General features: G+C 61.3%; 50 protein-coding genes (1 of these 50 running past the window's edge). 24 read left to right on the top strand and 26 right to left on the bottom strand.

What is annotated here, in order from left to right:
• Window positions 1–960 (top strand): DUF4384 domain-containing protein (locus tag TRIHO_RS15955; RefSeq protein WP_131811210.1); only part of this gene is annotated, 960 nt, incomplete at its 5' end.
• A 120-nt stretch (window positions 961–1,080) separates the two neighbouring features.
• Here the strand turns inward: TRIHO_RS15955 and TRIHO_RS15960 are convergent.
• Window positions 1,081–2,598 carry a caspase family protein gene (locus tag TRIHO_RS15960; protein WP_232367811.1) on the bottom strand — a complete coding sequence of 506 codons (1,518 nt, stop codon included), beginning with the start codon at window positions 2,596–2,598 and terminating at the stop codon, window positions 1,081–1,083.
• A gap of 223 nt (window positions 2,599–2,821) precedes the next feature.
• Here TRIHO_RS15960 and TRIHO_RS15965 point away from each other — a divergent pair, with 223 nt between their 5' ends.
• Window positions 2,822–3,880: an OmpA family protein gene (locus TRIHO_RS15965; RefSeq protein WP_068245821.1), complete on the top strand. Its 1,059-nt coding sequence runs from the start codon at window positions 2,822–2,824 to the stop codon at window positions 3,878–3,880.
• A 39-nt stretch (window positions 3,881–3,919) separates the two neighbouring features.
• Here the strand turns inward: TRIHO_RS15965 and TRIHO_RS15970 are convergent, their stop codons facing one another.
• Both TRIHO_RS15970 and TRIHO_RS15975 read right to left on the bottom strand, forming a co-directional pair.
• Window positions 3,920–5,014, bottom strand: coding sequence for a ParB/RepB/Spo0J family partition protein (locus TRIHO_RS15970; protein WP_068245823.1), 1,095 nt, complete (start codon window positions 5,012–5,014; stop codon window positions 3,920–3,922).
• Window position 5,015: 1 nt separating this feature from the next.
• Window positions 5,016–6,386, bottom strand: a complete 1,371-nt coding sequence (locus TRIHO_RS15975; protein ID WP_068245987.1) for an AAA family ATPase — start codon at window positions 6,384–6,386, stop codon at window positions 5,016–5,018.
• Between the two features lie 703 nt (window positions 6,387–7,089).
• Here TRIHO_RS15975 and TRIHO_RS15980 point away from each other — a divergent pair.
• From TRIHO_RS15980 to TRIHO_RS15995, 4 genes are all read left to right on the top strand, one after another.
• On the top strand, window positions 7,090–8,382 hold the full coding sequence (locus tag TRIHO_RS15980; RefSeq protein WP_068245991.1) for a replication initiation protein: 1,293 nt from the start codon (window positions 7,090–7,092) through the stop codon (window positions 8,380–8,382).
• 115 nt (window positions 8,383–8,497) lie between these two features.
• A complete protein-coding gene (locus tag TRIHO_RS15985; RefSeq protein ID WP_068245826.1) occupies window positions 8,498–9,694 on the top strand; it encodes a pyridoxal phosphate-dependent aminotransferase in 1,197 nt (398 codons plus the stop codon).
• A gap of 97 nt (window positions 9,695–9,791) precedes the next feature.
• Complete coding sequence (gene tviB, locus TRIHO_RS15990) at window positions 9,792–11,099, top strand: Vi polysaccharide biosynthesis UDP-N-acetylglucosamine C-6 dehydrogenase TviB (protein WP_068245829.1); 1,308 nt, start codon at window positions 9,792–9,794, stop codon at window positions 11,097–11,099.
• Window positions 11,100–11,136: 37 nt separating this feature from the next.
• A complete protein-coding gene (locus TRIHO_RS15995) occupies window positions 11,137–12,090 on the top strand; it encodes an asparaginase (protein ID WP_068245831.1) in 954 nt (317 codons plus the stop codon).
• A gap of 60 nt (window positions 12,091–12,150) precedes the next feature.
• On the opposite strand, the gene TRIHO_RS16000 is transcribed toward TRIHO_RS15995, so the two are convergent.
• The gene (locus TRIHO_RS16000) at window positions 12,151–16,122 is read right to left on the bottom strand and encodes a PEP/pyruvate-binding domain-containing protein (protein ID WP_068245834.1); all 3,972 of its coding nucleotides are present in this window, start codon (window positions 16,120–16,122) and stop codon (window positions 12,151–12,153) included.
• A gap of 287 nt (window positions 16,123–16,409) precedes the next feature.
• Here TRIHO_RS16000 and TRIHO_RS16005 point away from each other — a divergent pair, with 287 nt between their 5' ends.
• Together TRIHO_RS16005 and TRIHO_RS16010 are read left to right on the top strand one after the other, a co-directional pair.
• Window positions 16,410–17,306 (top strand): PhnD/SsuA/transferrin family substrate-binding protein, encoded by an 897-nt coding sequence (locus tag TRIHO_RS16005; RefSeq protein ID WP_068245837.1) that lies wholly within the window; start codon window positions 16,410–16,412, stop codon window positions 17,304–17,306.
• Window positions 17,303–19,624, top strand: a complete 2,322-nt coding sequence (locus tag TRIHO_RS16010; protein WP_082705167.1) for a response regulator — start codon at window positions 17,303–17,305, stop codon at window positions 19,622–19,624. The genes TRIHO_RS16005 and TRIHO_RS16010 overlap by 4 nt, the downstream gene beginning before the upstream one ends.
• Window positions 19,625–19,666: 42 nt before the next feature.
• Here the strand turns inward: TRIHO_RS16010 and TRIHO_RS16015 are convergent, their stop codons facing one another.
• Genes TRIHO_RS16015 through TRIHO_RS16025 form a run of 3 tightly spaced genes read right to left on the bottom strand, consistent with a single transcriptional unit; the run spans window position 19,667 to window position 21,710 of the window.
• Entirely contained in the window at window positions 19,667–20,470 is an 804-nt protein-coding gene (locus TRIHO_RS16015) for a metal ABC transporter permease (protein WP_068245843.1), read from the bottom strand.
• Complete coding sequence (locus TRIHO_RS16020) at window positions 20,467–21,234, bottom strand: metal ABC transporter ATP-binding protein (protein ID WP_068245846.1); 768 nt, start codon at window positions 21,232–21,234, stop codon at window positions 20,467–20,469. The genes TRIHO_RS16015 and TRIHO_RS16020 overlap by 4 nt, the downstream gene beginning before the upstream one ends.
• Before the next feature lie 5 nt (window positions 21,235–21,239).
• Window positions 21,240–21,710, bottom strand: a complete 471-nt coding sequence (locus tag TRIHO_RS16025; protein ID WP_068245851.1) for a transcriptional repressor — start codon at window positions 21,708–21,710, stop codon at window positions 21,240–21,242.
• Between the two features lie 109 nt (window positions 21,711–21,819).
• On the opposite strand from TRIHO_RS16025, the gene TRIHO_RS16030 reads away from it, so the two are divergent.
• The gene (locus TRIHO_RS16030; RefSeq protein ID WP_068245854.1) at window positions 21,820–22,854 is read left to right on the top strand and encodes a zinc ABC transporter substrate-binding protein; all 1,035 of its coding nucleotides are present in this window, start codon (window positions 21,820–21,822) and stop codon (window positions 22,852–22,854) included.
• A 43-nt stretch (window positions 22,855–22,897) separates the two neighbouring features.
• On the opposite strand, the gene TRIHO_RS16035 is transcribed toward TRIHO_RS16030, so the two are convergent.
• The 7 genes from TRIHO_RS16035 to TRIHO_RS16065 form a co-directional block, all read right to left on the bottom strand.
• The gene (locus TRIHO_RS16035) at window positions 22,898–23,995 is read right to left on the bottom strand and encodes a sensor histidine kinase (protein ID WP_068245857.1); all 1,098 of its coding nucleotides are present in this window, start codon (window positions 23,993–23,995) and stop codon (window positions 22,898–22,900) included.
• Window positions 23,988–24,458 (bottom strand): response regulator, encoded by a 471-nt coding sequence (locus TRIHO_RS16040; RefSeq protein WP_068245860.1) that lies wholly within the window; start codon window positions 24,456–24,458, stop codon window positions 23,988–23,990. The genes TRIHO_RS16035 and TRIHO_RS16040 overlap by 8 nt, the downstream gene beginning before the upstream one ends.
• Window positions 24,458–26,722, bottom strand: a complete 2,265-nt coding sequence (locus TRIHO_RS16045) for a sensor histidine kinase (protein WP_232367812.1) — start codon at window positions 26,720–26,722, stop codon at window positions 24,458–24,460. The genes TRIHO_RS16040 and TRIHO_RS16045 overlap by 1 nt, the downstream gene beginning before the upstream one ends.
• 92 nt (window positions 26,723–26,814) lie before the next feature.
• Window positions 26,815–27,546: a response regulator gene (locus TRIHO_RS16050; RefSeq protein WP_068245866.1), complete on the bottom strand. Its 732-nt coding sequence runs from the start codon at window positions 27,544–27,546 to the stop codon at window positions 26,815–26,817.
• A gap of 254 nt (window positions 27,547–27,800) precedes the next feature.
• Window positions 27,801–29,198: a TRAP transporter large permease gene (locus TRIHO_RS16055; RefSeq protein WP_068245869.1), complete on the bottom strand. Its 1,398-nt coding sequence runs from the start codon at window positions 29,196–29,198 to the stop codon at window positions 27,801–27,803.
• Window positions 29,195–29,869: a TRAP transporter small permease subunit gene (locus TRIHO_RS16060; RefSeq protein WP_068245872.1), complete on the bottom strand. Its 675-nt coding sequence runs from the start codon at window positions 29,867–29,869 to the stop codon at window positions 29,195–29,197. Before TRIHO_RS16060 ends, TRIHO_RS16055 begins: the two co-directional genes overlap by 4 nt.
• Window positions 29,870–29,967: 98 nt before the next feature.
• On the bottom strand, window positions 29,968–30,984 hold the full coding sequence (locus TRIHO_RS16065; RefSeq protein ID WP_068245875.1) for a C4-dicarboxylate TRAP transporter substrate-binding protein: 1,017 nt from the start codon (window positions 30,982–30,984) through the stop codon (window positions 29,968–29,970).
• Window positions 30,985–31,423: 439 nt separating this feature from the next.
• On the opposite strand from TRIHO_RS16065, the gene TRIHO_RS16070 reads away from it, so the two are divergent.
• The 6 genes from TRIHO_RS16070 to TRIHO_RS16095 all read left to right on the top strand — a co-directional run bounded on the left by TRIHO_RS16070 (window position 31,424) and on the right by TRIHO_RS16095 (window position 38,111).
• Window positions 31,424–32,653: an aromatic ring-hydroxylating oxygenase subunit alpha gene (locus tag TRIHO_RS16070; protein ID WP_068245878.1), complete on the top strand. Its 1,230-nt coding sequence runs from the start codon at window positions 31,424–31,426 to the stop codon at window positions 32,651–32,653.
• A gap of 6 nt (window positions 32,654–32,659) precedes the next feature.
• Window positions 32,660–33,727, top strand: coding sequence for a hybrid-cluster NAD(P)-dependent oxidoreductase (locus tag TRIHO_RS16075; RefSeq protein ID WP_068245880.1), 1,068 nt, complete (start codon window positions 32,660–32,662; stop codon window positions 33,725–33,727).
• Window positions 33,728–33,889: 162 nt separating this feature from the next.
• The gene (locus tag TRIHO_RS16080; RefSeq protein WP_068245883.1) at window positions 33,890–34,960 is read left to right on the top strand and encodes an ABC transporter ATP-binding protein; all 1,071 of its coding nucleotides are present in this window, start codon (window positions 33,890–33,892) and stop codon (window positions 34,958–34,960) included.
• Window positions 34,961–35,066: 106 nt separating this feature from the next.
• Entirely contained in the window at window positions 35,067–36,344 is a 1,278-nt protein-coding gene (locus TRIHO_RS16085; protein ID WP_068245886.1) for an ABC transporter substrate-binding protein, read from the top strand.
• A gap of 88 nt (window positions 36,345–36,432) precedes the next feature.
• Window positions 36,433–37,308, top strand: a complete 876-nt coding sequence (locus tag TRIHO_RS16090) for a carbohydrate ABC transporter permease (protein ID WP_068245889.1) — start codon at window positions 36,433–36,435, stop codon at window positions 37,306–37,308.
• Window positions 37,305–38,111: a carbohydrate ABC transporter permease gene (locus tag TRIHO_RS16095; RefSeq protein ID WP_068245892.1), complete on the top strand. Its 807-nt coding sequence runs from the start codon at window positions 37,305–37,307 to the stop codon at window positions 38,109–38,111. Before TRIHO_RS16090 ends, TRIHO_RS16095 begins: the two co-directional genes overlap by 4 nt.
• Here the strand turns inward: TRIHO_RS16095 and TRIHO_RS16100 are convergent.
• From TRIHO_RS16100 to TRIHO_RS16155, 12 genes are all read right to left on the bottom strand, one after another.
• Window positions 38,104–39,690, bottom strand: coding sequence for a 5-guanidino-2-oxopentanoate decarboxylase (locus TRIHO_RS16100; RefSeq protein ID WP_068245895.1), 1,587 nt, complete (start codon window positions 39,688–39,690; stop codon window positions 38,104–38,106). The two genes, TRIHO_RS16095 and TRIHO_RS16100, sit on opposite strands and share 8 nt — an antisense overlap.
• A 12-nt stretch (window positions 39,691–39,702) precedes the next feature.
• Window positions 39,703–40,356 carry a TetR/AcrR family transcriptional regulator gene (locus tag TRIHO_RS16105; RefSeq protein ID WP_068245898.1) on the bottom strand — a complete coding sequence of 218 codons (654 nt, stop codon included), beginning with the start codon at window positions 40,354–40,356 and terminating at the stop codon, window positions 39,703–39,705.
• 128 nt (window positions 40,357–40,484) lie between these two features.
• Window positions 40,485–42,725, bottom strand: a complete 2,241-nt coding sequence (locus tag TRIHO_RS16110) for a sensor histidine kinase (RefSeq protein ID WP_165595921.1) — start codon at window positions 42,723–42,725, stop codon at window positions 40,485–40,487.
• A 244-nt stretch (window positions 42,726–42,969) separates the two neighbouring features.
• Window positions 42,970–43,521: a fasciclin domain-containing protein gene (locus tag TRIHO_RS16115; protein ID WP_068245904.1), complete on the bottom strand. Its 552-nt coding sequence runs from the start codon at window positions 43,519–43,521 to the stop codon at window positions 42,970–42,972.
• Between the two features lie 146 nt (window positions 43,522–43,667).
• The gene (locus TRIHO_RS16120) at window positions 43,668–44,381 is read right to left on the bottom strand and encodes an anti-sigma factor (RefSeq protein WP_082705168.1); all 714 of its coding nucleotides are present in this window, start codon (window positions 44,379–44,381) and stop codon (window positions 43,668–43,670) included.
• Entirely contained in the window at window positions 44,366–44,908 is a 543-nt protein-coding gene (locus tag TRIHO_RS16125) for a sigma-70 family RNA polymerase sigma factor (RefSeq protein WP_068245910.1), read from the bottom strand. The genes TRIHO_RS16120 and TRIHO_RS16125 overlap by 16 nt, the downstream gene beginning before the upstream one ends.
• A 123-nt stretch (window positions 44,909–45,031) precedes the next feature.
• A complete protein-coding gene (locus TRIHO_RS16130) occupies window positions 45,032–45,508 on the bottom strand; it encodes a phosphatase domain-containing protein (protein ID WP_068245912.1) in 477 nt (158 codons plus the stop codon).
• Window positions 45,498–46,055, bottom strand: a complete 558-nt coding sequence (locus TRIHO_RS16135) for a histidine phosphatase family protein (RefSeq protein WP_068245997.1) — start codon at window positions 46,053–46,055, stop codon at window positions 45,498–45,500. The genes TRIHO_RS16130 and TRIHO_RS16135 overlap by 11 nt, the downstream gene beginning before the upstream one ends.
• Before the next feature lie 8 nt (window positions 46,056–46,063).
• Window positions 46,064–47,134: an MBL fold metallo-hydrolase gene (locus TRIHO_RS16140; RefSeq protein WP_082705169.1), complete on the bottom strand. Its 1,071-nt coding sequence runs from the start codon at window positions 47,132–47,134 to the stop codon at window positions 46,064–46,066.
• A 14-nt stretch (window positions 47,135–47,148) separates the two neighbouring features.
• Window positions 47,149–48,195 (bottom strand): ABC transporter ATP-binding protein, encoded by a 1,047-nt coding sequence (locus tag TRIHO_RS16145; protein ID WP_068245915.1) that lies wholly within the window; start codon window positions 48,193–48,195, stop codon window positions 47,149–47,151.
• Window positions 48,183–49,889: an ABC transporter permease gene (locus tag TRIHO_RS16150; RefSeq protein ID WP_068245918.1), complete on the bottom strand. Its 1,707-nt coding sequence runs from the start codon at window positions 49,887–49,889 to the stop codon at window positions 48,183–48,185. The genes TRIHO_RS16145 and TRIHO_RS16150 overlap by 13 nt, the downstream gene beginning before the upstream one ends.
• Window positions 49,886–50,854: an ABC transporter substrate-binding protein gene (locus tag TRIHO_RS16155; protein WP_068245921.1), complete on the bottom strand. Its 969-nt coding sequence runs from the start codon at window positions 50,852–50,854 to the stop codon at window positions 49,886–49,888. Before TRIHO_RS16155 ends, TRIHO_RS16150 begins: the two co-directional genes overlap by 4 nt.
• A 166-nt stretch (window positions 50,855–51,020) precedes the next feature.
• Between TRIHO_RS16155 and TRIHO_RS16160 the strand changes: the two genes are divergently transcribed.
• From TRIHO_RS16160 to modA, 9 genes are all read left to right on the top strand, one after another.
• Window positions 51,021–51,833 (top strand): DeoR/GlpR family DNA-binding transcription regulator, encoded by an 813-nt coding sequence (locus TRIHO_RS16160; protein ID WP_068245923.1) that lies wholly within the window; start codon window positions 51,021–51,023, stop codon window positions 51,831–51,833.
• A 337-nt stretch (window positions 51,834–52,170) separates the two neighbouring features.
• Window positions 52,171–52,458: an STAS domain-containing protein gene (locus TRIHO_RS16165; RefSeq protein WP_068245926.1), complete on the top strand. Its 288-nt coding sequence runs from the start codon at window positions 52,171–52,173 to the stop codon at window positions 52,456–52,458.
• Window positions 52,455–52,829, top strand: a complete 375-nt coding sequence (locus TRIHO_RS16170; protein ID WP_068245929.1) for a response regulator — start codon at window positions 52,455–52,457, stop codon at window positions 52,827–52,829. The genes TRIHO_RS16165 and TRIHO_RS16170 overlap by 4 nt, the downstream gene beginning before the upstream one ends.
• A gap of 1 nt (window position 52,830) precedes the next feature.
• Complete coding sequence (locus TRIHO_RS16175) at window positions 52,831–54,966, top strand: chemotaxis protein CheA (RefSeq protein ID WP_068245932.1); 2,136 nt, start codon at window positions 52,831–52,833, stop codon at window positions 54,964–54,966.
• On the top strand, window positions 54,950–55,438 hold the full coding sequence (locus TRIHO_RS16180; protein ID WP_068245934.1) for a chemotaxis protein CheW: 489 nt from the start codon (window positions 54,950–54,952) through the stop codon (window positions 55,436–55,438). The genes TRIHO_RS16175 and TRIHO_RS16180 overlap by 17 nt, the downstream gene beginning before the upstream one ends.
• Window positions 55,435–56,292: a CheR family methyltransferase gene (locus TRIHO_RS16185; protein WP_068245936.1), complete on the top strand. Its 858-nt coding sequence runs from the start codon at window positions 55,435–55,437 to the stop codon at window positions 56,290–56,292. Before TRIHO_RS16180 ends, TRIHO_RS16185 begins: the two co-directional genes overlap by 4 nt.
• Window positions 56,293–56,337: 45 nt before the next feature.
• Entirely contained in the window at window positions 56,338–56,724 is a 387-nt protein-coding gene (locus TRIHO_RS16190; protein WP_068245939.1) for a response regulator, read from the top strand.
• 1 nt (window position 56,725) lies between these two features.
• Entirely contained in the window at window positions 56,726–57,055 is a 330-nt protein-coding gene (locus tag TRIHO_RS16195; protein ID WP_068245942.1) for a hypothetical protein, read from the top strand.
• A gap of 248 nt (window positions 57,056–57,303) precedes the next feature.
• A protein-coding gene (gene modA, locus TRIHO_RS16200) for a molybdate ABC transporter substrate-binding protein (RefSeq protein WP_068245945.1) crosses the window boundary here: on the top strand, window positions 57,304–57,671 show its 5' portion. The gene runs 412 nt beyond the window's last position; only the first 368 of its 780 coding nucleotides appear in the window; its start codon is at window positions 57,304–57,306; the stop codon falls past the right edge of the window.

Consider the following 57,671-nt stretch of genomic DNA (forward strand, 5'->3'; position numbering starts at 1 on the left):
CCGCCCGTTCCCGTCGCCCTGCCCCCAGAGGCGGCGCCGACCGAGGCCCTGCCCGACGCCGCGCTGCCCACGTCTCCGCTCGCGGATGCCGCCCCGGCGATCCATGCCGCGCCCCTGTCGCAGGTCTCCGGAACGCCCGCCTCGATCCGGGCCGATCTGGCCTTTCCCGCCGGAACCGCCACGACGGTCGATCCGCAGTCGCTGGCCGCCTTTCGCCAGTTTCAGGACCCCGGCACCGAAGGCGCGGCGCTGCGGGATGGTCTGGCCGGGCTGCTCGCCACCCTGCCCTGCGCGCGGGTGCAGCTTTCCTTTGATCCCGATACCGCGACGCTGGAGCTGAGAGGCCATTTACCGGCCAATTCGATGCGCGCCCCCGTTCTCGCCGCGCTTCAGGCCGAGATGGGTCAGGATATTGTTCTTGCAGATGAAATGCGGCTCTTGCCACAGCCGCAATGCGGCGCACTGGCGGGAATTTCCGAAGTCGGCCTGCCGCAAAGCACGGACCAGATCACCAATCCGCTGCTGGTGGGCGAGGATGCCCACGCGCGGGTGCTCAGCTATGCCGGGGGCGAGCAGCTGTTCTTTGACCTGACCGCGCCGGATTACCCGGCTTATGTCTATGTGGATTACTTCGATGCCGGCGGGGCGGTGTTGCACCTGATGCCGAACACTCATGTGCCGCTGTCACGGGCCGCCCCGAAATCGCGCCTGAGGGTCGGCGCGCAAGAGGCCACGGATCCGGGCCTGATGATCACCGTCGGGCCGCCCTATGGGCAGGAGATCGCGGTCGCCTTTGCCGCCTCGCATCCGCTGTTTGCCGACGACGCGCCCCGCCCGCTGCAGGAACCTGCCGCGCCCTATCTGGCGGCGCTGAAAGCCGCCGTCGCAGCCGCCCGCAGCCGGCATCCGGATTTCAAAGGCGAATGGGTCTATTTTCTGGTCACGACACAGGCGCCCTGATCCTCAACAGCAGATCATCAGCAGAAGACCCTCAGCTGGATCTCGGCACCCCGAAACCGGTCTGGCAGATTGGCGGTCTGGCCGACTGGTCCCCACGGGACAGGCGCGGCGCTGGCGCGCCTAGCTGCAGTCGCCCGCGGCCCAGCTGCGCAGGGCCTGTTTCATAACACCGCCAAAGGGATGCTGCTTGGACAAGGAGCGTTGCAAATCCGCCGTCAGATAGGTCTGGGCCTGGGTGCAAAGCGCGTCGCGCGTCCAGTTGTGGCAATTGCTGCAGGATTGTTCACGCCAGTATTCCTCTGGCAAACCGGCCACGGGGGGGAACATCGGTGATTGCGTCACCAGCTCCTCCAGCGTCAGTCCATTGACCTGTTCCAGTTCCGAATCCAGCTTGCTGGCAAAGGTGATCGGCCCGCTTTCGATTTGCGTGCTCAGCGGCGTATCCATCAGGCTGGCCACGATATTTGGCGCGGCGGCCAGATCGGTGTCTTCTTCGCCGCCCGCCAGCCGGGCCGCCAGTTCCAGTTCCGCCAGCTCGACATAGCGCCCGTCGGGAAAGGCCTGCAAATAGGCCTTGAGCGCGGCAGTCCCCGGCTCGTTATGGGCCACCTCGAAAATCGCGGTCTCGTCTGTCATTGTCCCTGCCGCATGCTGGGAGGTCTCGCCGGAGGCCCCGTACGACAGCTCTTCCAGCAGGGCGCGGGCTTCGGGCGCAAAGGCGCTGTTGCCATAGGCGCGCAGGAACAGCATCACCTGCACCACGTCGCGGCTGGATTGCGCCATGCTCCACAATTCCCGCTCCGCAATTGCGGCATCGGACCCGGCCAGCAGGGTGCTTTCAACCCGATTGAAGACAAAATCATTGACCAGCGAAGAACTGTCCCAGGGGGTCTGGCGGCCGTTGGTCTCGTCGATGACGGACCGGCGGACCTGTTTCAGCACCTGTTCAATGGGCTCGTTCGGACGGGTGATTTCACGCGCCAGCGCATCGGTAAACGGGCTGTTGCCCTCCGCCCCGTCCAGCGCCACCGCCCCCGGTGCCGTGGCATAGGCCAGGAAGGTCCCGGTGGGGGCCTGCATCTCGGCCAGGCCATTGTCGTTCAGTTCTGCAACGCTGACGAAGGGGTTGTTGCGGCAGGCATCGAGGATCACGATATTGGTGGCATTGCGGGCCGAAGCCATCTGACGCAGCACCGATTGGGCCTCGACCGCGACCAGGTCCAGATCCGCCGCATCGCTCAGCGTCACGTCGACCGGCAGCAGGTAGTTGTTGCCAAAGCTCTGCACCCCGTGACCGGCATAGTAAAACAGCCCCACGGCGTTTTCATCCTTGGCCCGCAGGGTGCGGCCGAACTGGGCAATCGCGCGTTTCAACTCGACCTGGGTGGCGTCGGTCAGCAGCGTCACCTCGAAATCCAGCTCCTCCAGCGTGCGCGCCAGGAGCTGGGCGTCATGCACCGGGTTGTCCAGCGAAGTCACCGCACCATAGGCCGAATTGCCAACCACCAGCGCCATGCGATCCTCGGCACGGGCCATCCCGACGGAGAGGCCGGCATACAGGGTCAGGCAGAGCGCCACCATCAGACCGCGCCAGATCAGTTCGCGCCAGATAGCCAGGTTGCTCAGAACAGGTCTCACAATCTTAATCCCGATTCGTTGTAATAGCCCCAAACGCCAGTTTTTGCGGGCTTGGTCGACAGGTGCAGGCCGATATTAGCCGCACTCTCTCAACGTCTAATTTACATGTCTTTGCAATTCGATACCACAGGCAAGCGAACGGTCCCGTTTCTGGACCGGCTGAAAATGCTACACTGGCGGGGGACGCAGAATCTTACTGCTATATTCAGAAGGACGGCGAGGGATGCTGAAACGACTTTACTATTTGATTTTACTTGTTTTTTTATACTTTCCACTGACCGTTTCCGCCAATCCGTTCGAGGGCGGCTGGCAGTTGCAAACCGGGCAATCCACCATCGGTTTCCTTTCGGTCAAAAAAGGAACAATCGCGGAATACAGTGGATTTGCATCATTTTCCGGACAAATCGACCCGACCGGCGCGGCAGAAATCGTCATCGCCATGGATTCGGTCGACACCAAGATCGACCTGCGCAACGTTCGCATGCGTTTTCTCTTCTTTGAAACCTTCAAACATGGCGAGGCCCGGATCAAGGCGACCATTCCGCCCGAACTGGTCGCCGATCTGCCGAGCCATACCCGCAAGACGGTTGACCTGTCGGTATCGCTGACCCTGCACGGGATCGAAACCAACCTGACCGCGCCCGTTGCCGTCACCCTGATGGACAACAACACGGTCAACGTTTCAACCGTTCAGCCGATCATCCTGTCGCTTGCGGATTTTGACCTGCTCGGCGGCCTTGCCAAGCTGGAAGAAGCCGCCAATGTCACCATCACCCCGGTTGGCATCGTCAGCCTGGATCTGTATTTTCAGCGCAACGGCAGCCAGGGTGATCGCGCCGTCACGCCCGCGCCCGCCATCGTGGCATCCGCCACCACCGGCAGCAGCACCGCGCTGGAAACCACCGGCACCTTCAGCCGCGATGAATGCGAAGGCCGCTTTGACATCCTGTCGCAAAGCCGCAGCCTGAACTTTCCGCCGAACACCGCAGAAATCACCCAGGATGCCCAGGGCTTTCTCGATGTGCTGGCGGATGTGGTCAACCGCTGCCCCGACATGAAGGTCGAGGTCGGCGGCCATACCGACGCCTGGGGCAAATCCAGCTGGAACCTGGAGCTGAGCCGCCAGCGGGCTGTTGCCGTGGCGAAATACCTCATCACCAAAGGCGCGAGCCAATCGCGGCTGATCCCGGTCGGATATGGCGAGACCTCGCCGCTGGTGGACAATGACACCCTTGAAAACCGCGCCAAGAACCGGCGCATCGAATTCAAGGTCCTGAACTGATCGCACGGCCCCGCCCCATTACCGGGGCGGGGCTTTGTCCTAGTCTTCCTGATCGAGATAGCCCGCAATCAGGCTGAGCAATGCATCGGCCTGTTCCGCGTCCAGATCACGCCCTCTGAGGTCGATCCGCAGGGCCCGCGGCCCAACCTCGGCGCTGAGGTCACCGCCGCCCGCCAGCGACCGCGTGGGCAGTTGCGTCACCTGACGCGGACGCCCGCCACGGGTCTTTTCTTTCGCTGCAGGCTCCAGCCCCTTCAACGCGTCCTCCAGCAATCGCGCCTCGGCCCGCGCATCCTCCGGGTTGATCGCCGCCAAGGCCTTGCGCAAGGCGCCCTGCCCGCCTGATCGCAGAGCGGTTGCCAGCTTCAGCCCGACCTTCTCCGACATCTGATTGGGATAGTGCAGCAGGTCGCCCAGCCCTTCGTGTACGGCGGCAAAGCTGCGCACCTTGGACCGTTTCGCCTTGGACGCGGCGGCAAAGAGCACCTCGACCGCCTCCTCGACCGAAGCCATCACCCCCTGCCCCGCCACCAGCACCGCGATGCGGCCCCGCTCGTAGGGCGACAGATTGGCGCGCAGTTCGTTTTCTTCGACCATGGCAACATAGGCCGCCGCGCTTTCGGTGCCCTTGCGCAGAAAGGCCGGGATCTCCTCGAACCCCTCCATGCTGCGATTGAGCCGCCCAAAGGCCTCCAGCCTGCGAAACCCCGACACCAGACCGTAGCCACCGGCGTCCAGCGCCACGACCTCCACCGGGCTGCGCAGGCCATTGGCCCGGATCGAGGCAATAAGCTCTTGCAGCTCTTCCTCTTCGATCTGCATCCGGTCGCGGCGCAGGTGGTCCCGGTCGATCTGCACCAAAGGCACCATGACCACGGCCTGCCCGGCCTCCTCCGCCTCGCGCCAGCGCACGGCATCGGCCTTGTCGCGGGCCTGCTCCACCCGGTCGGTGACCGTCGTCATGCCATGTAGCTGCGCCGCCTCGGCTGAGACCTTGGCAATCGGGGGGGCGCTGGCCAGCGGGCTTGCCGGTTCGGCGTCAAAAGGGTTGATCCCCGGTTTCGCGGCGAAACCTTCCTCGATCTTTTCGATTTCCGCGGCGTCGGGGGCGATCAGTCGTCTGCGTTTTGCCATGTTACTCTGCCCCTTCCATCTGGACGTCGCGCCACCAGCTGCCGATGAGCAATTCTTTGAATTCGGCATAGGTCCGGTCAAAGGTTTCGCGACCGCGTACGTAGGTATCGCGGTTGAAGTCGCGATAATCTGCTTCATAAATGCCATTCACCTGTTCTCCCGCCTGGCCCACAAGGGCCGTGACATCCTGACGGTAGGCATTCATGAAGTCGCCAAAGTAGGCCTGGATCACATTCGCCATATCCGTCTGCTGACTGGCGTCAAAGCGCGTGATCAGCGCCCTTACTACATCCCATTCGAACTTAATTTCAGGCAAACCCGCCGCACGCTGCGCAACGTTTTCGCCTTCTTCGATCGAGGCGAAGGTGGAATAGAGCATATCAAAGAACCGCCCCGTGCTGTCAAATTCCAGGAAAGAGGCCCCAAGCGGCACCAGCAGGATATCGGCGGCGGCCAGCGCGTTGATGGTCAGGTAGCCAAGCGCCGGCGGCGTGTCGAGAAAGACGATGTCATAGTCATCCAGGATCCCGTCGTCCTGCAGGAAATTGTTGAGCGCGTCCCAAAGCGGCCAACTGCGCAGCCCCATGCGCCAGACCGGGATCTGGAATTCAGCCCAATAGAGGTTCAGCTGGGCGCCGATCAGGTCGATATTGGGCCAGTGGGTTTTCTGGATGACGTTTCGCGGCGAAACCTTCAACGCCTCGTTCAGGGTTTCATCCAGCGGCAGCTCTGCGTCACCCGCCGCCGCCCGGACCGCGTTTTCCGCCACCACCGACCGGGCGTAATCCTTGGCGATCATCGGAAAGATGGTGGACCATTCGTCCTCGACCCGACCGCCGAGGATCGAGGTCATCGAGCCCTGGGAATCCAGATCGATCACCAGCACCTTGTAGCCATCCAGGGCGGCGGACATCGCCAGATGCGCCGCGGTCGAGGTCTTGCCGACGCCGCCTTTGAAATTGGCCACCGCCGTCACCTTGGCCGGCGCGCCCTTGGGCCGGTAGGGCAGGTATTCCTTGGTCGAGACGCCTTCGCTTGCGAAATGCTGCCGCAGCAGCAGCACCTCTTCCAACGTGAACCATTTGGAGCCGCCTTCGCCTTCGCCCTGGGGCAAGTCCGGGTGAGATTTCAGCACCCGGCGCAGATGCTGTGGCGCGACCGGGATCAGATAGCGGGTGATTTCCCAGGTCGAAAATTTCCGCAACCGCTTTTCACCATCCGGGGCATAGCCGCGCCGGGCCAGGTCTTCGCGCCCCTTGCCACAGAGCGCCGCCGCCTTGGCAAAGCGGGTGGTCTGGATCGGATCAGGCAGTTTCTCGGCTGCTTTCTTCGGGTCCAGATTGAAATAGGGAGGTAACGTTGGAGATGTCATGTCGGTGCTCGATCTCTGTTCGTGTGTTATGTTTTTGGTTATATAGCACAGAATAGAGAACATCTTTGTCAAAGCATAGGCCGGAACAACCGCAGTAGAGGCGTTTTTCCCATGATTGCCTCGGGAACGCGGCGAAACGGGTCTGAGAGCCGCTGTTTCCTTTCTAATGTGTTAAATACGGGCAGCAAAACCTTTATGTATTTTCAGAGTCTTTAGAATCTTTGCGCTCAGATTAACATTGTATATCAATGATATAGTCTGGTTTGCGGACCTGTTCACAGGATGAATGGGACCCGTCTGCGGGATCAAAGGTACCCGGATACAGGACCAGAGGCACCAAAACACGGTCTGAAAGGTTCCGATTCTCGGGATGGAGCCCAAATCCGCAACGGTGCCGTGACGGGACCATAGCGCGCCAGAGCGGCCCTGTCAGGAGTCTACAGGCCCAGTTAGACACGAAACAGCCCCGTTAGAGCCTGCGCTGAAAATGCCGCCCTCGCAGTCTGCGCGCCTGGCAGGGGGCGTCCCGATTCGCAGCCTGCGGGGGGCTGCAAGGCGATCTCCCGAAGATGGGTACCTTTCACCGCCGCCGAGACGTCGGGCTGTTGGCATCGCAGGACCGGCGAAAGGAACCCGTATTGGATTGTCTCATGGGTGCCTTTTGTGGCAGTCTGAAACAAAAAAGAACGAGGCAGTTGATTCCATGGCAGTGCAGGCAATCAAAGCGGAGCGCCTGACCGGCGCGTTAAGTCGCGAAACGGTCAAAAAGAACGTGGCCGCAATTCACATCAGTGGCAAGCTGACGCTGCTGCAGCGCAAGCTGTCCAATGTGCTGTTGCTGAATGCCTATGACACGCTCACCTCGGCGCGCAGTCATACGATTGACGCCCGCACCCTGGCAATGATGGTCGGCTACAATTCCAACGACATCGACAGCCTGCGCGCCAGCTTGCGCGCCCTGGCCGAGACTGTCGCCGAATGGGATATGCTGGACGAGCAGGGGCATCAGGAATGGGGCGTCTCTGCCCTGTTGAGCTTTGCCAAGTTGAAGAACGGGGTCTGCGAATACGCCTATTCCCCGGCCCTGGCGCAGAAGCTGCACGATCCGAAGATCTATGCCCTGATCAACGTCAAGATCCAGCGCAACTTTACCTCCGGGCACGGGCTGGCGCTCTACGAGAATTGTTATCGCTTCGTGCGCACGGGCTCGACCGGTTGGTGGAGCCTCGATATTTTTCGCAAGCTGATGGGGGTCGATGGGTCGTCCTATTACGAGACGTTCAAGCACCTCAATGCCAAGATCATCAAACCGGCGGTGGCGGAGGTCAACAAAAGCTCTGATATCATCATCGAGCCGCAGACCCGCAAAAAGGGCCGTGCCGTGAGCGAGATCCGGTTTCTGATCCGCGAGAACCCGCAGATGGCAATGTTCCAGATCGACGACAGCGACGGGGTTCGCAACCTCGCGGTTTACAAGGCGCTGCGCGGGCAGGGGATCTCTGACCGGTTGGCGCGCCAGTGGATCACCGAACATGGGCCGGAGTATGTGCAGGAAAAGCTCGACTATGTGGCGGGGCAGGGGGCTGTGAAATCCCGCGCCGGTTACCTGCGCGCCGCGATCAAGGGCGATTATCTGGAGCCGGGCAGCAGCCCCTCCGCCGCCACGCCGCCGCTTGACCCGGACGCCCAGGCGCGTCTGGACACCGCCCGGGCCCGTCGTGACGCCGAAAAAGCCGCCGAGGCGGCTGCCTTTGAAGCGCGCACTGCGGAGCGCAAAGATCGCGCGCGTCACCTTGATACCGTCGAAACGCTGGTTTCGCGGCGAAACCCCACCCAACGAGACGCGGATCGCCGACAGTTTCTGTCCCGGCTCGACAGTGATCTGGACCGGGAGCATTTCCGGCAGCACGGCTGGCGGTCGGCATTGAATGCCAGTGCCATCATCGCCTTCTGGCAGGAACTGGAGCCGGACGCCTTTGAGGACACCGCCGGATAAACCCGGCCCCCTCATCGCGAAGGGCGCTTTCTTTTTATCGCACAGTTGTATAATAAGACGGGGCAGCTGCGGCCTGACGCTCTGCATGACCTGCGGCATCAAGAGAGTTTTGCGGATGAAAACCACGTCAATTACCAAACGTCTTGCGGGGCTGGGCGGCGCCAAATGGGATTTGCACCTGACCGCGCGGGCGCGGTTGGAGCGCGGCGAGGACATCATCGAGATGACCATCGGCGAGCCGGACGTGCCGCTGCCGCAACCACTGGCGCAGGCAGCGATCACCGCATTGCAGGCGGGCCGCACACAATATTCCAACGGTCGTGGCGAGGATGGCCTGCGGGCGGCCCTGGCAGAGGTCTATTCCACCCGGCGCGGACGGGGTTTTGAACCCGACAACATCCTGTGCTTTCCCGGCACCCAGACCGCGCTTTTTGCGGTGATGCAGGGGGTGGCGGAGACCGGCGACGAGGTGCTGGTGGGCGATCCGCTTTATGCCACCTACGAAGGCGTGATCCGGGCGACGGGCGCCGATATGGTCGCGGTGCCGCTGCGCGCCGAGCATGGGTTTCGCATGCAGGCGGGTGATGTCGCCGCGCGCATCACCCCAAAGACACGCGCCATCTTGTTGAATACACCCCACAATCCGACCGGCGCGATCCTGCGGCGGGCGGAGCTGGAGGCGATTGCCGCGCTGGCGCGGGCACATGATATCTGGGTGATCTCGGACGAGGTCTATGAGGAGCTGGTGTTTGACGGGGCGGAGTTCCTCTCGCCGCTGGCCCTGCCGGAGCTGGCGGATCGCTGCATTGCGGTGTCGTCCATCTCCAAGTCGCACGCGGCCCCGGGGATGCGCAGTGGCTGGGCGGTTGGGCCGACGTCTTTCATGGATGCCTTGCTGCCGGTTTCTGAAACCATGCTGTTTGGCAACCAGCCTTTCATTGCCGATATGACCGAGGCCGCCGTGCGCGCGGGGTCGTCGGTGGCGGCGGGCATGGCACAGCGCTATGGCGCGCGGGCCGACGGGATGGTCACCCGGCTGGAGACGGAAACGGTGCTGAAGGTGAACCGGCCCGAAGCCGGCATGTTCGCGCTGGTCGATGTCAGCGGGCTGGGGCTGGACGGGGACAGTTTCGCCTGGGCGCTGCTGGAGGAGACGGGCGTGGCGGTGATGCCGGGATCGTCCTTTGGCGAACATATGCGCAACTGGGTGCGGCTGGCGCTGACCATTGACGACGCCGACATGGCCCGCGCGCTGGACCGGATCTGCACCTTTGCACAGCGCAGGGCGGCGGTTTCGGCGCAGGATGCATAACCACAAAGTGGTGACTGTTGGTTGAAACCGGCGGCATTGGCGTTTTATGAGAGGTGACCTTGGGACGCACGCTCCCGATCTCTGAGGAGGTGCCGACATGACCGCAACCCAATCCACGCCTGACGGGCGGGCCGATCCGATGGCGGGTGAAATCTGCATTCTGGGCCTTGGCTATGTCGGGCTGCCGCTTGCCGTCGAATTTGGCCGGATCCGTCCTGTTGTCGGGTTCGACATCGACACCGGTCGGATCATGGAGCTGTCACAGGGGTTTGACCGCACTGGCGAGCTGGACACGGCAGAGCTGGCCCAGGCCCGCGGGCTGCGGCTGACCAGTGATCTGGGCGAAATCGCCGAGGCAACCACCTATATCGTGACGGTGCCGACGCCCATCGACCAGACCCGGCGCCCGGATCTGGGGCCCTTGCTGGCGGCGACCCGTACCGTGGGGCAGGTGCTGAAATCCGGCGATACGGTGATCTATGAATCCACCGTGTATCCCGGCGCCACCGAGGAAGACTGCGTGCCGCTGCTGGAGGCCCTGTCGGGCCTGCGGATGAATGTGGATTTCGGCGTCGGCTACAGCCCCGAACGGATCAATCCCGGTGACAAGACGCGGCGGTTGCCGGATATCGTCAAGGTGACGTCCGGGTCGTCGCCGGAGGTGGCCGCGCAGGTTGATGCGCTCTATGCCCAGATCGTCACTGCCGGCACCTACCGCGCCGAGAGCATTCGTGTCGCCGAAGCCGCCAAGGTGATCGAGAACAGCCAGCGGGATATCAATATCGCGCTGATCAACGAGCTGGCGATGATCTTCAACCGGATGGACATCGACACCGAAGCGGTGTTGAGGGCGGCCGGCACCAAGTGGAATTTCCTCAACTTCCGGCCCGGTCTTGTCGGCGGTCACTGCATCGGCGTTGATCCCTACTACCTGACCCACAAGGCGCAGCAGATGGGCTATCACCCGGAGATCCTGCTGTCGGGGCGGCGGCTCAATGATGGCATGGGGGCCTATGTGGCGCAGCAGATGATCAAGGCGATGCTGCAGCGCCGCGTGCAGGTGGTCGATGCGCGGGTGCTGGTCATGGGGCTGACATTCAAGGAAAACTGCCCCGATCTGCGCAACACCAGGGTGATTGACGTGATCACGGGGCTGCGGGAATTTGGCGTCACGGTGGATGTCTTTGACCCCTGCGCCGACCCGGACGAGGCGATGCGGGAATACGGGATCGAGCTGGTCTCCGCGCCGGGGCAGGGGGCCTATGACGGGGTGGTCGTGGCGGTCGGCCATGCGGCGTTTCACGCGCTTGGGGCTGAGGGCATCCGCGCCTTTGCCACGCCCAAGGGGCTGGTCTACGACCTGAAATATGTCCTGCCCGCCGACCAGTCGGATCTGCGGCTGTGAGCGGCGCGGCCCGCAGGCACATTGGGCGCGCCCTGGTATGAGTCTCTGTGTGATCCACACCGGCGGCACCATCGGCATGGGGCGCACGGCGACGGGGTTTGCGCCGCAAACGGGCGTGGTCGAGGCAGAGCTGGCGCGGTTGCAGACGGCGGGCGTGATCGGCACGGATGTGCGCCTGCGCGTGGCGGAGCCGCTGATCGACAGCGCCAATGCCACCCTGGCGGACTGGAACTGGATCATGGACCAAATCGCTGAGGCCGCTGTCGATTGCACCGGCGTTATCGTGACCCATGGCACCGACACGCTGGCCTTTACTGCGGCGGCGCTGGGTTTTGGCCTCCAGGGGCTGAACATCCCGGTGGTGCTGACCGGCTCCATGTTGCCGCTGACCGAAGTGGGCAGCGACGGGCCGCGTAACCTGGCAGAGGCGTTTGCTGCGGTTGAAACCCTCGGGCCGGGGATCTGGGTTCAGTTTGCCGGGGCGCAGTTGCACGGGTTGCGGGTGCGTAAATCACATTCGTCGGCCTTTGATGCCTTCAAGGATACGGCCACGGATGTTGCGCCGCTGCGGGTGGCGCCGACGCTTCGGGTTCAGCCCTATGAGCCGTCCTTTGCGGTGCTGGTTGTCGCGGTCGCGCCGGGCATGGCAACGGATCTGGTGACATTGGCGGCAGAGCGGGCCGATGGGATCGTGTTGCGCTGTTATGGCTCCGGTACGGTGCCCGAAAGCGCGGTGTTGCGGGCCGCCCTGTGCCGGGCACGGGATCGGGGGGTGCCGGTGCTGGCGGTCAGTCAATGCGCCGAGGGCGGGATTTCGCTTGGGACCTACGCGGCGGGCGCCATGCTGGCGGAAACCGGCGCCATCGACGGGCGCGACATGACAGTGGAGGCCGCCTATACAAAGCTGCTGCATGCGCTGTCGGCAACGCGCGATCCAGACGACCGGCGTCAGCTGCTTCAGACCCGGCTTGGCGGCGAATGGTCCGAATAACGTATTGATCTCGATATAAATATGTCCGGGCCACATGGGGCGGCCCGGACCATGTGGCGGTCAGGCGCGGCGGGCCTGTTCTGATCCTTCGGCCTGCGGCTGCCGGATCTCGCCGCTGTCGGTCACGGTGATGGTTTCCCCCTGTTCAAGCCCGTCGAGACCGGTCGCGCCAACCAGCATCAGGATGTCCTTTTCGCGGGCGACGATGGCCATATGGCTGAGCCAGCCGCCGACGGCGCTGACCACGGCGCCGGCCTGTTGCAACTGTGGCAGCCAGGCCGGGTTGACCATGTCGCAAAGGATGATGTCCCCCGGCGCAAACCCCACAAAGGCCGCCTCGCCAAAGCTGGCCTCGTCGGCGACGCGAAAGGCCCGGCCGGTTGCCTCACCGGAGCCGGCGACGCAGGTGCCATGCATGGGGCCGTCCGCAGCGGCGCCGATTGACCCGGCCGAGAGCTGTTCGCAATCCGCCAGACTGAGCTGGGTCTGCGTGGGCGCCGATTTGCGGGCCAACGCGTCATGGCTGCGGCGGGCGTCTGCGATCTGGCGCAGGTGCTCCGGTTTCGACCAATCGCCCTGCAACAGCTCCTCGATGGTGAGGTGAAACACCAGCTCGTCCAGGCCGCTCTCTGCCCCAAGCGCCACCAGCGCGCGGCGCAGTTCGGCCAAAAGCCGCATCGCCTCGTGTTTGGCGCGTTCCTTGAGGTCCTGATAGGCGACAGCGGTGTCGATCAGCTGGCGCAGTTCCGTCGGCAGGTCAGCGGGCATGACGGAGGGGCGCAGCGGTTTGACCTCTGGTTCCATGAGCGAAAACAACAGGCTGGGTGCCTCGGCATAGCGCGGCGTTGACAGTTCGTAGTCGAACATCGCCCGGTGCCCCATCCGCTGCAAGGCCATGGCCTGGGCCTCTTCCTCGGTGCCGTGACACTGCGCCAGGAGGCTGGCGGGCGTGTAGTGCAGATCCGCCTGCATCAGGTGGCTGCGCAGGGCCGGATCCCCCTGCGCGGCGCTGGTGGCTTCTTTCATCGCAAAGGCCGAGAGCAGGTTGATTTTTTCCGCCTCGACATAGATGCCGGTGACGAATTCCTGTTTCAGCCGGGAAATGGCGTCGAGGATCTTGGCGCGGGGCAGGGCCTCGAACCGGATCGCGCGCCAGTCTTCGACGGTGTCGTTCAGCGCTGGCAGCACCTCATGCGCGAAGCGGTCCAGCGTTGGTGTCAGCTGTTTTTTCAGCCGGATCGCCCGATTGCCGCTGAGGTCCATCGTCAGCTGCTGTTTCAGCCGGGTATCGACATAGGTTTTGCCGAACAGCCGGATCAGATGCGCGTTTGGCGCTTCTGGCAGCGTATAGGGCAGGCGCAAGGCACGGCAGGCCAGGTCGAGACTGCCGCCGGGGGCCCAGATCTGTGACATCAAAGAGAAGGACAGCGGGGTCGGGCGGGGCAGGACCTCGCTCATTTCGTCTTGTTCCAGCAGGGTGATCTGCGGGTCACAATTGTCCTCGGTCACGGTGGCAAAGAGCCGGCGCCATTCCTGGGCGCGGGCCTGATCTTCGGCACTGCCCACGGTGGTGGTGGTGATGTCGCGCGATTGCAGGATGTAGAATTGCCCCTCGGTCCAGGCCCATTCCACATCCTGAGGCGCGTCAAACAGGGTCTCGATCCGGCGCCCCAACGCGAGCAGGGCACGGGCGTCAAACGGGGCCTCGGCACCATGGGCGGCGGCGTCAAAACTGTAGCGCCCGAACCGCGCCGTCTTGGGGGTGGCGCGGCCGGAGACGAGATCCTCGCCCTTGCCCGCAACCCATTCCAGCAGCATCATGCCGGGTGCCTGCGGGTCCTGGGTAAAGAGCACCCCGGCATAGCTGGCCTCGATCATGTGCTGGATCAGGATATTGCCCGCCCCGGCGACATTCCGGGGCGCGGTGTCGTCGGTTCCGCCATAGCTCTGTGCGCGGGCGGAACCGAAGGAGGCCAGCACGGTTTCGATGGCTGAGGGCAGGGTGGGCCCGGTCACGTCGAGCACCGAGTCAAACACCCCGGCAAAGCTTTGATCGGCGCCGTCTTCCTGACTGGCAGAGGATCGCACAGCACAGGGGGTCGGACCAATCTGCCGCCAGAGCCGGGCCGCCATCTGCTGGCGTCGCTGCGGGGCGGCCTGTTCAAACTGCGCCAGGTAGCGGTCGGTCAGGACGATGCCATCGGGCACTGGAAAGCCGGCGTTGGCCAGTTGGGACAGGCGCAGCGCCTTGTTGCCCGCCTGGGCCAGTTGGGCGGTGTTGTCGAGCGTCACCACACCGCGGGGCAGCCGCGCCATATGGCGCAGGGTGACGGTGGCGCGGGCGAGTTTTCCCGACACGTAGAAATGCTGTAGCAACAACCCCGCAAGGCTGATGCTGAGATAGACATTCCCCGCCGTCGAAAGCCCCATGGTCAGCACAAACAAAAGCGGCACGCCAAGGCCCAGCCACAGGACGGCGCTGCGGCGATCGCGGGCCATGGCGCTGAACAGATAAACACCGCCCAGAGCGGAGGTCAGCAGGGCGGCCATATAGCTGGGATCGGGCGCGCCGAGGTCTGCCACCCAGAGAAAGGGTTCGGCAATGGCAGTTGCGGCGAATTCCGCCGATTGCAGACCAAGCATCATCAAGGGCAGGAACAGCAGCGCGGTCAGATTGCGCATCGGTGTCAGCCCGTGTTTGGCATAAAAGGCCTGGATGGCGCGGGATTTGCGCATCGGGTCGGCGGCGAGGCGCGATTTGACCGCCTGAAGTTCGGGTTTATGCATCCGCAGGGTGATCTGGTCGCGTTCGGATTTCAGCGCAATCGGCAGCACCATCAACCGCGAGACCAGCGCCAGCACAAACAGGCTGACCAGCAGGTGGGCCCGTTCGTGTCCCCACAGAAGCGCGGTGCCGATGGCCGCGACCGCCTTGGTCCAGACCGTCTTGTTCTGTTCCGCCAGCCAGGCGCTGACATGGGGTTTCGGCGGCGGCGCCACGAAATATTCCCACGGCAGCGTGTATCGACCGGCAAAGGGCAGACCGGCGCGGGTCAGTTCCAGCCCCAGAACCTGACCCATGAAACAGCTGCGCCGGTCATAGCAGGCGACGACCGTCGGCTTGTCCTCCAGCGCGGCGATGCGGCTGCGCAGATCCTCCGTGGTGATGGCGCGGATCGGGATGTTGATGGCCCCCGGCAAATGACCGGCCGCGAAATTCCCCGGATAGCGCGTGTCCACGATTTGCAGCGGGCCGGACTGAACCATCTTGGTAAAGGCGTCGGTGCTCAGCAGGCGGGACTTGTTTTCATAGTCTGGAATGGCGCGCAGGTCCGACAGGCTCTGGACCTCTGCATCAGAGAAGGGACGGGATTCCACGATCCATTTCTCGATACCGCCGGCGACAAAGCTGCAATCGATGCCCATCTTGGCCAGCTCTGCGCAGGTTTCCGAACTGCGGTTGCCGTTGTGACAGAACAGCACCACCCGTTCGCCGGGCGCTACCGGGACCGACTGTTGAAAATCTGGAAACCGCACATGGGTGGCGCCGGGCAGGGTGCCCATCTCATGTTCGGCCGTTTCGCGGATGTCGAAGAAGCGCACATCGTCGCTGGCCAGCAACGCGGCGGCCTGTGCTGTGGTGATGCCCTGCGGATGGGTTTCCTGCGCGGTGTAGCTGGTTTCCTTCAGCTTGGGATCTTTCAGCGTGGTGCCGTCGAATTGCGCGGGTCGGGACAGCGTGGCCTGCAGGCGCTGCAGCTCCTTGGTTTTGTGGCTCTGCCATTGCCAGTGATTTGCCGCCGCCAGCAGCGCGGCCACGGCCACAAGGCCGGCGATCAGCCGTACCGGATAGCGTCGCTGGCCAAAGGTGCCGGGTTTCAGCCCCAGCCGACCGGCGACCATGGCGCCAAAACCGGAGAGCAGCGCCACAACCAATGCGAGTATCTGCGACAGCGAAGAGACCGACCCCAGAACAAGTTCAGGCGACGGAATAGCCAGCGCGGGCGCAGCGTTTGTGAGGAAAAAGGTCATGCTTACCGATAAACAAAAGTAAATTTTAACAGACCGGGTGATACAAGTCGGCGTGTTTAGTGTAGTCACTAGGTGTCCTTCTGAACGGAAAGAATTCCCCGGCATTGGCTGCGAGGTCCTGACAAAGAAACGTCGTAATCCTTTCCAGATGGTTAATTTTTGCTAAGTGAGAAAAATTACCCCTTAGTTTTCAACAAGTTTTCGTCTTATCTTTGACATTGAAATGGTTGGAAGTGGGCACTGAACTCTTATGTCCAGCGATCTATCCGGCCGAAAAGGAGAGTTTGATGCCTGTGGCACGAGCAATTGACGTGGGTGAGGCCCAAAAAAGCGTCAGATTCATCAAAGTTTTGGCATTTGGGGCGCTGTTGGCTTTGGCGGCGCTTGGCCCTGGATCTCCGGCACGCGCGGAGATTGAGTTGGTCTTCGGCACCTATGCCGCCGACAAACCTTCGGCGACGGTGCGCAAATATCGCCCGTTCCTGACCTTCCTGGAGAATCGGATGGAGGCGTTGCTGGACGAAGAGGTGACGATTCGTCTGCGAATTTCCAAGGATTACGAAGGCAGCATCGCGGATCTGGCCAATGGTGTGGTCGATTTTGCGCGATTTGGCCCGGCCTCTTATATCCACGCGATGGATCAGAACGCCGGAATTTCGATCATTGCGATGGAATCCAAGAAGGGCGAAAAACGCTTTAAAGGGGTGATCGCGGTGCACCGCGACAGCGATATCCATCAGGTCGAGGACCTGGCGGGCCTGTCCTTTGCCTTTGGCGACGAGCTGTCGACGATCGGCCGCTACCTGTCGCAAACCTACCTGCTGGAAGCGAACATCGACGGGCAGGATCTTCACGGGTTTGAATATCTCGGCCGTCACGATCTGGTGGGCGAGGCGGTCGGAGCCGGCAAATTCAGCGCCGGGGCGTTGAAGGAAAGCACCTTCAAGGAACTGGTTGCCAAGGGCGTTCCCATTCGCAGCCTTGTGTCTTTTGACAATGTCACCAAACCCTGGCTGGCGCGTGCCGACCTTGATCCGCGGGTTCTCAACGCGATGCGACAGGTGATGCTTTCGTCCAAGAATGAAGAAATGGTGAAACGAGTCGCGAAAAACGGCTTTCTTGCCGGGACCGATTCCGATTATGATTTTGTTCGACAGGCGATGATACGGAGCCGCGACTTTTGAAGGTTCCCCTTCACAGACTTTTGCAACGCACGGGCATCCTGCCACAGATCATCGTTTCGATGTCGCTGGCTGCGCTGCTGGTTGTGGTGGCGGTCGGCGGAGTCGCGCGGCGGTATGAGGTGCAACGTGTCAGCGACCAGCTGAGCGAACAGGCCAATCTAACCGTTTCACTGCTGAGCGGGCTGCTGCTGGAGGCGATCATCGTCGAGGATGTGCCGGTTCTTGAAACCGGGCTGGTGGAGGCGATCACGCGGTACCCCAAGATCCTGTCGATCCACATTGAAAACGGCGAGGGCGAAGTGGTGGCGGAGGCCTCCAACGCCGTTGCCGCAGCCACCGAAGGCTATGTGATGTACCGCCGTCCCGTCGAATACGAGGGATTTGTCTTTGGGACCATGGTGGTGCAATGGTCGACCAAAGAAGGTCGGATCATGGTGATGGAAAAGGTGCGTCAGTCGATCACCTGGACCATCCTTGCCGTGGTCGCCATGTCCCTGCTGATGTTGTATCTGGTCTATCGGCTGGCGCTGAGCCCGCTGCAGGTGGTGCATGGGCGGATGTCCAATGCGGTGGCCGGGGGGCAGACCAAAGATTTCCAACTGCCCTGGTACGCCAGCCGGGAATATCAGGCGCTGGATGCCTCGGTTGCGGTGCTGGAAGACAGCCTGGCCCAGCGGGACGAACGCGAAGCGGCGCTGGAAGCGGCGCGCGAGCAGGCCGAGATTGCCAGTCGGGCCAAATCCGAATTCCTCGCCAATATGAGCCATGAGATCCGCACCCCGATGAACGGGGTCATCGGCATGGCCGAAGTTCTGCACGAAACCGAGCTGACGCCGGATCAGCAGATGTACGCCGAAACCATCGTGAAATCGGGGAGCGCATTGCTGACAATCATCAATGATATCCTGAATTTTTCGAAAATTGAGGCGGGCAAGCTGGAGCTGCACAAGTCGACCTTCAACCTGCGGACCGTGGTTGAGGAAGTGGTGATGCTGCTGGCGCCCAAGGCGGCAGAGAAATGGGTGCAGCTGACCCTGCGCTACGATCCGGATCTGCAGGAATTCTACGAAGGCGACGCGGGCCGGTTCCGTCAGATCGTTACCAATGTGGTGGGCAACGCGGTCAAGTTCACCGCGCAGGGGTCGGTCCATATTGATGTGTCCGGCAATCAGGCCGTCGGCAACGAGATGGCGCTTCGGATCTCGGTTGCGGATACCGGCATTGGTATCCCGGCAGAGAAACTCGACCAGATTTTTCACGCTTTTGAGCAGGCGGATGGGGCCGCGACGCGCAGTTTCGAGGGCACCGGGCTGGGGTTGGCCATTTCGACCCGGCTGCTGCACCTGATGCAAGGGCGTCTGCATGTGACCTCCAGAGAGGGGACCGGATCTGTCTTTACCATCGAGGTCAGCCTGCCGATCAGCGACCGGGCGCCGCTGGCCTTCACGCCGGATCAGCCGGTTGCCGGGCTGCATGCATTGGTGGTCGACGATCTGGAACTGAACCGCCGGATCCTGGGCGAGCGGCTTCGGTCCTGGGGGTTGCGGGTCACCGAGGCGGATTCGGCCGTGGAGGCGATGCTGCGTCTGGACGAGTTGAAAGACGCCGGGGAGCTGTGCGATCTGGTGTTCCTCGATTTCAACATGCCGGATTGTGACGGCTACGAACTGGCGATGCGCATCCGGGCGCTGCCCAATATCAAAAAGCTGCCGATTGTGGTGCTGTCCTCGGTTGATCCAGCCCTGTCGCAGACCATGCTGGCAGAGATCGGCGACTGTCATCAGGTGTTGAAGCCGGTGCGGGCGGATCAGTTGCGGCAGGTGGTGGGCCAGGCCCTGGGGGCAAGTGCGGCCGCCGATACGGCCGTGACCCCATCCGGTCAGGTCCTGCCGGGCGGACGGCGGCTGAGCCTGCTGATGGCCGAGGACAACCGCACCAACCAGGTGGTTGTGTCGCGCATGCTGGCCAATGAAAACGTTGAGATTTCCATCGCCACCAATGGCCAGGAGGCGATTGACATGTATCAGGCGCTGCGTCCCGATCTGGTGCTGATGGACATGATGATGCCGGTGAAGGACGGGCTGGAGGCGACAGAGGAAATCCGCCGCATTGAGGGGGCCATCGGCGCCACTCGGGTGCCGATTATCGCCCTGACCGCAAATGCCTTGCAGAGCCATGAAACCGCCTGTCGCGCGGTTGGCATGGATGATTTTCTGAGCAAACCAATCCGCAAGCAGGCGTTGTTGGAGACCCTGCACAAATGGGCGCTGGAAGCCGAGGCCAAGGATGTGACAGGGCGGCAGGAATTGGAGGCGTGACACCGGCGCCCCGGTGGTTGGGCTCCGCGTGTTCCGTCCAAGCTAGCTCGTCGACCGGCGCAAAAAGGTGATCAGGCTGGCCCCGAGAAACAGCCCCGTTCCCATCGCCACGATCGTCGGCCCGGTCGGGGTATCCAGCCGAAATGACATCAGCAATCCGCCCAATACCGAGAGCGTCCCAACCAGAGCGGCCATGACGGCCATCCGCTCGGGCGTGTTGGAAAAGGTGCGCGCAGTGGCGGCGGGGATCAGCAGCATGGCGGTGATCAACAGCACGCCAACCACCTTGATCGCGACGGCCACCACGATGGCCAGTGCCAGTGTCAGCACCAGTTGTTCGCGGTGTGGCGCGATGCCTGACGCGCGGGCCAGCTCCGGGTTGAGCGTGGCGGTCAGCAGCGACGACCAGCGCCACCAGAGGATGACCAGCACCAGCGCCGCCCCGATCCAGACCACCGCAATATCCGTGAGCGAGACCGCAAGAATATCACCAAACAGATAGGCCATCAGGTCGACGCGCACATCCCGCAGAAAGGACACCGCAACCAGCCCAAGCGCCAGCGCGCTATGGGCCATCACCCCAAGCAGCGTGTCCATCGCATAGCCGCGGTCGCTGAGGGCGCTGATGGTTCCGGCCATCAACAACGCGGTGACCAGCACGCCAGCCAGGATCGAGGTGTCAAAGGTCAGCGCCAGCGCCACCCCGAGGATGGAGGCATGGGCGGTCGCATCACCAAAATAGGCCATCCGCCGCCAGACCACAAAACAGCCCAACGGCGCGGCGGCGATGGCAACGCCGATACCAGCCAATGCGGCCAATACGATAAAGTCGTCAAATAGGGTCATGGCTGGGGGTGCCCATGCTCTGCCGGACCATGATCGCAGCCGGGGCCGTGATCATGGTCGTGGCTGTGGTCGTGTTCGTGCCGGTACAGCGCCAGCGTGCCGTGGGTGCCGGTGCCAAAGAGCGCCTGATACTCCGGTGCGCTGGCGACCTGCGCCGGGGCGCCCTCGCAGCAGACATGCCCATTGAGGCAGATCACCCGATCAGAGGCGGCCATGACAACGTGCAATTCGTGGCTGACCATCAGCACTGCGCAGCCCAGGTCGGCGCGCACCTGTTCGATCTTCTGGTAAAACGCGGCGGAGCCGGGTTGATCCAGCCCTTGGGTTGCTTCGTCCAGAATCAAGAGATCGGGCCGGATCAACAGGGCGCGGGCCAGCAGGACGCGCTGGAACTGTCCACCCGACAGCCCGGCCATGGGATGATCGCCCAGATCGGGCAGGCCAACATCGTCCAGCGCCGCTTCGGCGACGGCATTGGGAATGCGCTTGGGCAGGCTGAGAAACCGGCGCACGGTCAGCGGCAGCGTCGGGTCGATATGCAGTTTTTGCGGCACATAGCCGATCCGAAGCCCCGGCGCGCGGTCCAATGTGCCACTGCTGAGGGGCAATGCGCCGATCAGGCTGCGCAGAAGGGTGGATTTACCCGACCCATTGGGGCCCAGGATGGTGACAATCTCGCCTTTGTCGATGTGAAAATCGACGCCCTCCAGCGCAGGTGTACCGCTGTGGCGAATGGTGGCCTGACGGAGCGAAAGCAGCCGCATCGCGGTCACTCCTGACATTTCGGACACAGGCCCTCTGCCTCGACGACGGTGCGCTCGATCAGGAAACCGGCCGCGCGCGCGACTTCGCCCAGTTGACCCTGCATCGGTTCGCGCTGCGCCTCGGCCACGCTGTCGCAGTGGCGGCAAATCATAAAGACAGGGGTATGGGTCTCGCCGGGATGCATGCAGGCGATAAAGGCGTTCAGCCGTTCGATTTTGTGCACGAACCCGTGTTTGACCAGAAAATCGAGCGCCCGATAGGCGACCGGCGGCTGTGAGCCGAGCCCCTCCTCCCGGAGGTCATTCAGAATGTCATAGGCGCCAAGGGCCTGATGGCGCTGCAGAAGAATTTCCAGAACCCGGCGCCGCACGGGCGTGAACTGGAGCCGTCGCTCCGCGCAGTAGCGGTCTACGGCGGCCAGACCGCTGGCAATGCAGCGGGTATGGTCGTGTGACGCAAAGCCGATGCTGTCCATGAAGGCTCCTCGGGTCGGATGGTGGTTTTGGGGATTGATATGTTACAACATGACGTTTATCAACCCATCAAATCGTTATGATATAACACCTCTAGCTGGAGCCTCCGATATGTCCCGTACCGCCCTTTTGTCTGCGTTGCTGTCTTGCAGTGTTGCCCTGCCTGCACTGGCGCAGGCCCCGCGCGTTGTCACTGATATTGCACCGGTGCAGGGGTTGGTTGCGCGGGTGATGGAGGGGGTTGGCACGGCGGATGTTCTGGTGCCACCGGGCGCGTCGCCGCATGGGTACAGCCTGCGCCCCTCGGATGCCCGTGCCCTGTCCTCGGCGGATCTGGTGGTCTGGGTCGGGCACGGGTTGGAACCCTGGCTTGAGGGGCCGCTTGGGCAACTGGCGACGGATGCGACGGTGATTGAGCTGCTGGAAACCCCAGGCACCCTGACCTTTGATTTCCGTCAGGAGGTGCTGTTTGCGGTGGACAAGGCGCAGGATCACGACGGCCACGAGGATCACGAGGGCCATGATCATGACGCACATGGCCATGACGACCACGGTCACGACGACCATGATCACGAGGCGCATGACCATGAGCCGGATGATCATGACCACGGTCACGCGGACCACGATCATTCTGGCGTTGACCCGCATGCCTGGCTGGCGCCACAGAATGGCAAACACTGGCTGGCCCTGATCGCCGAAGCTCTGTCTGACATTGATCCAGCCAATGCCGAAATCTACCAGAGCAACGCCCTGGCCGGACAGGCGGAGATTGATGCGGTCACCCGCGAACTGACAAAATCGCTGGCCGGTGGCACGGGCGAATTTGTCGTCTTTCACGATGCCTATCAGTATTTTGAGAACAGCTTTGGTCTGCGGGCCTTGGGGGCCATCTCTCTGAGCGATGCGACAACGCCGAGCGTGGCGCGCATTTCAGCGATCCGCACGGCGGTGGCCGACGCGGGCGTGACATGTGTCTTTGCCGAGCCGCAGTTTGATCCCGGCCTTGTTGAAACGGTCACCAAAGGAACAGAGCTGAAGGCACTGGTCATCGATCCGATTGGCGTTGGTATTGCGGCGGGGCCGCAGTTCTATACCGAATTGCTCGCCCAGACCGGGGCGCAGTTCGAGGCCTGCCTGACGGATTGACCCGGATGGGACCCACGCTCAAACAGGTCTGACACGGGCCGTGTCAGGCCCGTTTGGTCAGGGATTCAATGTTGTGCCGCAGCCGCAAGGTGAAGTGGATTGTGGTTCCGTCAGAGACATTTGCATCGCACCAGATTTCGCCATTGTGGCGTTTGGCGATCTTGGCGCAGGTCGCCAGCCCCAAGCCGGTTCCGGGTAGGTCGCTGCTGCGCTGCAACCGCTTGAAAGGTTCAAAAATCCGGTCGCGGTACTCGTCTGGAACCCCAATGCCGTTGTCGGCGATGGTGAACTGCACCCCATCGCTGAGCGTGCGAGCGCTGATATTGATCTTTGGCGGGGAGCCGCTGCGGTACTTGATTGAATTGCCGATCAGGTTTTGCAGCAGCTGCGAGACATCCGGTGGGAAGCACAGCACATCGAGATCCTGAAGATCGGTTTCGATCGTGGCATCTGAATTGGCGATATCCTGCGCCACCGCCATACAGGCCGATTCCACCAGACTTTCTGCGGGGACGGCTTCCGGCGACCCTTCGCTATGGGGGTTGATGTGGCTGGCAAGCCGTTCGATGAGGTCGGACATCTTGGTGACGGAACGCTTCATCAGGTCAAACTCGCGCTTGACCTCATCCAGTTCGCCGGCCTCGAAATCCTCGAGGATTTGGTCGCTCAGGAACTTGATAGCGCGGATCGGCGCGCGCAGGTCGTGCACCAGAACATCCGAGAACTGCTGAAGTTCCTTTTGATGTTCTTCGATCCGCCAGCGCATCCGCGCAACCTGCAGCCCATTGCCAATCATCCGGTGCAAGGCGCCGGGATTGATCGAGGATTTCGCGATATAATCGGCAGCGCCGCTCAAAATCGCGCTTTTTGCAATTTCCTCGTCGCCCTGACCGGTCATGATAAAGATCACCGAACGGGGCCAGTGACGGAAAAAGCTGGACAACAGATCCAGACCGGACACCCCCGGCAGAAGATAGTCCAGGAAGATGACCTCGATCTCCTCGCCGCTGAAGGCGAGGGCGGCATCGCCGTTCTCGGCCTCCAGGATCGTGGCAGAGGGATAAAGACTGGCAAAATGACGCCGCATGAGTTTGCGATCGCCAAGATCGTCGTCAACGATCAGTATGTTTTTTTCAACCATCCTGCGGGCTCCGAACGTCAATAATGGGCAGCTCTACAAACCGCCAGAAACTGTTCATCACCGACATCAGCTCGATGAACATGTCCCCGGCGCGGGATTTCAGGATATAGCCGGCCACATTGTTGAAATAGGCGGCCGAAATGTCGCGTTCGTCGTCCGATGTGGTCAGGACAAAGAACAACGTCTGCTTGAGCAGCGGATCCTGCCGGATTTCCTCCAGCAGCTCGATCCCGGACATTTTCGGCATGTTGATATCGCTCATGACCACGAACTGACGTGGCGGTTTTGTGTCTGTTTCGCCCTTCAGATAGGCCAGTGCGTCGACGCCATTGCGAAAGCGGATGAGCGGATTGGCGACCCGCGCCTTGACAAAAGCGCGGCGGATCGCCTTGGCATCACCATCGTCGTCTTCGACCAGGATGATCTCGACGCTGCTGGTGCGCGCCTCATGCAGATTGTCCATTATGCGGCCCGCTCCTGTTGTCCAAGGTCCTTGGGCCAACGGAATTCAAAGACCGTGCCCCGCGTGCCGTCAGACATGACGCTGATGCTGCCCCCTGCCACGTCGATGTGCTTCTTGACGAAGGCCAGGCCCATACCGCTGCTTTCAAGCTGGTCGCGGGACTGAAGGGTCTGGAACACTTCGAAAATCCTTTCGTGGTAGGCAGGTTCGATCCCTGGTCCGTCATCCTCGACACGGAAGGTCAGAAAATCGTCCTGATTCACAACATCCACCGAGATGTGGCCGACGGCCTTGTCATGATGCTTGATGCTGTTTCCGATTAGGTTAACAAGAATGATTTCGAGCGGAAGTTGGCGCATGTGGCTCTCCAGGAACCGGTCCGAGAACTGAATCTCGATGCCGTCCGGAATTTCCAGAAGCTGGAGCAATCCTTTGGCCATGGTGCTGCCAGAGACGCGGGTTTCGGGCGAGGCCACACGCCCGATCCGGGAATGCTGTAGCAGATCGTTCAACAGCACTTCCATCCGTTTGGCGCGGCTGTGCAGCAGGTTCATGCTCTCGCGCGTATCATCGTTCAGGTAGGGTTCCAGATCTTCCTCCAGCCAGGAGACCGCATTGCTGATGACCCGCAGCGGCGCCTTGAGGTCATGCGATGCGACATAGGCAAATTGGTCCAGTTCGGCGTTGGATTTCTTCAACGCGTTGATCAGCGCCTCGGACTGCCGCATGGCGGCGACCCGCGCTGTGATGTCGCGCAACATGACGATGAACCGCTGACCATCGGAATGATGGGCGTGTTGAAACGCGACCTGGACCGTCAGATCGGTGCCGTCCTGACGGGTCAGCCTGACCTCGCGCCGCAGCGGTTCGCGCCCGGCCTGGTTGCGGGCCTCCTCCAGGGTTGCCAGCGAGACCTGATCCTCGTTCTCCAGCAGGTCGATCAGGTTGCGTCCCAGAAGATCCCCGGCGGCGCGGCCGAAAATGGACTGGGCCTTGGGGTTGGCATCCTCGATCCGCCCATCGCTGTGGAGCGTCAGGACCCCCTCGGCGGCGTTCTTGAGGATCATGTCCAGCCGCTGTGTTTCCCGGATCAGGCTGTTGATCAACTGGGTAAAATTCTGCGCCAGAACGGAGACTTCGTCCCCGCCGGAAAAATCTCGGCTGAGCGGTTGCAGGGTCTGGCTGCTGCTTTTGATTTCACCAAGCAACTGTTCCAGCGGCGCATGAAGTCGCGCGGTAAAGGCATAGGCGAGGCAGGAGGCCAGTATGGTCAGGAGCGTCGCATTGCGCAGATCGCGCCGCAGCTCGGTCCAGGCTTCGGCAAAAAGGGGCTGCATATCGAGCTTGCTGATGATCTTGATGCTGAAGGGTTTGTCCGAGGTGGCTGCCCTGACTTCGGTGACAAAATGGCCCTGGCCGTGCCCGTCGGCGATCAGGTGACCCGCCGGGAGATCGGCGACCTGCATCCAGTTCGGAAAGTCCGGCGCGCCCTCGGAATGGGACAGAAAGGTCAGGTCGGCGGTTACGATTTCGGCAATCGGCGATGCGGTGTTTTCAATCGCGTAGTAGACATGGCCGATCTGGTTGGGCGGTCGCGGCCGGGTCAGCAGTTCGGAAATATGGGAGTTGAGCACGATTGCGCCCAAAAGCGTTCCGTCTGCCGCCTCGATCCGCTTCATCGAGCGCAGGGTCGGGGGACCGGCGACCCGCCCGAATTCGCGATTGCGGGTGACATTCGAAAACTGGAAATCCTGCGGCGGCGGCGCGATGAGCCGTCGGATATAGGGTTCCTGCCCCTTGGGCTGTAGCGCGGATCGGGGCACGATCCGCACCTCGTCCTGATTGCGATCAACACGAACGAATTCGCGCCAGTTGTTCTGCGGTAACAGCAGGCGGATCTGGCTGTAGGTCCCGCGGCTCTTGATCAAGCTGGCGAACAGGGTTTCCAGCCGCCCGCGCCAGTCATCCAGGGTGGATCCATCGAGGGGATCCACCTGATCTGCGGCAGCAAGGCTGCGAAAGATGCCGGAAATCGGCGGGAACCCGACGATCGTCTCCGAGTCCTGCGTCATGGCCACCAATGTTTCCTGGACATAGGTCGCATGAAGCTGGTGGTTGACGGTGATCAACTGTTCCGCATGGGTGCGGATGCGTTGCACTGTGTCGCGGTAATTCAACGTGAAAAAGAGGCTGAAGCAGACTCCGAGAACCAAGGAAACCGCGAGAGCCACCTTGAACTTGATGGACATTTGCGTGAGCGGCACGAAATTGCTCCCAGTTTACCTCGAACACACTCCGCGCCCCAAAAACACCTGGCGCGCGATACTCAGCAACACTCCAACCGGGGGACGATCCGTTATTGGATGCGTTTTCGCAATTCGTTGACCGTCAGACGGCGCCCTTCACCGACCACGCTTTCCAGATCGTCCATAAAGACCACGAGGTCTTTGGCGCTGCGTTCAAACATGGACAGGTTCGACAACAGGGTTGGATCAACGGTATCGTCGTCCCGCGCTTGCATCTTGACCGCGCGGACCCCCATCATGCTGCGCCGCAGCAGTTCGCGCATTTCCGGGCCACAGCTGACCATGAACCGTTCAAACACCGATTTCAATTCAGATTCGGAGGCGCGCGCATCGGTCAGCGCCCCGTAAAGCGCGCGGCGTTCAATGGCGGATGTCACCGATTTGATCAGCGCGTCGACCGTCAGTTCGTCCTTGACGATATAGTCGGCGCAGCCCCGGCGCATCGCCTCGACCGCGATGTGATAGTCAACGGAGGAGGTCAGCATGATCGGAATTGCGGTGACCTGTTCCTCATGCGCAAGAAGAATGCCAAGCGCATCGAGACCTGTGTCCATCCCGAGATTGTGGTCGATGAAGACAAGGTCGAAGCTTTCGATATCAAGGCATTCGCGCATTTCATCGAGGTTGGCAGCTTCGGTAAAATCGACCATCAGCCCCGCCTTGCGACAGATTTTTAGCAACCGCATCCGGTCCATTTCATCATCATCGATAGAAAGGACGTTCAGGAGCATCGGTTTTGCCCCTGTTTTCAATGGATAATCCTGAATTTGCATCTTTGACATTTCTTGACCTTTACTCATGCACAGCGGTGTGTGGTCCGCCGAACGGTGACCATCGATAACGCTTCGATATTACCACCGCTGGACTGGCGACTTCAGAGGAAAGAATTGTCGAATTGAATTAATGAACCCCTTTCAGCATCAAAATAAGAGTGTGCACTCTTCTTAAAAATGTAGCCGAACGGTGTTTTTTGCGCGATTTTTACGGCGGGTGCTGGAGAAGCCCGACCGGACCTCTCCAGCACACTCATCATGCCTCAGGCGAGGCTGGGAAGCCAGAGAACGATGGCAGGGAAGGCGACAAGCAGCGCAATCGTGGCCGCGTCGGCGATGAAAAACGGCGTGACGCCGCGGAACACATCCTGAACGGACAGGTCATCCCGCACCCCTGCAACGACAAAACAGTTCAGCCCGATTGGGGGCGTGATCAGGCAGAATTCCGCCATCTTCACCACCAGGATGCCGAACCAGATCGCGCACATTGGCCCGGACATGCCAAACGCCGAATCCGCAGCCGCGACATTTTCACCACCATTGAGCGCCATGACAGCGGGATAGACCACCGGAAGGGTAAGCAGCAGCATGCCGATGGCGTCCATGAACATCCCCAGAACCGCATAGGCCAACAAGATGCAGATCAGAATGACCATTGGCGGCGAATTCAGCGAGGCGATCCAGTCGGCAAACGCATGCGGCAGATCGGCAAAGCCGAGGAAGCGGACGTAGATCAACACGCCCCAGATGATCGTGAAAATCATCACCGTCAGTTTGGCCGTTTCCAACAACGCGTCGAGCAGCTGGCGAAACCGCATGCCCCGGAGCAAGGCAACCACAAAGACGATGAACGCGCCGACGGCGCCGCCCTCGGTCGGCGTGCCCCAGGCCTCGCCAAAGGGGTTGTAGACAAAGAAGATGATGATCACGACCACAGCCAGGATCGGCAGGGCGGGCGGCAGGGAGACGAGGCGTTCGCGCCAGGTGAAGCCGGTGACCGGCGGCCCGACGGATTTGAAAATCACGGCAATCGCGACGATCAGCCCAGCGTAAATCACGGCGGAAAAGGCGCCGGGGATGAATCCGGCCAGCAACAGCTTGCCCACGTCCTGTTCCACGATGATGGCATAGATGACGAGGATCGCCGACGGCGGGATCAACGACGCCAGCGTTCCCCCGGCGGCGACGACACCGGCGGCAAAGCGTTTGTTGTACCCGGCTGCGAGCATTTCGGGAATGCCGATCCGGGCAAAGACCGCTGCGGTGGCGACCGATGCGCCGGACACCGCGGCAAAGCCGGCGGTGGCAAACACGGTAGAGACCGCAAGCCCGCCGGGGACCCAGGCGATCCAGCGCTTGGCCGCTTCAAAAAGGGCGCTGGTCAGTTTCGCGTAATAGGCCAGATACCCGATGAGGATAAAGGTCGGGATCAGGCTCAACGCCTGACTGGAGACCTTTGAGTGGGGCACCTGACCGGCAATCTTGACGCTGATCTCCAGCGCCTTGCCGAACCGTGCCGGATCATAGCCAAAACCGCTCCAGCGCAGCCAGACAAGGCCGACAAACCCGGCCAGCGCGGCGGCAAAGGCCACCCGCATGCCGAGGACAACCAGCACCAGCATACCGCCGGTGACCCAAAGACCGATTTGGATCTCGCTCATTTGGAGTCCTCCTTGAGTTGTTCCGCCTCGGCGGCGGCCTGTTCAGCGACGGATTGGATCAGCGGCACAGCAGCAGGGCTTGCCACATTGAGCACGAAGGCGCGCCCATAGGCGGCGAGCTGCAACAGCAAGCGGGCCAGAAGCACGGCCAGCGCAACGGGGACCACCAGCTTGGATGGCCAGATGGGTATGCCGATGTCGATGGAACTGTCCCGCGAGCACAAGGGACGGGCGCAATCGAAGGACCGGTCGAAATGTGCCCAGGACCCCCAGACCAGCGCGACCACGAGGATCAGCATGCACAGGACGGTGATGAACTCGAACAGCCAGAGCGCGCGACCGTGCAAACGACCCACAAGGATATCCATGCGGATATGGCCGCCTTCCCGCTGTACATAGGACACGCCGAGGATGGCAATCAGCGGCATCAGCGTTTCGATATAGTCGACGTAGCCGGGCAGGGGGCCATCCATAAGGCCGATACTGTCGAACAGGGGCGCCAGAAAGGTGCGGTCCAGCTGTCGGCCCGCCACCGAATAGGCCGCGAGAAACATCAGGGAAAACGCCGCAAGTCCACTGAGGAGCGCCGTTGCCCGCTCGATCGGTAACAAGGTTCTGTCCAGCCTGGAAATCAGGCTGGAGTCACTGAGCACGGTCGATGAGCCTGCCATTCCTGCCCCCGTCCTTTTTGATTGTGGTTTGATTTTAGACAGATGAAAAACACGGGCCCGGACGGCGAGGTCCGGGCCCGGTATTCAATCGGATCCGATCAGCTGCCGCCGCGGTGGTCAGCCAGTGTTTTTACAACGAGGTCATAGAGCTCCTGGCCCGGCAGGCCCTGGGATTCCATCTCCGCAATCCAGTTTTCGCGGATCGGGTCGGCCGCCTTGGCGCGGAATTCAGCGATCACCTCATCGGAAAGCTCGACTTTCTCGACGCCTTTTTCCTCGAGCACTTCGTCCCATTTCTTCAGGAGCTGCCCGTAGTTGGAAAGATAGTGATCCAGCGCCTCGGGAACCGAGCTGTCGAGCGCTTCGCGTTCGGCGTCAGACAGGCTTTCATAAGCGTCGATATTGACCACAACGGGGCAGTTCACGGTGCCGGGGTTGAGGTTCGCAGTCCACCACTCGGCCCGGTTGATGGTGCCAAAGCTCAGGTGCGCGTGCTGAGCAAAGGCGACGGTGTCGACAACACCGGATTCCATTGCCTGATACGCCTCGGACGAGGTCACGGAAGTCGGGACCGCGCCAACGGCCTTGAAGGCTTCGCCGATGCCACCGGTGGCACGGACACGCATGCCTTCGAACTCGGCGAGTTCGTCACGGGGCGTGCCGGTGCCGACGAGGTTGTACTGCGGCATGGGCGAGGTCATCAGAAGTTTGGCGTTCCACTGGGCCATTTCATCGGTCGCTGCCGGGTGGTTATACACCGCGGATGAGACGGCGACTTCTTCTTCCAGGTTGGCAACGCCCAGGAACGGCAGCTCCAGTACGGTGATGACGCGGTTCTTGTCGCGGTGGTAGCCGGCGCAGAACTGAGCCATCTCAAAGGCGCCGATCGAGATCCCGTCGAGGTTCTCGCGGTTCTTGGACAGGCCACCGTAGCTGATGTTCATGGTGAATTCACCGTCGGTCTTTTCAGAGACCAGTTCGGCGAGTTTTTCGACATGTTCGGTAAAGGCCCGGCGTTTGCCCCAGACGGAGACATTCCATTCGGTGGCCATGGCCTCGGCTGCAAAAGCACATGTCAGTGTCGCGAGGGCGGTGAGCCCAAGGATATTCTTCATAAGTTTCCTCCCCTTTGCGCATCTGGTTCGCGCATTACGGCCCTAGGATCGCCGGTATGTCCCCGTTTGCCAACCCAAAATATTCCCTGGGTCATGCGCATGGAGGTGAGCCGACCAGAATTGCGCCCCATTGGGCCCTGAGGGCGGCTCACGCGTCATCTCTGGGCGGTTTTAGGTGCGAATGTTCAAAATTAAGGCGGTGGCATCGGGTTCATTTGCGGTTTTTCGGCCCGGTTTGCGGTCGTTGTCTTGAACCAGTGAAACAATGTCGCAAACCGCAGTTTCGCGTTTTTGATTCTCGCTACAACTCAGGCTGAAGAGGGGCCCGCCATTTGCAGTTGGCGGGCAAACTGGGACGCCGCTGCGAGTCTGGCGGGGCCCGAACAGCAACCAACCGTTAGCTGCCCCAGTGCAGGGCAGGCGGCAGGAGAGGCCGGAAATGAACAGCAATATCAACTCGCTGATTGCAAACCACACGCCGGGCCACGGTCTGGCACAGGCTTTTTACACCGACGCCGAGGTGTTTCAGACGGATCTGCGCGAGATTTTCTACAAGGACTGGCTGTTTGCCGTGCCGGCCTGCGAATTGGCCAAGCCGGGCAGTTATGTGACCCATGTGGTCGGGGCCTACAACGTCATCATCGTGCGGGGGGCGGACGATGTGATCCGCGCCTTTCACAATTCTTGCCGTCATCGCGGCTCCATCATCTGCAAGGCCAAGAAGGGCACCAACCCAAAGCTGGTTTGCCCCTATCACCAGTGGACCTACGAGTTGGACGGACGCCTGCTGTGGGCGCGCGACATGGGGCCGGATTTCGATGCGGGCCAACATGGGTTGAAACCGGTCCATTGTCGGGTTCTGAAAGGGTTGGTCTACATCTGTCTCGCCGAGGTTGCCCCGGATTTTGACGCCTTTGCCGCCGTTGCGGAGCGCTATCTGGCGCCGCATGATCTGGAAAATTCCAAGGTCGCCTTTGAAAGCACGATCGTGGAGAAGGGCAACTGGAAGCTGGTCTGGGAAAACAACCGCGAATGTTACCATTGTGGCGGCAACCATCCGTCGCTGTGCCGGACCTTTCCCGAAGATCCCAACGCCATCGGCAACGACAATGAGGGCGCAGGGTCGGAGATCCTGACCAAACATGTGGCGCGCTGCGAGGCCGTCGGTGCGCCCTCGACGTTCCGGATTTCAGAGCGTGGCGACTGGCGGTTCGTGCGCACGGCCCTGCTGGGCGCGGGGGAAAGCTACACCATGGATGGCAAGGTGGCGGTGACCCGGCCAAATTCGACGATCCCGTTTCGGGATGCGGGGTCCTTGCTGAAGTATCACTACCCGACGACCTGGAACCATTTTCTGTCCGATCATGCGCTGGTGTTCCGCGTCACCCCGATCAGCCCGACGGAAACCGAGGTGTCGACCAAATGGCTGGTGCACAAGGACGCGGTCGAAGGCGTCGACTACGACCTGAAACGCCTGACCGAAGTGTGGCTGGCGACCAATGACGAGGACCGCGAGGTGGTGGAATACAACCAGATGGGCATCAATTCGCCTGCCTACCAGCCGGGACCTTACTCCGTCACCCAGGAGAGCGGCGTCTTGCAGTTCGTGGACTGGTATTTGCAAACCCTGAACCGGAATGCCGCCCCCAGCGCGGTCGCGGCGGAGTAAGAGCCTATGGTCAAGAACAGCGAACGTGCGATCTGGAACGATCAGGAGCTGCTGGAATGCGTGTCGATCATCCCGGAAATGGACAACACAGCGTCGTTCACCTTCCGGGCATTGTCCGGGGCCTTGTTCGACTATGATCCCGGCCAGTTCCTGACGCTGGAGATCCCGGTGCCGGGCGGGCCGTTGCACCGGACCTATACCATCTCGTCCTCGCCGTCGCGGCCCCGCACGATCACCATCACCGCCAAGGCGCAGGTGGACAGCATCGGCACCCGCTGGATGCTGGACAACCTCGCGCCGGGCAGTCGCATCCGGGCGCTGGGGCCCGCGGGGGTGTTTTCCAACGCCGAAAGCACGGCAAAGAAATTCCTTTTTGTTTCGGCCGGGTCGGGCATCACGCCGATGATGTCGATGACCACCTGCATGTGGGACGAAGGCGACGACCTCGACGTCGTCTTCGTGAACTGCGCCAAACGCCCGTCAGAGATCATCTTTCGGCAACGGCTGGAACATATGGCCAGCCGGGTCAAAGGGCTGGATTTGAAATTCGTGGTTGAGGAGCCTGACCTTTATCGGCCCTGGACCGGCTATCAGGGGACGTTCAATCAGCTGATGCTGGGCCTGATGGCGCCTGACTATCTGGAACGCGAGGTCTATTGCTGTGGGCCGGAACCCTTCATGCAAGCGGTGCGCAACGCGCTGTCCGGGCTTGGGTTCGACATGGATCGCTACCACCAGGAGAGCTTTCACGCGCCGGTCGGGCATCTGGACGAGCAGCCCGATCATGGCGATGTGGTGCCTGATGACGACACCTCGGCCAGCATAACCTTTGAAACCTCTGGCGTGACGGCCAAAGTGGCGGAAACCGATACCGTCCTGTCGGCGGCACGGGCGAACGGGCTGAACATACCGTCGGGCTGTACCTTTGGCGTTTGCGGCACCTGCAAGATCAAAAAACTCTCGGGCGAGGTGCATATGGTGCACAACGGCGGGATTTCTGAGGATGATATCGAGGCGGGCTACATTCTGGCCTGTTGTTCCAATCCGATCGGCAAGGTGTCGGTCGAAGTCTGATCCAGCCGGGGCTGAGGGCCGTCGGACGCGGGTGGTCTGGTTGTCGCAATACATTCATATGAAGCCTCTATGGGGTTCATATGAATTTCGACACGCACATATGTTCCGGCGGGCCCACCGCGTCTGACCTCCGCGCCGCGCGGTCTGCGGAGGGTATCTGAGATGGCAGATACCAAGGGTGGCCAATCCGTTGTCCTGGAAAACCTGCGCAAGGTTTGGGGACAGACCGTCTCGCTCGACAACCTGAGTCTGGAAATCCCGGCCGGGTCCTTTACTGCCGTGCTGGGACCCTCCGGCTGCGGCAAATCAACAACCTTGCGGATCATTGCGGGGCTGGAGCCGGTGAATGCCGGGCGGGTTCTGATCGGTGGTCGGGACGTGACCCAAAAAAGCCCGGCGCAGCGCGGTCTGTCGATGGTCTTTCAGTCCTATGCCCTGTTTCCGCATCTGACGGTGGCGGAAAACATCGTGTTCGGGTTGAAAGTCGCGGGCCTGCCGCGGCGGGAGCGGGCATCGCGGCTGGCGGATGTTGCAGATCTGCTGGAGCTGAGCCCCTATCTGCACCGTAAACCAGCGGCTCTGTCCGGTGGCCAGCAACAGCGTGTTGCGCTTGGCCGGGCGGTGATTTCCCGCCGTCCGATTTGCCTGATGGACGAGCCGCTGTCGAACCTCGATGCCCGTCTGCGGGACGAGATGCGGCGCGAGATCCGACGGCTGCAGCAGGCGCTTGGGTTCACCATGGTCTATGTCACCCATGATCAGACCGAAGCAATCACGATGGCCGATCACGTGGTGCTGATGAACCAGGGCCGGATCGAACAGGTGGCCGCACCGCAGGAGATCTACCAGGCCCCGGCAACGCCGTTTGTGGCGCGTTTTATCGGCACACCACCAATGAACCTGCTGCCTGCGGCGGCTTTTGGCACGGCTCTGGGCCAGGCGCCCGACAGTCTGCGTATCGGGGTGCGACCGGAGGTGTTGTTCGAAGATCCGCAGGGGCAGATCGAGGCGCGCGTACAAGCAGTTGAATTCCTTGGCTCCGACACGCTGGTGGAGCTGACCTGCGCGGGCACGCCGATGCTGGCGAAACTGCCTGGTGCGCGCCGCTTTGCCCCCGGCGATCTGTTGCGACTGGCTGTTGCGCCCGCAGATCTGCACGCCTTTGACCTGATTGAAAACCGACGGCTGGAGGATCCGACCCTCGCCGCGCGCCTCGCAGAGGTGATGACATGAGCCGTGGCCCCAATGCGGTGCTGCGACTTTGCCAAGGCTCCCGCATTCGAGAGGGGGGCGCTCAAGGCCGGCAAGGTGCCGGTTGTGCAAGCTACGGAGAAAACCCATGCTGATGACGAAATTCAAAGCGGCCGCAGCGGCCCTGGCATTTGCCGCGGCGCCTGCTGCGGCGGATGTCGACCTGCAGTTCTATTTCCCGGTTGCTGTGGGCGGCGCTGCTGCCGACACCATCGAAGAGCTGACCGCCCAGTACATCGCCGAAAACGAAGGTGTGAACATCGAGGCGATCTATGCCGGGTCCTATCAGGATACGGTTGCCAAGGCGCTGACGGCGGCGCGCGGCGGCAATGCCCCGCAACTGTCGGTCATCCTGTCGGTGGATATGTTCACCCTGCTGGACGAAGACCTGCTGTTGCCGTTTGATGACTTCGCCACCAGCGAAGACGACAAAGCCTGGCTGAACTCCTTCTACCCGGCGTTCATGGAAAACTCCAAAACCGATGGCAAGACCTATGGCATTCCCTTCCAGCGCTCCACCCCGGTGCTGTACTGGAACAAAGAAGCCTTCGCCGCGGCGGGTCTGGACCCGAACACCCCGCCGACCACCTGGGACGAAACCATCGAGATGGGCAAAAAGCTGACCCTGCGCGATGATGCGGGCAATGTCTCGCAATGGGGTGTGCGCATTCCGTCCTCCGGCTTTCCCTATTGGCTGTTCCAGGGCCTGACCACCCAGAACAACGCCATTCTTGCCAATGCCGATGGCAACGAAGTGAACTTTGACGATCCCAAAGTGGTCGAAGCACTGCAATATCTGGTGGATCTGTCCAAGGAACATGAAGTGATGGCGCCGGGCATCATCGAATGGGGCGCGACACCAAAGGCATTCTTTGAGGGGCAGACCGCGATGATGTGGACCTCGACCGGCAACCTGACCAATGTGCGCGACAATGCGCCCTTTGATTTCGGGGTGGCGATGCTGCCCGGCCATGAGCGGCGCGGCGCGCCCACCGGTGGCGGCAATTTCTACCTGTTCAAAGGCGCGTCCGATGAGCAGGCCAAGGCGGCGTTCGATTTTGTCAAATGGATCTCCGAGCCGGAGCAATCTGCGAAATGGACCATCGCCACTGGCTATGTCGCCCCGCGTCCGGCCACATGGGACACCGAGACGATGAAATCCTATGCGGCGGATTTCCCGGCGGTTCTGGTGGCCCGCGATCAGCTGGAACATGCAGTGGCAGAGCTGTCCACCTATGAAAACCAGCGCGTGACCCGTGTGTTCAACGACGCATTGGCCGCTGCGATCACCGGTCAGAAAACCGCCGAGGCGGCGCTGAAGGATGCCCAGGCTCAGGCCGACGAGATTCTCCAGGCCTATCGCTGAGGCGCGCGATCAAGACCTGCGTGCCGCTCCGGATCGGGGCGGCGCGCAGACCCACAAACAAGGCCCAGTCAAAAGGGAAGTCATCAAGATGCTGCGCACCCGAGGGTGGATCCATGCCTGGCTTTTGTTGTCGCCGGCCTTTGTCTTTCTGATCGCATTCACGCATTATCCGGCGCTGACCACCCTGTGGAACAGTTTCTTTACAACCCCACGCGGACGGCGGCCGCGCCGCTGGGCGGGTTTGGATAATTACGACACGTTGATCGCTGATCCGGTGTTCTGGAAAGTGCTCGGCAACAATCTGATCTATGCGCTTGGCACGATCCCCTTGTCGATCGTGATCGCATTGGCAATGGCGCTGTGGGTCAACCGGCAGTTCACCGGGCGCAGTTTCGTGCGCATGGCCTATTTCACCCCGACGGTACTGCCGATGATCGCGGTCGCGAATATCTGGATGTTTTTCTACACGCCGGGGTTTGGCCTGATCGACCAGATCGGCAGCGCGTTGGGCTTTGGCCAGACCAACATCCTCGGGTCGGCGGACAGCGCGCTCTATGGTGTGATGGCGGTAACGATCTGGAAAGAAGCCGGGTTTTTCATGATCTTTTATCTCGCGGCCTTGCAGACCATCCCCGTCTCTCTCACCGAGGCGGCGCGGATCGAAGGGGCGGGCAGCTGGACCATCCTGCGTCGGGTGACGCTGCCGCTGCTGATGCCGACGACCTTGTTCGTGTCGATCAACGCGGTGGTGAATTCCTTTCGCATGGTTGACCACATTTTTATCCTCACCGGCGGGGGGCCGGACAATGCCTCGTCATTGCTGCTGTTTTATATTTACGAGGTCGCCTTTCGGTTCTGGGATACGGCCTATGCCGCGACGCTCACGGTGGTGGTGCTGATATTTCTGATGGGTCTTGCCATCGGCCAGTTCTTTCTCTTTGACCGGAAGGTGCATTACCGATGACGCTGGATCGCCTCTTCAACACCGTCGCGGCCTGGGCGTTGGCGCTCTTGTGGGTGCTGCCCCTGGCCTATGCGGTCTGGACCGCCTTTCACCCGGCCGCCTATGAGGCGCGGTTCGACCTGTTCGCGCCGCTGACCCTGGAGAATTTCGCCAAGGCCTGGGCGGCGGCACCGTTTCGACGGTATTTCCTCAATACATTCATTCTGGTCACGGTGATCCTTCTGGGGCAGCTGCTGCTGTGCACGCTCGCGGCCTATGCCTTTGCGCGCTATCAGTTTCCGGGGCGCGGCATCCTGTTTGCTTTGGTGCTGGTGCAACTGCTGATCATGCCGGACATTCTGATCGTGGAGAATTACAAGGCGATCCGGGCCCTTGACCTTGTCGATACCATTCCGGCGATCGCCTTGCCCTATATCGCCTCGGGGTTCGGGATATTTCTGTTGCGCCAGACCTTCATGTCAGTCCCCAAGGAGCTGGAAGAGGCCGCTCAGGTCGAGGGCATGTCGAGCCTGGGCATCCTGCTCAAGATCTATGTGCCCTTGGCGGTTCCCACCTATCTGGCCTATGGGCTGGTGTCCGTCAGCCACCATTGGAACAATTTCCTCTGGCCGCTGATCATCACAAATTCGGTGGAGACGCGCCCGGTGACGGTGGGACTCAGTATCTTTTCCTCCATCGATTCCGGGGTGGAGTGGAGCGTCATCAATGCGGCGACATTGATGACGTCAGGGCCGTTGCTGTTGGCATTTTTGCTGTTTCAGCGCCAGTTCGTGCAAAGCTTCATGCGGGCCGGGATCAAGTAGCATCAGCCTTGGGCTGCATGTCGATCTCCAGCAGGACCGGGCCGCGAAGGGGCAGGATTTCGGCCAGCGCGGTGGTCAGACTGTCCGGATCGCAGCGCTGATACCCGATGCGATGCGCCGCCGCCACAGCGCGGAAATCGGGCGCACCCGGATGACAGCCTGTCGCGGCAATGCCCGCCGCTTCCATCGCGTTGGCGATCTCGAGATAGGCGTTGTTGTTCCAGACCACAAACAGGATCGGCAGGGCTTCGTCGCTGGCGACGCCCAGTTCGGGCAGGGTGAATTGGGCCCCACCATCGCCCATCAGGGCAATCACCGGTGCGGTGGGGTCGGCAATCGCCGCGCCGATCGCGGCGGGAATGGCATAGCCGAGCGCGCCGAACCCGGTGGCGCCATTGAACCATCCGCCGGGGCGGTCGTGATCGTAAGCAAGGTTGGCGGCATAGACCGCTTGGGTTGAATCCCCGACCATCAGGGCGCCGGGCAGAGCATCGCGCAGCGTCTCAACCTGGGCAATCAGCGCGCCGTAGCCGGGGGTCAGACGGTTGACTTCCTCGTGGGCGGCGGTGCGCGCGGCCTGGGCACGGGCGGCGCCGTCCGACGGCGTGCGGGCCGGGACGGTTTCGGCCAGCACGGGCAGACAGAGATCGACATCGCCCTCCACGGCGCATCGGGCCGGATGACGCGCAAGCTGGTCGGCGCAGATGTCGATGCGGATCAGGTTCGCCATCTCGGGATAGCTGCCCGTGGCATACATGTCATAGTCCGTCGGCCCAAGTTCGGTGCCCAAGGCCAGGACGCAGTCGGCCGCACTGAGCAACGCGCGGGTGGACTGCAGCGATGGGCTGGCGGCGACAGTCAGGGGATGGCCATGCATCAAGCCGCGCGCATTCACGGTCTGAACGACCGGAGCGTCCAAGCGTTCCGCCAGTTGCATCAGCGCCGCGTTCTGGCGGCGACACCCGCCCCCGGCGATCAGGACAGGGCGTTGGCTGCTGGCAAGTTGGTCCAGCACCGGTTGCAGATCAGGCAAGGTCGGCGGTGTTGGCTGCGCCGGGGTCACTTGGGCCGGGCCGGGCAATGGCATAACATCTGTCGGCACTTCGATATGGACCGGGGCAGGGCGTCCCGTCATCGCGGTAAAACACCGATCCAATGTGCTGGCCAGCGCGCTCGGATCGGACAGCTGTTCGGCGTGCTTGCAGACGGTTTGCGACAGGCCCAGCTGGTCGGGCAGTTCGTGCAACAGGCCCAGCCCCCTGCCCAGACTGTCACGGCGGTTGACGCCAGTGACCACCAGCATCGGGACGCTGTCGGCGCGCGCCTGTGCCATTGGGGTCAGTGTGTTGATCAGGCCCGGACCGGTGATGACAAACACGACCCCAGGCTTGCCAGTGACACGGGCATAACCATCCGCCATGAACCCGGCGCCCTGTTCGTGGCGCGGGGTGATGTGGCGAATGCCGGTCCCTTCGATCCCGCGATAAAGCTCGATGGTATGGACGCCCGGAATGCCAAAGACGACCTCTACCTCGCGGGCGACCAGGCTTTGCGCCAGCGTCTCACCGATTGTTTTCATCTGTTCTGTCCTTCAGGTCGGAATGTCGATGGGAGCCGTCGCAAGCGGCAGATCAAGGATCGCGAAGAGCGTCGTTTCCGCCACCTCGATCAGCCGTGCAGCAGGAAGCATGTCCGGCAGCATCGACCCCTCCAGCCACAGCCCGTCCAGAACCGCGTTGCAGGCAATGGCCTTGTGTTCGACCAGCCTGGGGTCCCAGGGGGTTTTGTTGGCGGTGAGGGCCTCGGCGATGAGCGGTTCCAGCGTGTCGCGAAAGCCAAGATAGGTGTCCCGGTGGATCTGTTTCATTCGCGCATCATGGGGCACCATCTGGATAAAACCCGCCCAGACCTGCAGCGCCGCGCCATTGGTCACCGGCGGCGACAGCGTGTCCTTGATACATTGGCGCAAGCGATCTGCCAGCGGGCGAGTCTGGTCTGTCGCGGAGGACAGGGAAAGTTGCGCCATTTTCTGCATGTGATAGGCATAGGCCGCGCACATCAGGTCTTCTTTGGTTTTGAAATGATGGCGGATGAGGCTGAAGGCCACGCCTGCCTCTGCCGAAATCTCTCTTACGGTGGCGGCGGAGACACCTTTGCGGGCGATGACGCGCAGGGTGGCCTCGATCAATTGTTCGCGGCGCAACTCGGGACTCTCCCGGCGGAACTTGGGTTTGTTCTCGGACATCTGGATCTCCCTGCCTTTGTTGTACGTTCGTACAATAGGGGCGAAAAATCAAGTCTGAATTCCAGCGCTGCCGCCTGCGGTGCCGCAGGCACAGAGAGCGGGCCGTTCTCGGGGATTTGGGACGGGTTTCAGGCGACCTGGTCGGTATTTTGCTGAGGCATGGCAACGGGACGGGGCCACGTGACGCGAAAACAGCTGCCTTCCCCCGGCGCCGAGGTGAGGGCAATCTGTCCGCCCACAGTGCTGACCGTTTTCTCGACCATGGCCAGCCCCATGCCGCTGCCTTCAACCTCGTCACGCGGCCGCAATGTCTGGAACATCTGAAAGATCTTTTGGTGATACTTCGGCGCGATGCCTGGCCCGTCATCGGTGATTGAGAAGATGAACATGTCTTCATCCTCCGCAAAACCGATATGCACGTGACCGTCCTGTCGGTCGTGATGCTTGATCGCGTTTGAGACCAGATTGAGGAGAACGTTGCGCAGGGGCATCGCAGCAAGCTGTGCTTGCGCCAGAGCATCATCGTAGCTGATTGAAAAGCTGTCCGGGATCGAGATCAGGTCGAAAATCTGCTCCAGCAGTTCTTGGCCGGAGATGACCACCTGGTCTTGTTCTTCCTTGCCGATCCGGGAATGGGCCAGCAGGTCGGTCAAGAGTTGCTCCATCCGTTCAACGCGGCTTTGCAACAGGTCCATGCTTTCCCGGGTGTCTTCGGTCAGATGCTCCGCCAGATCCTGTTCCAGCCAGGTCGCGGCATTGCGAATGACCCGCAGCGGTGCCTTCAGATCATGCGAGGCGACATAGGCAAAGGTGTCCAGTTCGATGTTCGAGCGTTCCAGCTCCGCCTTGGCGGCCTCAAGATCGGTGACAGTCTGTTCCAATCTGTTTTCAGCCGCCTTGCGGCTGCTGACGTCGCGCATGATCGCGATAAAGGCATTGCCGCTGTCGGCGAGCACCTGACTGATGGAGACTTCGACATCAAACAGGCTGCCGTCGCGCCGAAGACCATGCACATCGCGATTTGGCGCCATCTGGCGGCGCAAACTGTCAAAATTGTTCGTCGCGAGGTATCCGGCGTGATGGCCCCGAAATTCCTGCGGGATCAACAGATCCAGATGTTGACCGATTAGCGCATCGGGCGTGTAACCGAACATCTCTGTCGCGGCGGGGTTTGCGTTCAGGATCACCCCATCGGGGCGCACGGTCAGAATGCCGTCGACCGCACATTCGAAAATGGCGACCATCTGACTGGACCGGGTGATCAGATCGTTGGTGAGATCCACAAAAGCCCGCGACAGCTGGCCGATCTCATCCTGGGTTTCGGCCGGCAGAGCGATCGCGTTCTCCGTGTTCGGGAGCTCGCGGATACTGGCGACCAGATGCGCCAAGGGAGCGGTAAAGACATGCGACACCGACCACGTCAGCACCAGAGTGGCAGCGATCAGCAGTCCGGTCACGGCCAGGTTGTTGTTCAGAGCATCATTTGAGGCGGCGTGCAGTACATTGTGCGGGGCGGAGGTTGCCACGACAATCCGGAACGGGCTGGCATGGTCCGGTATGGCAACTTCGTGAAAATAGGCCGTGGTTTCGCTTTCGAATTTCAGTGGCCCGTTGGGGTCTGGCGTCCAATGGTGGCCGACGAACGGTTTGAGGTTGGTGGCGGTGCTCTGGAACAGGCGCGAGGGCGTACCGTCATCCTGAAAAATCAGAAAGTCGCCATTGGCGTTCACCACCCGAAGCTGGTGGCCCGTGCTCGGCATCGGCGCGGCGGTCAAAAGGAGGCGACGATAGTTTGCGGTAATCACGATGGCGGCAATCACGTTGCCGGAGATGTCGAGCAAAGGCTGAACAACATTCAAAGCGCGCCGGATTGGCACGTCCTTGTCTGTGTCGTCACCGGGGGCGGGGCGGGCGAAATAGAACGCAGGGCCGCGCTCAAGGAGGGCGAACGCGGGGTCGCTCTGCTCCCATCGGTGGCGTTCGGGCGTTTCGCTGCGCATGGCAGCACCAAAGTGCTGGACCTGGGTGCGGGTGCCAGCCTGACCGACAAGATCAATGACGCTGACCTGATCGTAATGTGGATTGGCCTTGAGCAGCGACAGCATCTGTTCGGCAAGCGGTGTTTGCGGGGACGCAGTGTCAGGCGGCGCAGCCGTTTTGGGTGTTGGCATGGATGCTGGCGGATCTTCCGCAGCCCCCTGCCGCATGCGTTCAAACGGCGGTGTCATTGCAAGCGCCTGGGCATCATGCAACATGCGCTGGAAGGGTTTCGCAATCAGTCGGCTATTAAGCTCTGCCTCCATGGCAAGCCGGTGATTGGCCGCTTGTTGACCGAATGTTTCGAGTTGTCTGAAAGAGATAGCCAGCATCGCACTGACTGACAGAATGACGACCGTCAGGCAGAGGGCGATTAATTTCCCTCGGAAAGTCAGGTTGAAATGGCGTGTCATTCGGATCCGGTCTGGGGTGCAGTCCGGTCAAAAGGTATTTGAGAGTCTATGATTGAAAGTTAATTTGCTCAAAGCCGCACGAAAATACATCGAAAAAACGCGATCTACCCGGTTGGCTGTCGCAGCAGCACCGCCGCAGGTCGCGGCGATGCTGCGTGACGGGTTATTTCGGCAACAGAACCGTATCAATCACGTGAATGACGCCGTTGGATTGATCCACATCAGAGATGGTGATCTGGGCAGCGTTGCCGCTCTCGTCATAGATATAGAGTTTGTTGCCCTTGGCCTGGGCCGACAGTGCATCCCCGGAGACAGCGTTGAAATGGTAAAACCCGTCAGCACTGGCGCGTGCGGCGCTGGCGATCTGGCTTGCGGACCAGTCACCCGCGACCACATGCGACGTCAGGACTTTGGTCAGGGTCGCCTTGTTCTCGGGCTTCAGCAAGGTATCGACGGTGCCCGCAGGCAGTGCCGCGAAGGCATCGTTGACAGGCGCAAACACCGTGAACGGACCGTCGGATTGCAGCGTTTCTACCAGATCTGCGGCCTTGACCGCGGCCACAAGGGTGGTGTGATCGGCTGAATTGACGGCGTTCTCAACAATGTTTTTGGTCTCGAACATGGCCGCGCCGCCGACCATCGGATTCTCGGCGAGGGTTGGTGTCGCGATAAGGCCAAGCAGAGCGGCGGCGGCGAGGGCTTTGTAGGATGTCATCTGTAGATCTCCCTGATCAGACTGGCCGAATGTGTTCCGGCGATGCAGGAGACACGGACGCACGGCGGGCAGAGTTTCAGCGGCAGTGAACTTTTTTTGTCATAGGGCCGAAGCGGCGCCCCGGCCGGAATCCACGAAGGGCTGCCTCAGGCGTCCCCGAAGGTGCCCGTGGCAAGGACCGTACCTGTTGGCGCCCCGGTGGGGGACCCGCCGGGCGGTTCGTCGGACACGGCGATCACACCGCTGACGAGCAGTGGCGCAAGTGCATCGGAGACGCGAAGGCGGGTGGTGCCGGAGGCCGCAAGGACGCCAAGCGAGACCGGCGCGCTTGCGCCTTCGGCGATCAGCCAAAGTTCCAGAACCCGACCGTCGGGCGCGGCGCCGGACTGTTGTTCGATCAGGATTTCCTGGCTCTCGGGGAATACTCCAGCGCGGAGGACCAGGGTCTGGTCGGGGCCGGTCAGTTCTGTCTGGTATGCCGGTAAGGGCGCGCTGGGGTCGCGGAGGGTCACGGTGAGCGCGAGGCCCGCGATCAGGGCGCAGGCCGTCATGGCCCCCAGCCAGATCGGCCACCGGGCAAACCGGTTGCGCCGGGGTTGGGGCGTGGCGCCGACAGCGTGCAATATCGTGGCCTTGACCGCGGCGGGCGGCGGCACCGGCGGAATGGTCTCCGCAAGCGGCGCAAGCCGGGCCTCCCAATCGTGGACGCGGGCCTGCAGGGCAGAATCGTGGCGCAACCTTGCGTCAAAGGCCTGATGCTCTGCCAGAGTGAGCAGGCGCAGAACATACTCCGCCGCAAGGGCATCGTCGTCCCTGATGTCGTCCTTGCTGTCCTGCGGCCCAGTCATCGTGTCAGGCATTCCTTCAGTTTCTGCAGGCTGCGGCGCAGCCAGGTTCGCATCGTGTTCAGCGGCACGCCGTAGCGGTCCGCCAGTTCAGTATAGGTTTCCCCGCCCAGATAGACGCGCCGCACCGCATCGGCGCGGTCGGCGGGCAGTTCGTTCATGCAGGCCACCACCTGAGCCTGTTCCGACCGGGCCATGGCCACGGTTTCCGGCCCGGGTCGGTCGTCGGCGAGGTCAACCACATCGTCGATATCGCGCATCGGCGCCTTGCGCTGGCGAAGGCGGTCAATCGCGAGGTTGCGGGCGACGGTGATCAGCCAGGTCATCGGGCTGTGGCCGGTCACGGCGTAGCTGTCGGCCTTGTGCCAAATTCGAATGTAGACCTCTTGCAGAACCTCTTCTGCTTCGCTGCGGTTGTTCAAGACACGCAGACAGACCCCGAAAAGTTTCGCGCTGGTCGCATCATAAAGTGCGGAGAACGCGGTTCGGTCGCGCAGGGCCACCCGCGCGATCATCGTTTCTATGTCCGCTCTCGTGGCCATGACCTGCGTGTTACCTTGCCTGCTCCGGCTCAGGCTAAGCGCAGGAGCAGGGCTGTTGTCAATTCAAACTGCCCCTGCCGTCGAACCTCGGGTGGCTCCTGTGCGCCGGCGGGCGGCGCCGGCTCAGAAGACGCCCGGCGCGCATTGCAGGCAAATCAGCCCCTCGCTGCGCCAGAAATCTACGACAGATGCACGGTCGTCAAAGACGATCCAGGGGTCAAAACCGTCTGATCGCATGCGGGCCAACAGGTCCCGTTTCACCTCCGGGTCGCTCATCTCGTCAGTGCCGGCGGGGCGCAGATAGATCCCGTCGAAGGGCAGATCGTTCTTGTCCAGCCAGGCGATGGTGTCTGCGCTCCAGCCCTCGGGGCGGCCAGAGCACAGCACGATCTGTTCGCCCGCGGCCTTGAGGTGACGCAACACACGGCCCACGGGCGCGATGACCGCGGTCTGCGCCATTGCCGCGTGAAAGGCGTCCCAATGTTTTTCGACCCCGTGCACAAGCGGACCAAGCCGGTCTGCGTCGAATTCGGCAAGGGTGCCGTCAATGTCAAAGACCGCGCAGCTTCTGGTGGGGTTGGGTTGGGTGTCAAAACTCATCAGAGGTTTCCTCGTGTCGGCCGCTGACATAGCGGAAATGGATGGGGCGGGCGTTTGGGGCCCGCGCGCCAACTGTGGCCTGTCCGGCCAGAAGCCGGGTGGCGCGGATAACGCCGGAATGGCAGATCAGGACGGGCAGGCAGGTGTCCGGGGTGCCAGCGCAGCAGCTGGTGATTGCCGCATGGACGCGCAGGATCATGGCCCGCCAGCCTTCGCCGTCCTGTGGCGTGGTGTCCCGCGCCGGAAGATCCCGCAGGGGGCGGCCCTCAAAGATCCCCCAGTCCCGTTCCCGCAAACCGGGACAAAGCCGTGCGGGGTGATCGGGAAAACCGAGCCTGGCAGTGTCCTGTGCCCGGGACATCGGACTTGTGAACACGGAGACCGGCCCGGCCCAGTCCACTTGCGCCAGGCTGCGGGCCTGGGCGCGGCCTGCGTCGGTCAGCGCGACATCCAGGCGTCCGGCTATTCGCCCTGCGTGATTGGCGGTGGTTTCGCCATGGCGGATCAGGCAAAAATCCCGCGTCGGCAGGCCCGGAAGATCAGACATGCCGGAGGTCATAGCGGGAGCGTCTCGTGCAGGAATACCTGGGCGTCAAACCCATTTTCCACCAGATAGTCCTCGGGCAGGGTGCAAAAGGCCGGAGCGAAACGGCGGGCCTGCAGGCGCCGGATCATGGCGATCTGGTCCTGCAAGGGTGGATGCACATTCCATCGGCAAAAATAGCCGCCGTCGACCGTTTCGATGCCCCGCGCGTGCGCGGTCATATGGCCGGTAAAGATGACATGGGCGTCACGGCCGAGGCGGCCGCTTTCGCGCCAGGCGCGGACATAGGCCCAGGCCGCGCCGCCATCGGCATTCGGGGTGTCACAGATCAGGAACCGTGCCTTGTCCAGCGGGCCGCGTTCAAGGAGGGGCGCGATCTCCTGCGCGGCGGGCGCAACGCCGCCGGAGGCCAATGCCGCCCTGAGCGTGGCGCAGCATTCCGGGTCCAAGAGCACGCTTTCCGGTCCGAAGCGGTGCATCAGGTGCAAGGCAAGTTCGCCCGCGCGCCCCGATGGTGGCACCGGAAACAGGATCTGCCCCTCCAGCCGGTCGATCAGCGCGTCGAGGTCGGCCAGCCGTTGCGATTGCGGGATGGGGTCAAGGTGATAGGAACAGTCAATGATCGCGGTCGCCGCCGGTGGTGGCCGGTCAAAAGCGAACCAGCGCGATTCTTCGGACCAGTCGCCGGAATAGAACAGCCCTGCCCCCAGATCGAAATGGAACCAGACCCCGCCAAGTGCGTGACCGTTGCGGCCGGTGGTCAGGGGAATGCCGTCGAGCAGGGTTGTTCCCTGCTCTGGCAACTCCACCACCCGCGCGGACGGAGGCAGCGCCTGGGCGGTGCGATGGGTGGCGTGGATTGGCAGACCCGCCTCGACCGCATAGGCCGCGCCGCCGATATGGTCGATATGGTCATGGGTGACAAAGACGGCATCGACGCCGTCCAGCCAGGTCGGATCGAACTGGGCGTTTGCTTCGGGGCCAAAGCCACAGTCCAGGAGCCAGCGCGCGTGTCCCGTGTCGAGGCGCATGGCAGCGGGACCCTTGTCGCCGATGCCGGAGAGGACGGTAATGGTAGCCATTGGGTGTCTCCTGATCAGTGGTCGGCAAAGGCCCAGGGGGCGGCGAGGGTCAGGCCGATCTGGTCGCCTGGTGCAAAACGCGCGCTGCTTTGGGCGACGAGGGGGTCGCCTGTTGCCGCCACCAGATCGAGCCGGTAGCGCCCGCCAAGATAGGTGACACGCTCGACCTTGGCGCGGACGTCACCGGTTTCTGCAATGGTCAGGTTCTCGGGGCGCAGGCAGGCAAGCCGGGGCGTGTCTGTGTCGCTGTTCACGGCGATCCGGGTGCCCAACAGCGTCGCCCTGTAGCTGTGCCGGTCGTCGCGACTGATGTCGCAGAGCGGCACAACGGCGCCTTCGCCGATGAAACCGGCCACAAAGCGGTTTCGCGGACGGGCATAGAGCACCTCCGGGGTGTCAAACTGTACGATCCGGCCCGCGTTCATCACGGCAATGCGGTCTGCCATCGCCATGGCTTCGGCCTGATCGTGGGTGACATAGACCATTGTCGCCCGCGTCCGCCGGTGGAAATCGGAAAACACTTGCTGCATCGAGGCCCGCAGGGCGACATCCAGATTGGCCAGTGGTTCATCGAGCAGGACAGCGGTCGGATCCGACACCAGACAACGTGCCAGCGCGACCCGTTGCCGTTGACCGCCCGAAAGTTCCGAAGGCATGCGGTCACCAAAGTCCGTCAGGGCGGTGGCCGCCAGTGCGGCGTCGGTGCGCCGGGCCTGTTCCTGGCGCGAGAGTTTGCGGATTTCCAGCGGATAACCGACGTTGCGCCGCACAGTCATATGTGGCCAGAGCGCATAGGACTGAAACACAAAACCGATGTTGCGCGCCTCGGGCGGCACGTTCAGCTGGCTGGTGGCGTCGGCCACCATGCGCGACCCGATACGGATCTGCCCATGGCTTGGATGTTCGAACCCGGCCAGCAGACGCAGCAGCGTGGACTTTCCGCACCCGGAGGGACCGAGCAGGGCGACGAACTCACCGTCCGGGATGGTGGTGGAAATCGCCTCCAGTGCGGTGGCATCGCCGAAATGCTTGGCAATATCGGACAGGATCAGCTCTGCCATGGGACAACTCCTTTGGGCAGGTGGCGGGAGGTGATCTGGATCACGCCCATCAGGGCGATCACAACCGCGACGATTGACATGGCCACGGCGGAGGCCATCACCGTCTCGCCGCTGTCATCCAGGTTGAAGATCACCACCCCAAGGGTTTCGGTGCCCGACGACCACAAAAGTGCCGAGACGGTGAGTTCGTTGAACGCGGTGAGAAACACCAAGATTGCACCGGCCGCGGCTGCGGGTGCCGTGAGGGGCAATATAATGTCTGTCAGGCGGCGGCGCAGCGAGGCACCGACCGATTGCGCGGCTTCGTCCATGGCCGGGTCGAGTTGCTTCAGGCTGGATTGCACGGGCCGGAACATCACCGCAAAGAACCGGGCGAGATAGGCCAGGAAGATGATCCAGATGGTGCCGTAGAGCGTCCGGTCGGTGAAGGGCAGGTTGATCAGCAGCAGGATCATCGCAATCGCCAGCACAACACCAGGAAGGGCGTAAGGCAGGTCCAGAAGGCTGTCGAACACCCGTGCGAACCGGGTCTGGTGACGCTCCATCAACCAGGCGAGGGGCAGGCTGATTGCGATCAGCAGGGCAGCGGCACCGGTCGACAGAAGAAAGGAGTTCACAAAGGCGCGCCGGGTCGCGGGCTGTCGAAACAACGCTTCGTTCCAGCCTTCCAGCGACAGCGTGTCCAGCCGCAGCGGGACGCCATAGGCCGGCACCAGCGAGGTCGCAAGCAGGCCCACCATCGGCAGCACCAGAATGGCAAGGATCACGGTCCAGAGTGCGATTTCGACTGGCAGCCGCGCGCCGCCAAGCGGGATCGACAGTGTCTGGCCGGAGGGTCCGACCAGATGCACCCGCTGGCGGCGCTGAAAGAACCGCTGCAGCAGGATGCCAAAGATCGCCACCAGTCCGATCACGATGGCCAATACGGCGACTTCGGACAGCACCGATGTGCCCATCCCGGCGAGCCGTTGGTAGATCAGCGTTGGCAGGGTGGTGTATCCGGCGGGAATGCCCAGCATCGCCGGTATCCCGAAGTTGCCAAGGGCGGTGACAAAGGTGATGGCGATCCCGGCGGCGAGGCTCGGCAGGGTCAGGGGCAGCACGATCTGCCACCAGACGCGCATTCCACGAGCGCCGGAAATCCGCGCTGCCTCGACCACGTCCTGTGGCACGGCGCGCAGTCCGGCGCGCAGGGTCAGAAAAATGATCGACGTATGCTGGATACCGAGGAGAAAGATGATCCCACCGGCGGAATAGAGCGGTTGCGGCGCTCCGAGGGGCGGGGCGAGGCCGAGCGTTTTTAGGAACACCGATGACGGCCCCATGATCTGGGTCCAGGACAGCGCGGTAATTTGCGGCGGAATCATCATCGGGATCATCAGGCAGAACACCAGCGCGGCCTTGTTGCGCAGATCCGTCAGGGCAACCAGAAAGGCAAAGACACTGCCGATCACCACAGAGACCACTGTCCCAAGCGCGGCTGTGGTGAGCGAATGCCTCAGCGCCGTGTGCGTCGATGATTTGCCGAGCACCTCCGCAATGAATGTCAGGTTCACTGCGCCACCCGCCGTGATGCCTTCGTAAAAAAGCCGGACCACAGGGGCGAGGGTGACCAGGACCGCCACACCGAGAATGAGGGACAGCAGCCGACCCTCTGATCGGCTGCTGCTGGTATTGCGTGGAACAGGCTTCATTCGGAGCCAAAGACCGCGGCGAATTTTTCCTTGTTGGCCTCGGCATCTTTCAGCGCCTGGGCGGGATCAAAGGCCATCAGCTTGATCTCGTCGCGGGCGGGGAAGCCGGCGGGGACGTCCATGCCGTTGCGGGCTGGAATGTAGCCCATGTCGAGCACCAGATCCTGGCCCTGCTGCGACAGAACGAAGTCGACGAACTTCTCGGCCGCGGCGACATTCTTGGCGGTTTCGAGGATCGCGACAGGCTCGGTCACATAAGAGACACCTTCCTCGGGGAAGACGAATTCAACCGGCGAGCCATCGGCCTTGTTGCGAATGGCAAGGAAGTCCACAACCACACCGTAGGGTTTCTCGCCAGAGGCAACCGCCTTGAAAGTGCCGCCGTTGCCGCCCTGGGCACGGGCCTCGTTTGCGGCGAGTTTGTCATAGTAGTCCCAGCCGAGATCCTTGTCGCCCGTCAGCGTGGCAAGGTGGATCAGCGCGGCGCCGGAATAGAGCGGCGAGGGCATTGCGATCTGACCCTTGAGGCTGGCGTCGGCCAGATCGGCCCAGGATGAGGGCTGCATTTCGGCGCCGGTGTTGTAGACGATGCCGGTTGTGATCAGCTTGGTGGAATAGTAGTAGCCATCGGCGCTGTAGAGCGCGGGATCAAAAGCCTCCGCCTCGGCGGATTTATAGGCTTTCAGGTGTCCGTCCTGCGCCATCCCTTCGAGCGTGACAGTGTCGGCGATCAACAGCACGTCAGGCTGCGGGCTGCCGGCTTCGATTTCGGCCATCAGGCGGGCCATCAGCTTGGTTGTGCCATCGCGAACCCAGTCCACCTCGATATCGGGGTGGGCCGCCATGAAGGCATCGACGGTCTTTTGCGCATCGGCGTTGGGCTGCGAGGTATAAAGGGTCAACGTGTCGGCAAAGGACACGGAGGCAACCAGCGAAAGGGCTGCAGCGGACAGGATAGATTTCATTCGACGTCTCCAATGTTGGCTTTCGTTCGAAAGTCGGTGCGCTGCCCTTATTCCGTGAGTCTGAAACCGTTTTGTGACGTTTTTCCAAAATTATTTTTACCTTGATCGGTCTTGTTCGAGGTTGCTAGGACATCAGAAATTGAAGTTCACTTTCAAAGGAAAGCGAATGCGGAGAAGCGATCTGAACCGGCGACGAGATGAGATCATCGCATTGCTCTGCGAAGCGGATGCGCTGTCTGCGGCGGATCTGGCGCGCCATCTCGGGGTGTCGGTACAGACCATTCGGACCGACCTGCGCGATTTGGACGAAGCGGCGCTGGTCCATCGGCGCAACGGGGTTGCACGGCTGCGGCAGCAGTCGGAGAACATAGGATACGCGCCCCGGATCAGCGTCGCCCGCGCAGAGAAGCACCAGATTGCGATTGCGACCCGCGACCTTGTTCCCGATGGCGCGCGTGTCGCCCTTGGCACCGGGACAACGGTCGAGGCCTGCGCGCGGATGCTGGCGGCATCGCGAACAGGGTTGTTCGTGGCCACCAATAACATCCATGCCGTGGTCGCCCTGCAAGGCGCGCCAGAAGTGGAGGTCGCGCTGGCGGGTGGCGCGGTACGATTGCGCGACCTCGATATGATCGGCGCCGCAAGCGCTGCGTTCTTTGCGAACTACCGGGTCGATCTGGCGATCTTCAGCTGTGGGGGGCTGTCGCGCGAGGGCGAGATCCTGGACTATAATGCCGACGAGGTGGTGGCACGGTTGGCTCTGGGTGACTGCGCGCGATGTCGGATTCTGGTGATGGATCAGGCGAAACTGGGGCGCGATTTGCCCTTTCGGAAAGATCGAATTTGGGACTACGACGCCGTTGTCACCGGTGCCGAGCTGCCCCCTGAGTTACAGTCGCGCTGTCAGGATGCGGGCTGCGAGGTTATCAAGGTCAACGCCGGTCCCGAGGGTGTCGCGGCGCGTGAGCCTTTGAGCTGAAACGACAGTCGGCCGACATGCGCCCTGGCTCTGATACTGGTCAGAAATGCGAGTCATCGACCGGCCGACTGGTTAAAATGCGACAAGTATTGCCCGCCGTCCCTGCCACACCGTCCGGTTGATCCCCTGGGTTCAATCAGGGCTGATTGCAAGCTGTCCATACGCTGTCAGAGCCGTTTGCGAGACCGCCCGGGGGCCCGTTTCGGACGGGTGTCTGGCCTCTGTGCGGGTCTGAGTTTCTCCACAATCGCGGAAATCAAATGTTAAGGCCCTCGGGCTAAGACTTGTCCCATCGAACTGTAGTCAATCGCCGAAAACGGGGGTGCGAATCGCGAAAATGTCCACAGAAACGCAAAAGCATAATCTAGATTTGCCCAATGCCTTCGCGGATCTAGACCCATTGATTGCCTTTTTTGGAGCCTCCCGAGACAAGGCGGTTGAGATCGATTGCAGCACAGTCACGGTCATGCCGTCGCGTTGTCTGCAACTGCTCTTGGGAGCCGAACAACAGTGGCGTTCCGAGGGGCTGGGTTTCTCGGTCACTAATATCAACGAGGGGTGCAGAAAATCCCTCACCCTTCTGGGTCTGGAACCCAACCGATTTGAAGACGAGGAAACAGTATGAAAACCAAAGTTCTGGCAATCGATGACTCCCGCACTATCCGGAATCTGCTGGCAGCAACCCTGGAAGAAGCCGGTTTCGAATATCATTGCGCGGTTGATGGCCGTGAAGGTGTCGACATGTATGACGATGTCGCACCCGACGTTGTGATTACCGATATCAACATGCCCAATCTCGATGGTTTCGGCGTGATCGAAGAGCTGCGCGGCACAGGTATCAATTCCAAAGTGCCGATTCTGGTTCTGACCACCGAAAGCGCGCCTGAAATGAAGGCCCGTGCCCGTGATGCCGGGGCCACCGGCTGGATCACCAAGCCGTTCGACGACCAGTCCCTGATCTTTGCGCTCAAGCGTGTAACTGGAGCGGTTGCATAAGATGTCCGGGTCGATTCAAGATACATTCTTTGAGGAGTGCCAAGAGCTCCTTGAGGCTATGGATGAGGGTCTGACCGTTATCGAAGGAGGCGATCACGACCCCGAAACGGTCAACGCCGTGTTCCGTGCCGTTCACTCTATCAAGGGTGGTGCCGGTGCGTTCGGTCTTGATGATCTGGTCGCGTTTGCGCACAAGTTCGAAACGGTTTTTGACGAAGTCCGGTCCAACAAGCTGCAGCTGGATGTGAAGCTGATCCAGCTTCTGCTGCGCTGTAGCGATCATCTGGCCGATCTGGTCAGCGTCGCACGCGATGGTGGCGGCGTCGATCAGGAACACAACGATGTTCTGATTGCGGGCCTTGAGGAATACCTTGGCGAGGAAGAGGAAGAGCTCACGTTCGAGCCTATGGGCCTTGGCGGCCCCTCTGTCCCGCTGCCATTGATGGACGAAGCCGAGAAAACCTATGAAATTCGGTTTCATCCGCTGAAAGAAATGTTTGGAACCGGGAACGAACCGTTCTTCCTGTTTCAGGCTCTTTCCGAACTGGGCCCACTCAAGGTGGTCCTGGACGAGACAGAGCTACCGGGTTTTGACGCCATGGAGATGGATGAAAGCTATCTCGCGTGGAATTTGACCCTGACAACAAGCGAACCCAAATCCTCTGTCGAGGCTGTGTTTGAGTTCGTCGAAGGCCTGTGTGAACTCTCGATTGCATCCGACAAGGATGCCGAGGAGGAAGCCGCTGCCCTGGCTGCACTGAACGCTGCATTTGGTATGACCGGGGATAATGCCGAGCCCGAGACACCAGACCCTTTTGACGCGCCGGCATCCGCAGAGGTAGCTCCCGTGGCGACACCAGAACCGACGGAAAAAGTCGAGGCTGCAAAGCCCGAGAGCAACAAGCCAGAACAGCGCGGTCCCAAGCCGACCTTGCGTGTTGATCTGGAGCGGGTGGACCGGCTCATCAACGCGGTTGGCGAACTGATCATCAATCACTCCATGTTGGCACAACAGATTGCCAATCTGGATGTGGCGGACCTTCGAGATGTGGAAACTGAGCTGGAGGGGTTCAAGAACCTTGCCCGCGACATCCAGGAAGGCGTGATGTCCATTCGCGCCCAACCGGTCAAACCCTTGTTCCAGCGGATGGCCCGGATTGTGCGCGAAGCTTCGGCTGCCACGGATAAATCCGCCAAGCTGGTCACCGAGGGTGAAAACACAGAGGTCGACAAGACGGTCATCGAACGCCTGTCTGACCCGCTGACGCACATCTTGCGGAATGCGGTGGATCACGGTGTCGAAAAACCTGATGATCGTGAGGCGATCGGCAAGAACCGCGTCGGTTCCATTCGGTTGTCTGCTTCACACCGTTCGGGCAGCGTCTGTATCGAGATCAAGGACGATGGCGCCGGGGTAAATCGCCCGCGTGTCAAACAGATCGCGATCGAAAAGGGTCTGATCCCGGACAATGCAGAGCTGACGGACGCTGAGATCGACAACCTTCTGTTCCTGCCGGGATTTTCCACAGCCAAGGAGGTGTCCAACCTCTCTGGTCGGGGCGTCGGCATGGACGTGGTCAAGAACGCGGTGACAGCCCTCGGCGGGCGGATCAATATCTCGTCGACGCCAGGCAAAGGGTCCACATTTACGATCATCCTGCCGCTGACGCTGGCCGTGATGGACGGCATGGTGGTCTCGGTTGCGGATCAAACGATGGTTGTTCCGATCACGTCGATCATCGAAACCATGCGTGGAAGCGACGATATGATCAACAGCCTTGGTGCCGACGGTACCCTGTTGTCGATCCGTGGCAATTTTGTCCCGATCTGCGACGTGGCAAAGGCGCTTGGGCTGCGCAAGCCCAATGGTGACCAGCCGCCAGGCGTCTATCTTCTGGTGGAAACCGAAACCGGCGCGCGCAGTGCCCTCGCCGTGGACGATATTCATGACCAGAGACAGGTTGTGATCAAGAGCCTGGATGGCGTCTGTGGGAATATTCCCGGCGTCGCTGCAGCCACGATCCTGGGGGATGGCAAGATCGCCATGATCCTGGATCCAGAGAGCATCTTGGCGGCCTCCCCTACATCGGCCACCTTTGATACAGAGCGGAGAATGAGCAATGCAATCGCAAGCTGAAGTTAAAATTGGCGACCAAGAGGTCAAACATGCTCAGCAGAGCGAGTTTGTCAGCTTCACGGTTGCAGGACAGGCCTTCTGCCTGAAGATCACCCAGATCCGCGAGATCAGACGCTGGTCGCCGGTCACGATCTTGCCGCACGCACCCGTTGACGTGCTGGGCGTGATGAACCTGCGCGGGGCGGTCATTCCAATCTACGATCTTTCGGCGCGTTTTGGCCTGGAGCAAACAGAAGCCAGCGAACGCAACGTTGTAATCGTGGTTGCGGTCAACAATAAACCGGTCGGGTTGCTGGCCGAGTCCGTTTCCGAGATCATTTCGATCAACCCGGAAGAGATCCAGGACACACCGCAGGTCGATAGCCGCCATACGATGGAATACATCCAAGGCATCATCTCCCATGACGAAACCATGGTCCGCATCATCAATCTGGATGCGGTGATCTCTGTTCCGGAGCAAGGCCTGTCGTGAGCATCGCTGGTCGCATCGAACCCCTTGACGAAGGTATCATTCTGTCTGATCAGGACTTTGATGCCATCGCGCAGTTTGCCTACAAGCATTTCGGCCTGGCTATGTCGCCCAGCAAGAAGCCGCTTGTCTCGTCCAGACTGTCTCGCAAGTTGAGAAAACAGAACATCAAGACGTTCAAAGACTATTTGAAACGGCTTGATGGTCCCAACGCTGATCAGGAACGCAGCGAGCTTCTGTCCCTGCTCACTACAAATGTGACGCAGTTCTTTCGAGAACCACATCACTTTGAGACGCTGCGCAAGGACGTTCTGCCGCCGCTTATCGAACGGGCAAAGAAGGGCGGGCGGGTACGGATCTGGTCTGCAGGCTGTTCCATCGGTCAGGAGCCTTACACCATTGCGGCGGTATTGCATGCGATGCTGCCGGACGCTGACAGATATGACATCAAAATCCTGGGCACAGATATCGACCCGGTCGTTGTCAAGACGGCGGAGGTGGGACAATATCCGCTTGAAGACTTTGAGGGTATTCCCAAAGAGTACAAGATGCAGCTTGAAGCGGGCGCCAAGCCTGAAACGGGCCGGGTACCGCAATTCTTGCGCAACAAGGTTACATTCGGGGTCCTGAATCTCATTCAGCCGTTTCCGTTCAAGGGCAAGTTCGACGCGATCTTCTGCCGCAACGTTGCGATCTATTTCGACAACCCGACGCAGCAGAAAGTTTGGCAAGCCTTTCAGAAGTCCCTTACCCCTGGCGGGTACCTATTCATTGGGCATTCCGAGCGTATGTCAGGCCCTGCGGCCCAATATATGAAGACGGTCGGTATCACTACATATCTCAATACCCCTGGCTAGGTCACACTCACGGCTAGCCATGATGAGAACACGAGGAAATAGAACATGAGCTTAAAAGACTCTTTGCGCGTGATGGTCGTTGATGACATGTCGACGAGCCGAGGTATTCTTACCCAGTGTCTCGACGAACTTGGAATCAAGAACTACTTGGTTGAAAACAATGGACAATCAGCTTTTCAAAAGCTGGCATCCAACCCGGTACACCTGGTTTTGTCCGACTACAACATGCCTGGAATGGATGGGTTGGGTCTCCTGCAAGCGGTGCGAGGGAATGCCGCCACCCAACGGGTGGGGTTCATCCTTGTGACCGGTAAGCCGACGCCCGAGGTGATCGAGGTTGGCAAGAAACTGGGATTGAACAATATCATCCGGAAGCCCTTTACGGTGGCCTCGATGCGCCAAGCAATCGAGCAAGTGGTGGGGCGTCTGTAGGATGGATACGAGTTCTTCTAAGCCGCTCGATACGGTATATGCGAATTCTGCGCGCGAAATGCGCGCGCTGCAAAGCCAGATTCAGCAACTGGAAGATACCGTATTGACGATTGTTGAACGTCGGACACCCCCGACGAGCGCGGAAATCCGCGAACTGCAGGACTTTGATCTGATTTCTCAGACCTTGGGCGGGCTGTCGATCTTCTTTGACAAGTTGCGCGAACAAGTCGGCACCGAAGATTGCACCGATATCACGCGGGCAACCGAAAGTGTGACTCTGCAGAAACTCCGTGACAGGCTGCGCGAAAAGCAAGAGCTTTTCGAACTCTGATCCCGCTTTCGCCTTCTCTGGAGGCTGTCGGACGGGGAAAACGGGCGGTCGCTTCGGAAACGAAGCGGCCGTTTACATTTGCAGTGAAATTTGCGTGACTGTTCCGGACCGAGCGGCATTTCCCTTGTCCCGTCTGTGGTCGAGTGGAGAATGGTGAGCCGCCGCGGCTCTTCGACCAAAAGGCATTGCGCCTGCGATTGCGGCTCCCTACCTTCTGCGGGCACCTTGGACACCAACCGCAGGACAATATGTTCCCGATATTCACCCAACCCGGACGCTACCTCCTGACTGTGGCGCTGATGGTATCGCTGGTGTTCCCAGGGGTCGGTTCGGCGGACACGCTGCGAATTTTTGCAGCCGCAAGTCTGAAAACTGCGTTGGACCAGTTTGTGGAGCAATTTGAGACTGAGACCGGACAAGAGGTACGAATTGCCTATGGCGGTTCGTCTTCTTTGGCGCGGCAAATTTCGCTTGGGGCGCCGGCGGATATCTTCATCTCGGCCAATGCAAACTGGATGGATTACCTGCAAGAGAAAGGGCTGCTCGTCGAAGGCACCCGGCGGGATTTGTTCAGCAATCATTTGGTGATCGCATCTCATGAACGTGAGGGCAAGCT

The sequence above is a fragment of the Tritonibacter horizontis genome (assembly GCF_001518015.1).
Taxonomy (GTDB): domain Bacteria; phylum Pseudomonadota; class Alphaproteobacteria; order Rhodobacterales; family Rhodobacteraceae; genus Epibacterium; species Epibacterium horizontis.

Bases quoted from the DNA above. Each gene is read 5' to 3' on its own strand.
- TRIHO_RS16170 (WP_068245929.1), top strand. From the start codon at position 52,455: ATGAAAACCAAAGTTCTGGCAATCGATGACTCCCGCACTATCCGGAAT.
- TRIHO_RS16150 (WP_068245918.1), bottom strand. From the start codon at position 49,889: ATGAAGCCTGTTCCACGCAATACCAGCAGCAGCCGATCAGAGGGTCGG.
- TRIHO_RS16015 (WP_068245843.1), bottom strand. From the start codon at position 20,470: ATGACCCTATTTGACGACTTTATCGTATTGGCCGCATTGGCTGGTATC.
- TRIHO_RS16180 (WP_068245934.1), top strand. From the start codon at position 54,950: ATGCAATCGCAAGCTGAAGTTAAAATTGGCGACCAAGAGGTCAAACAT.
- TRIHO_RS16040 (WP_068245860.1), bottom strand. From the start codon at position 24,458: ATGGACAATCTGCATGAGGCGCGCACCAGCAGCGTCGAGATCATCCTG.
- TRIHO_RS16085 (WP_068245886.1), top strand. From the start codon at position 35,067: ATGCTGATGACGAAATTCAAAGCGGCCGCAGCGGCCCTGGCATTTGCC.
- TRIHO_RS16070 (WP_068245878.1), top strand. From the start codon at position 31,424: ATGAACAGCAATATCAACTCGCTGATTGCAAACCACACGCCGGGCCAC.
- TRIHO_RS16145 (WP_068245915.1), bottom strand. From the start codon at position 48,195: ATGGCAGAGCTGATCCTGTCCGATATTGCCAAGCATTTCGGCGATGCC.
- tviB (WP_068245829.1), top strand. From the start codon at position 9,792: ATGACCGCAACCCAATCCACGCCTGACGGGCGGGCCGATCCGATGGCG.
- TRIHO_RS16160 (WP_068245923.1), top strand. From the start codon at position 51,021: ATGCGGAGAAGCGATCTGAACCGGCGACGAGATGAGATCATCGCATTG.
- TRIHO_RS16035 (WP_068245857.1), bottom strand. From the start codon at position 23,995: ATGGTTGAAAAAAACATACTGATCGTTGACGACGATCTTGGCGATCGC.
- TRIHO_RS16120 (WP_082705168.1), bottom strand. From the start codon at position 44,381: ATGCCTGACACGATGACTGGGCCGCAGGACAGCAAGGACGACATCAGG.
- TRIHO_RS15975 (WP_068245987.1), bottom strand. From the start codon at position 6,386: ATGACATCTCCAACGTTACCTCCCTATTTCAATCTGGACCCGAAGAAA.
- TRIHO_RS16100 (WP_068245895.1), bottom strand. From the start codon at position 39,690: ATGAAAACAATCGGTGAGACGCTGGCGCAAAGCCTGGTCGCCCGCGAG.
- TRIHO_RS16000 (WP_068245834.1), bottom strand. From the start codon at position 16,122: ATGACCTTTTTCCTCACAAACGCTGCGCCCGCGCTGGCTATTCCGTCG.
- TRIHO_RS16025 (WP_068245851.1), bottom strand. From the start codon at position 21,710: ATGGACAGCATCGGCTTTGCGTCACACGACCATACCCGCTGCATTGCC.
- TRIHO_RS15980 (WP_068245991.1), top strand. From the start codon at position 7,090: ATGGCAGTGCAGGCAATCAAAGCGGAGCGCCTGACCGGCGCGTTAAGT.
- TRIHO_RS16050 (WP_068245866.1), bottom strand. From the start codon at position 27,546: ATGTCAAAGATGCAAATTCAGGATTATCCATTGAAAACAGGGGCAAAA.
- TRIHO_RS16115 (WP_068245904.1), bottom strand. From the start codon at position 43,521: ATGACATCCTACAAAGCCCTCGCCGCCGCCGCTCTGCTTGGCCTTATC.
- TRIHO_RS16065 (WP_068245875.1), bottom strand. From the start codon at position 30,984: ATGAAGAATATCCTTGGGCTCACCGCCCTCGCGACACTGACATGTGCT.
- TRIHO_RS16080 (WP_068245883.1), top strand. From the start codon at position 33,890: ATGGCAGATACCAAGGGTGGCCAATCCGTTGTCCTGGAAAACCTGCGC.
- TRIHO_RS16110 (WP_165595921.1), bottom strand. From the start codon at position 42,725: ATGCTGGCTATCTCTTTCAGACAACTCGAAACATTCGGTCAACAAGCG.
- TRIHO_RS16055 (WP_068245869.1), bottom strand. From the start codon at position 29,198: ATGAGCGAGATCCAAATCGGTCTTTGGGTCACCGGCGGTATGCTGGTG.
- TRIHO_RS16020 (WP_068245846.1), bottom strand. From the start codon at position 21,234: ATGCGGCTGCTTTCGCTCCGTCAGGCCACCATTCGCCACAGCGGTACA.
- TRIHO_RS16105 (WP_068245898.1), bottom strand. From the start codon at position 40,356: ATGTCCGAGAACAAACCCAAGTTCCGCCGGGAGAGTCCCGAGTTGCGC.
- TRIHO_RS16095 (WP_068245892.1), top strand. From the start codon at position 37,305: ATGACGCTGGATCGCCTCTTCAACACCGTCGCGGCCTGGGCGTTGGCG.
- TRIHO_RS16135 (WP_068245997.1), bottom strand. From the start codon at position 46,055: ATGTCTGATCTTCCGGGCCTGCCGACGCGGGATTTTTGCCTGATCCGC.
- TRIHO_RS16075 (WP_068245880.1), top strand. From the start codon at position 32,660: ATGGTCAAGAACAGCGAACGTGCGATCTGGAACGATCAGGAGCTGCTG.
- TRIHO_RS16165 (WP_068245926.1), top strand. From the start codon at position 52,171: ATGTCCACAGAAACGCAAAAGCATAATCTAGATTTGCCCAATGCCTTC.
- TRIHO_RS16195 (WP_068245942.1), top strand. From the start codon at position 56,726: ATGGATACGAGTTCTTCTAAGCCGCTCGATACGGTATATGCGAATTCT.
- TRIHO_RS16005 (WP_068245837.1), top strand. From the start codon at position 16,410: ATGCCTGTGGCACGAGCAATTGACGTGGGTGAGGCCCAAAAAAGCGTC.
- TRIHO_RS15965 (WP_068245821.1), top strand. From the start codon at position 2,822: ATGCTGAAACGACTTTACTATTTGATTTTACTTGTTTTTTTATACTTT.
- TRIHO_RS16090 (WP_068245889.1), top strand. From the start codon at position 36,433: ATGCTGCGCACCCGAGGGTGGATCCATGCCTGGCTTTTGTTGTCGCCG.
- TRIHO_RS16155 (WP_068245921.1), bottom strand. From the start codon at position 50,854: ATGAAATCTATCCTGTCCGCTGCAGCCCTTTCGCTGGTTGCCTCCGTG.
- TRIHO_RS16130 (WP_068245912.1), bottom strand. From the start codon at position 45,508: ATGAGTTTTGACACCCAACCCAACCCCACCAGAAGCTGCGCGGTCTTT.
- TRIHO_RS16190 (WP_068245939.1), top strand. From the start codon at position 56,338: ATGAGCTTAAAAGACTCTTTGCGCGTGATGGTCGTTGATGACATGTCG.
- TRIHO_RS16140 (WP_082705169.1), bottom strand. From the start codon at position 47,134: ATGGCTACCATTACCGTCCTCTCCGGCATCGGCGACAAGGGTCCCGCT.
- TRIHO_RS15995 (WP_068245831.1), top strand. From the start codon at position 11,137: ATGAGTCTCTGTGTGATCCACACCGGCGGCACCATCGGCATGGGGCGC.
- TRIHO_RS16125 (WP_068245910.1), bottom strand. From the start codon at position 44,908: ATGGCCACGAGAGCGGACATAGAAACGATGATCGCGCGGGTGGCCCTG.
- TRIHO_RS15970 (WP_068245823.1), bottom strand. From the start codon at position 5,014: ATGGCAAAACGCAGACGACTGATCGCCCCCGACGCCGCGGAAATCGAA.
- TRIHO_RS16060 (WP_068245872.1), bottom strand. From the start codon at position 29,869: ATGGCAGGCTCATCGACCGTGCTCAGTGACTCCAGCCTGATTTCCAGG.
- TRIHO_RS16175 (WP_068245932.1), top strand. From the start codon at position 52,831: ATGTCCGGGTCGATTCAAGATACATTCTTTGAGGAGTGCCAAGAGCTC.
- TRIHO_RS15985 (WP_068245826.1), top strand. From the start codon at position 8,498: ATGAAAACCACGTCAATTACCAAACGTCTTGCGGGGCTGGGCGGCGCC.
- TRIHO_RS16030 (WP_068245854.1), top strand. From the start codon at position 21,820: ATGTCCCGTACCGCCCTTTTGTCTGCGTTGCTGTCTTGCAGTGTTGCC.